Genomic DNA, 57,399 nt, shown 5'->3' with positions numbered 1-57,399 from the left:
TATCGCCTTCAATGACAGCAATTTTGAGATCGTCTTTTAAAGCTGCCAATGTTTTTTCGAGTAATACTGTTTTACCAGCACCAGGGCTACTCATAACATTGAAACAGGTAATTCCCCACTCATCAAAATGGGCGCGATTGCGATCAGCCCCTTCCTGATTGGCATGGAGTAAATTAATCCCAAGGGCAGCATCAGATGTTTGGTGCATATAGCAAGAAGTGAGTAGTGAGTAGTTATCCGTGACTAGTTAGTTTTGACTTTTGACTTTTAACTTTTGACTTACCAATTACCCCTCATCCTTATTTGAATATTCGATGCGATCGATTTTTAGTTCTCGTCCAGAGCGAATGTCGTCCATAGGAGATTTACACTGCGGACAAGCATATTGCAGTCCAATTTCAGGACGATATTCTTGTTGGCAACGATGGCAAAAGGCGATTAAGGGTGTTTCCTGAATTGCTAGTTTTGCCTCTGCAAGAAAGCTATTGCGCGTTTGAACTTCAAAGGCAAATTCCAAACTGGCAGGCTCTACGCAGGTAAACTGACCTACAATCAGGTGAATTCGCGAGATTTTCGGTTTTTCTGGCTGTGCTTCCCACCAGTCGCGCACGGTAAGAATCAGCGCTTTGGTCATATCGGTTTCGTGCATAGAGAGGGAGTAGTTATCAGTGACCAGTGAGCAATGACCAGTGACCAGTGACCAGTGACCAGTTAACAATCCACTACACCGCATACCCTGACAACTGACAACTGATAACTGATAACTGATAACTGACAAACTAAGTCCAAGCGACGAGTTCGGGTTGGGATTCGGGATGAATGTAAGCTGGTTTCTCTTTGCGGGGTAGTTGTCCCGATAGGACAAGGTGCGCCATTGTATCGCAAATTACGCGAGTTGCCATTAGAGAGGTGATATCGCTGATGTCGTAGGGGGGCGATACTTCTACAACTTCTAAACCGCAAACGGGGACTTTTTGCACGATTTTACCCAGTAGTGACAGGGCTTCGCGGGGTAACAAACCGCCTGGTTCGGGCCAGCCAGTACCAGGGACAAATCCTGCATCGATGCAGTCGATATCGAAACTGATGTAAACGCAGTCTGTACCGTCTGTTGCTCTTTGGATGGCAAATTCTGCGGCTGCGTCTAAGCCCATTTCGACGATATCTGTAACTGTGAGAATATTGGTAGCGCGGTCGCGACAGACTTTTACCCCGTTTCTTGGGACTTGCCAACCACCAATTCCCAGTTGGACTAAATTCTTCGCTGGCGCATTTTTCATATTAGTGGCGTGAAACCAGGGGCAGGTATGCATCCGTTCGTCCAAATCGGTTTCTTGGGTGTCTACGTGGCGATCGAAGTGAATGATACCAACTTTTTTATCTCCTAAATGGCGACATACACCCCGTACCGTGGGGAAACCGATTGAGTGATCGCCACCCAGAATAATTGGAAATGCCCCAGAACTGAAAATGTGGGCAATGCCTTTAGAAATTTGATCGAAGGATTTTTCGTTGTTGGCGGGAATGGTGAAGATATCTCCAACATCGCAAATCGTAATTTGTTCGCGTAAATCGATACCTAACTCGAAGTTATAAGGCGTGTACAAAGCAGAAATGCGACGGATACCCTGAGGTCCGAATCTGGTTCCAGGTCGATAGGTCGTACCGGAGTCATGGGGAACGCCAACGATCGCCACGTCGTAATTTCCTACCTGACGCACATCTTCTAAGTATGGGGCTTTGAGGAAAGTATTAATTCCGGCGTAGTGGGGTAACTCGCCACGAGAAAAGGTAGGAATCGTGCGATCGCGAATACTCTGCGCTGCTTCTAATCCGTATTCCAGTCCTTTCGATACCTCTTGCTGCCAACCTGTCATCGGCAGTCGTGTTTCTAATTCTAAAGCGCGTTGGGCTTCAGTAGGTGGTTGATGAGTGTTATTGTCTGGACTCTGAAACAAAGGATTTTCAGAATTATGAGTCATGCGATCGCCCTCGCTCAATTGTTCAAACTAGATTAAGTTGCTATTTATGCAAAAAGCCCAGGAGACAACATCAGTCATGTCAACTGATATTCCTCCCAGGCTTTTCTCCTTCCGTGTCACTAGCTACTCGACTAAAAACTCAGAAAATTCTTAGCACTGCTAGCTCGCTTCTCTTGGACCTGCATTTGCTACGCGAGCTAACAGCGTCAGCTGAGACGCTACAAACCGGAACCCTAGAAGCTTGGTATTATAAACTTGTCTTTGAACGGCATTCCTTACTCAGCTAAAAGCAAACTCTGTTTACTTTTGAGTTTACTTCTCTGTAGTATTTGAATGCTGTATACAACCTGCTAATAGCGACATTATCAACCGCCGGATCGGGCAACTGTATTAAATGTTACTAATTTTATTAAATGTCTAAATTTCCTAACATAATTGTTTGCTATCTTTCTGGAGTCGTGAAGGTTACTGGGGTGGGACAATACAAATCAGTTATCAGAGAGCAGGGAGCAGGGAGCAGCGACCAATGACTAATGACCAATGACTAATGACCAATGACTAATGACCAATGACTAATGACCACTCACTACTAAAAATGTTGAAACGAATTGCATCGATTTTACTCGTAGTACTGATGGCGCTGAGTCTATCGGGTTGCGTACTCTCAACTGCTGGACTCAAAAGCTTTGTCGATAGCGTTGATGGATATGAGTTCTTGTACCCTAACGGCTGGCTACCAGTTAAAGTAACAGACGGTCCCGATATCGTATTGCACGATTTGATTGAAACCACAGAGAATGTTTCTGTCGTTATCGGTTCCATCGCAGATGGCAAAACCCTAGCCGATTTGGGAACTCCTGGCGATGTGGGTTATAAACTGGGCAAAAGTGCGATCGCACCCCCTGATTCAGGACGAGAAGCAGAATTAATCAATGCTGGGCAGCAAGACTATAACGGGAAAACTTACTACATACTAGAATATGCTGTAAAGTTACCCGATCGGCAACAACGGCACAATCTTGCTAGTGTTGCCGTTAGTCGTGGCAAACTCTTTACTTTCAACGCCTCCACCACGGAACAGCGTTGGCAAAAAGCCGCACCAAAGCTACAGCAAATGGTTAAGTCTTTTACAGTGTATTAACAGCGCCCGTAAAAAACAAACAACAATGACCGATCGGAATGCTAGATAATAGGAAAGCTTTGTCAATTCCTAGCATTGTCATTACTAACCTGAGTTTGAATCGATAGTTATGCGAACCCACTATTGCGGCGACCTCCGCACAGAAGATATTGGAGCAACAGTTACCCTGTATGGTTGGGTAGACCGTCGCCGCGATCACGGAGGAGTGATTTTCTTGGATTTGCGCGATCGCACGGGACTCGTCCAAATTGTCAGCGATCCTCAACGCACTCCCGATTCATACCATCAAGCGGAAGCACTGCGGAACGAGTACGTAGTCTGCATTACGGGTAGAGTTACCCAGCGTCCTCCAGAATCTCTCAACCCCAAGCTACCGACAGGGGAAGTCGAAATCTATGCCGATAAAATTGAGTTGCTCAATGCTGTCAGCAAACAGCTACCCTTTCAAGTCAGTACGGCTGAAACCGAGTCGGTACGGGAAGAATTGCGCCTCAAGTATCGATATTTAGATTTGCGTCGCGATCGCATGAATCGCAATCTGCAACTACGCCACCAAGTTATCAAAGCCATGCGCCGTTTTCTAGAAGACGCACAAGGCTTTATTGAAATCGAAACCCCCATTCTTACCCGTTCTACTCCCGAAGGTGCAAGAGACTACTTGGTTCCCAGTCGCGCCAACCCGGGTGAGTGGTTTGCTCTACCACAATCGCCGCAATTATTCAAGCAATTGCTGATGGTATCGGGTTTTGACCGCTACTATCAAATTGCCCGTTGCTTTCGCGATGAAGATTTAAGGGCAGACCGTCAGCCAGAATTTACTCAACTAGACATGGAAATGAGTTTCATGTCTCAAGAAGAAATTTTGGAGCTTAACGAAAGTTTAGTTTGTCATATTTTCCAGACAGTGAAAGGGATCGATATACCCCGTCCTTTCCCCCGCCTCACCTACGCCGAAGCGATGGCACGCTACGGAAGCGATAAACCCGATACCCGCTTCGGTCTGGAATTAGTCGATGTCTCCGATCTCGTCAAAGACTCCGGCTTCAAAGTCTTTTCCGGTGCTGTAAAATCTGGAGGGATTGTCAAAATTCTACCTATTCCCAACGGCAATGAAGCCATTTCCAACGTGCGGATCAAACCAGGCGGCGACTTATTTAAGGAAGCCGAAAGCGCAGGTGCAAAGGGACTTGCTTATATCCGCGTTCGTGAAGACGGAGAAATCGACACGATTGGAGCAATTAAAGACAACCTCAGCCCCGAACAAAAACAAGAACTCTTAAGTCGCACTGGGGCAAAACCAGGACATTTATTACTATTTGGTGCTGGAGCCACGGATGTAGTCAACAAAACTTTAGACCGCTTGCGACAAGTTATCGGCTGTGAATTGGGGCATATCGATCCCAGCAAAATCAATTTGTTGTGGGTGACTGATTTCCCCATGTTTGAATGGAATGCCGACGAAAAGCGTCTAGAAGCGTTACACCACCCCTTTACAGCCCCCCATCCCGACGACCTACACGACCTCAAAACCGCCCGCGCCCAAGCTTACGATTTAGTCTTCAACGGCTTTGAAGTCGGCGGCGGAAGCTTGCGGATTTATCAACGGGAAGTCCAAGAACAGGTTTTTGCCGCAATTGGTTTGTCGATAGAAGAAGCTTATAACAAATTTGGCTTTCTCCTAGAAGCATTTGAATACGGCACTCCTCCCCACGGCGGGATCGCCTACGGATTAGACCGTTTGGTGATGTTACTCGCAGGGGAAGAATCAATTCGGGATGCGATCGCTTTTCCAAAAACGCAACAAGCTCGTTGTCTACTAACTGATGCACCTTCTGGAGTCGATGCAAAACAGTTAAAAGAGTTACATGTCGCTTCGACTTATCAACCAAAAGTAGGAGTAGGGAGTCAGTGAGTGGCTAGTGACTGGTGGCTAGTGGCTAGTAGTAAATAGGGTGTAGGGTGTGGGGAATTTTAAATTGTCTTGCTCCCCCAGCTCCCCCAGCTTCCTCAGCTCCCCCAGCTCTCTTCCCCCTGCTCCCTCATTTAGGGCAATTGCGATCGCAACTTGAGCAAGAACCGAACTCGATTCAATGTAACCGTTTGCTAAGTTTAGGGCAGAATGTATATACCCGAAACTATCCCTACTAGGTGCTGATTTGTCGCCTACACAGTGCCTTAGTGGGCTTATCCCTACACATAAAATTAGGTTGAATCGCACTCAGGAGGCTGATAGCTAGATGGCTGCTACTGATTTTAAGGACTATTACAGTATTTTGGGAGTCAACAAGACTGCCAGTAACGATGAAATTAAACAGGCTTTTCGCAGGCTAGCCCGTAAATTTCACCCGGATGTTAACCCAGGTAACAAGCAAGCCGAGGCGCGATTCAAGGAAGTCAACGAAGCTTACGAAGTGCTTTCAGATCCAGACAAGCGCCGTAAATACGATCAATTCGGTCAGTACTGGAAGCAAGCCGGACAAGCTTGGTCGCCTGGTGGCGCTGGTGCTGGTGGGGTTAATGTTGGTTTCGACGATTTTGAGTTTGGTAGATACGGCAGTTTTGATGAGTTTATCAACGATCTCCTCGGTCGTTTTGGTGGTGCTGGCGCACCTGGCACACCTGGGGCGCGGACTAGTGGAACTCGTCAGACGTATAGTTATACCACTTCTGGTAGAAAATCTTCTGGAACGAGCGGTTTTGACGGTTTCACCGATCCAATGGCTGGTTTTGATGGTTCCGCAGCTAGCACCGACAGAGAGGCAGCGATCGCCCTCACTTTATCAGAAGCGTTTCACGGCGTACAAAAACGGCTGAGTATTGGTAGTGAAACTATTGAAGTCCGCATTCCGCCAGGGGCAAAACCTGGTAGCCGCGTCCGCGTACGGGGCAAGGGTTTAGTTAATCCTGCTACGCAGCAACGAGGCGATTTGTACTTGAAAGTGGACATTCAACCGCACTCTTTCTTCAAGTTTGAAGGCGACAATCTCGTCTGCGAAGTGCCAATTACTCCCGATGAAGCAGTTCTTGGTGCAGCAATTGACGTTCCTACTCCCGATGGTTCTGTCAAGCTTAATGTTCCAGCTGGAGTTCGTTCCGGTCAATCTCTACGTTTACGCGGTAAAGGTTGGATTCTACCAAAAGGTGGACGCACCGATTTGCTGGTAAAAATTGCGATCGTTCCACCCAAAGATTTAAGCAGTACGGAGCGGGAGTATTATGAAAAGATTCGCAGTAGTCGTAGTTTTAATCCCCGCGATCGCTTGCCACAAGTCCACTTATAAATTTGTGGGGTGCGTTTGTAACGCACCCAACCAAAACTCAATCAACTACTGCTAACATTTGCTCTACACTGGCATTGTGGTCGAGGAAAGAAAACAAGTGTTTGTAACGCAATCTGCCCTGTTTATCTAATACAAACTGAGCGGGTAAAGGCGCACCCAGAGCTTGCCCCGTGCCGTATGCTCTAAATACATTGCAGCTAGGATCGCTCAGTAACGGCATTCTTAAACCTAGATCTCTGACGACGATCTGACTTTGTTTTTCATCAGTACTCGTAATCATTATTAACTCAACACCGCGATCGCGAAAACGATCGTATTTCTCATTCACATCTTTGATATGCGGGAAGCAAAAAGGACAGTACTGCTTTTCCGTAAAAATCCGTGTAAACGCCAAAATAACTGGTTGCTTGCCTCGATATTCTGAAAGCTTAACTTCTCTACCATTAGTAATATCTGGCAATCGAAAGTCTGGTGTTATTGTACCTAAATCTAGACCGCTAGTAGCTGGAATTGGCAAGAAATTACGAAAAAAACGCTCGTTGAGTAAGCCGCTAAAATCGTTTGAAGTTAGTACCATTTTTCTAAGCAGCGTTTCACAAAACTCTATTTTATACAAATATATCTTACAAAACTATAATGATTTTTGCACTGCTTGAACTCATATTCAATCCATATATAGCGAGCCTAAATGATTTGTGAATCTGGGATATTGCTTGTTGACGGTTGACGGTTAACGGTTAACGGTTAACTGTCAACTGTTAACAGTCAACCACCACAACGATCGGTTCATGACTCAAATAGAATCGCTATAGATCGGGATAGGCGATCGCTGCTAAAACAATAAAAAACACTGTAAAGCTGTAGCTAGTTCTTGAATCGATTTAGCTTAGCTAACTGCCGTGTACAAGTGAGAAGAATATCGTGCATCTAGATCTCCCCAACCTCCCTTAAAAAGGGGGACAATGGCAAATTCTAGCATCCTAAATCGCGCATAACTCGCATTGCGGCATTGTGTCCCGCCGCACCAATTACCGAACCTGCGGGGTGGCAACCTGCACTAGCTGAGTATAAACCCTGAATCGGTGTAGCATATGGCAAGCGATCGCTAAACCCAAAAGAATTATCGACGTGATGAATGTGTCCGCGTGTCAAACCAAAATGCTGTTCTAACCTCTGGGGATGGAGGGCAAAAACTTCTTGAACGAGATTGGAAGTACCAGGGGCAAAGCGATCGCAAATTGATAGCAAATGTCTTACATAATTCTCTTCCTCATCTTCCCAGGTTGTCCCTTGTAATTCATAAGGAACCCACTGCACGAACAAAGCTGAATTATGATGTCCTTGCCCGTCTTGTAAAGAAGGATCGAGAGTTGTATGAATGTACCATTCAATCGTCGGAAATTCTGGCAGTCTTCCCGCTTCCACATCCGCAAAAGCTTGATACAGATGCATCATCACTTCCGATTCGTCCGGTAATAAATGAATCGTCGTCCCATACTGACCCTGATTTTCAGGCAAACAAGTAAACTGGGGCAGTTCTCGCAAGCACATATTGACTTTAAAAGTTGTGCCATCTCGCAAGTAACTATCTAGCCTGCGGTTGTAGTCGGCAGCAAAATTCTCCGTACCGACAAGTTGACGCATCCGAAATGGATCGGCGTTAACAATTACAGTGTTAGCAGCAATTTCAGTGCCATCCTGCAACACAACACCCGTTGCTACATTCTGAGAAACTAAAATTTTATCTACACCACGCCCTGTAACAATTTTGGCTCCAGCTTTCACCGCCACCTCTGCCAGACGATTAGTTACTGTCCCCATTCCGCCTCGTACCACCATCCAAGTCCCATCACTTCCGGGGAGGCGACACATATTATGGACGAGAAAATTCATTCCCGTACCTGGAGTATCCCAAGTCCCGAATACTCCTGTAAATCCATCGGTGACAGCATACATTGCCTTAACTAAATCGCTTTTAAAATCAAAGCGATCGAGATATTCGCCAACAGACTTGCGACACAGATCGACAAATGTAGATTTTAGGTGCGATCGCACGTATTTTTCTGCTGTCTCTTCTATCGATAGCGGTTCCTCTAACCACGTCGGGGCAATATCCTCTCTTAGCTGTGTCAGTTCCTCTTGCAGTGCCAAATTTGCTTGCCAGTCAGCTTCTGAAAAAAAGCCAGTAAACTGCTGCTGCATCTGTGCCGTATCGGAACCAAACAGTAGGTAGCGCCGATCTGTTGTCGGGACGAAATAGTGAGGATCGCGCCGGATCGTCGGTAGATCGATATCTAAAATTTTTAGTAGTTCTGGTGGCATTAACCCCAATAAATACGCGCCTGTAGAAATACCTAAGTTGGGCGCAGTACGAAAAGGTGTTTCTGTCCGACAAGCCCCACCAATCGCCTGTTTTTCTTCCAGAACCAACACGTTCAATCCCTGACGGGCAAGTAGTAATGCCGCTACTAATCCATTATGCCCAGCGCCGACGATCGCAATATCTACAGAGTGCTTCATACTAAGTGTTTGCGGTCATATGCTGTCACGGATTGAATTCAAGTTCCAGCATTTTGACTTTTGAGTTTTGACTTTTGACTTGCTTCGATCTTGACGCACTCTACGCGATCGCGGGGCTAGACTTTAGCAGTTTTTTACGATCGCGCTGTTTTTTCTGCCTTGCCAATATACATGACTGACGTATTATCTGTAATGCTTGCCCTCAAACTACCCGTTCTCTTGTAGTGCCAGAAAGTAGCGATCGCATCCCAGGGTGAACTTCCAAATAGGCTAAAGCCTTTAATATCAATATTCGTAAAACTCTGCTGTTGCATCAAACTCGTTAACTCCTCTGGTTTGATGAATTTCTCCCAGTCATGAATCCCGCGATCGATCGCTTTGACGACTCCCTCCAAAAACCAAATCATCATCAACTGCGATTGTACAGTCCTGTTGATCGTGTCAAAACAAAACGTTCCTCCAGGCTGCAAGACGCGATGAATTTCCGTGACAGTTTGTTGCCAATTTGTTACGTGTTCTAAAACATCGACACAAACAACCACATCAAAATAGCGATCGGCATAGGGCAGATCTTCGGCATATCCATACTGATAGTCAATCTCGAACCCAGAAGTTGCAGCATGGGCTTTCGCTGTAGCGATACAACTTTGAGAGCGATCGATGCCGAAAACCTTTGCGCCCCGTGCGGCTAAAAATTCGCAAGAAAACCCTCCACCACAACCAACATCCAAAACTCTCAGCCCTTGCCAATTGGTTAAATGGCGATCGAAGTACTGAAAGCGAAGGGGATTAAGGCGGTGTAGGGCGTAAACTTTCGCATCAGGTTGCCACCACTGGGCAGCACTGCGATCGTAAAACTCTAAATTGTTTTTTTTCACTAGCAAACAAATCAGTTGTCAGTTATCAGTTATCAGTTGTCAGTTGTCAGTAACCTGGTTTCACGTAGTTTAGCGTTCGCGTAGCTTGCTTAAGCAAGGGAGTTGTAGCGTTCACATAGTGTAGTGAAGCGTTTAGCGTTTAGCGTTTAGGGTTTACCGTCTACTACCAATGACCAATGACCTTTATACAGTCCGCATTGCCACTCTAGCAGCGTCAAAGTCTACCAGCTTAGCCATAGCGCCACTGCTTAAATCTACAGTATAAAGGGCATTTGGTTGTACGTATCTCGGTGCGCCAAAAGCAATCAGCTGGTTAGCGTTGTTGCATAGTAGGCTTTGCAAGCCATTACCCCAAGAGTTATTATTCAACCGCAATTGTACTAACGGCGTGACACTAGCTTGCGCTAAGTTAATTCTGACGAGAGTAGTAGCACCGTTAGCAACGGAAGTTGTATAAATCGTGCCGTTGGGACAGATTGCTAAGGTACTATATTTTTGGTCAGACGGTAGGCTAAGTCTGACATTAAAAATTCCCGTATTGGGGTTGACTTCTACCAGTCTTACAGGTGGTGTCCCGTTCTTATTGGCAACCAAACCAAGCAGCGTGCCATCTGAAGTTACCATCAAACTTTCGAGTCTTTGCTGGGGTGTAAGTCCTGAAACTGTCACATCGGCGCGAGATATCCCAGGAAAGCTGAGGCGTGTCGGGTTTCTGCCTTTCCTTCTACTGGTTCTAGCGGGAGTCATGGCAACTACAGGCGTACCGTCGATTAAGTAAGCAAAACCGCTAATACTCTCATCCGTGGGCATTGCAGATGTTACCCCCCTCTGCCTTCTCCCTGTTGGCAAGTCAATCGAGCTAATAATGACTTGTTGGGATGTATCAGAGGTATCGGGGGCATCGCCCGTTTCCACAGAGGGACTAGAAACATCAGTACTACTAGAATCTGGGGTAGTAACAGTTCCCCTAGAGCTAATACCCGCGATCGCCAAACCTGACGTTTGTGCCGATGTTTTGCTAGCCAGGTAGCTAAATCCGGCAATTGTAGTTGTGGCGATCGCCAATTGTCCAAACCGACGACGAGAAATTCTAATTTCCATATGAAATAAGTGGTGCGTGGTGCGTGACTGGTGGCTAGTGACTAGTGGCTGGTGACAAGAATTGAGTCCAGTTACTAGTCACTAGTCACTAACCACTGATAACTGTTAACTGTTAACTGTTAACTGATTCGTATCCATCTAGCCACTGAAGGTACGCGACTGTTATTGCTAACGAACAACATGTACCAACCAGCAGGGGCAATATTGCGATTAGATGTCAGAGTCACGGATAGGGAAGTACTGGTTCTAGAGGCGATCGGCAGATCTACCAGCCTTTGTTCTGTATCTAGTCCGTGCGTTGTTGCCATTGGTCTAACTAGGCTGACCCATTGGATGTTCTGCGCTTGGGGGGTCGTAACCGTAAATGTATTGCCCAGGGAGATTTCTGCGGGTGCGTTCTGAATTGTCGGTCGCGATTGCGAGATGTAAGGCGGGCTGTAAATTTCAATTTGCCTATCCTCACAAGGTAGCGGTGGCGAACTGCCTGGAAGGTTGCCATTGCTATCGCATTCATTTAACCGCCTGGGATTACCACCTGTGGTGACAACTCTGCCATCTGGTAACAGTAAGGCAACGGAGTGATAGAGGCGAACTCGGTTAGCTGGAGCTGTAAGCGTCCAAGTATTGGCGATCGGGTCGTAGATCTCTGCGGTCAGTGTAGCAGCATTCCCAGCTTCATCAAATCCGCTCCCATTACAAACTAAAACCGTGCGATCGGGCAGAATTACGGCATTGTGGTGCTTGCGAGCAAAGTTGAGCGATGGTGCAGCTGCATATGCAGGGTTACTTGCGTTTAAGTTGATGATACTGACTCTATTGGTTGCCTGATTGGGATTTCCACCCCCAATTACCATGACTCGTTGGTCTTGAGCTGGTGGAAGCAGTACGCTAGCAGCTTGAGCGCCAGAGTCAGGCTGTTGCAATGCACCTACGGGCGTTTCAGTAATTCTTTGATTGAAGTTTCCTGGTAAGGTGAGCAGGCGAGCGGAAACACCATTGTTAAAGGCAAAATAGCCTCCTGTATAAAAAACTTGCCCCGTAGCGGTCAAGATCAGATGGGCGTAAAGCTCGAAAGGACTGGTAGCTTGAGAAAAAGCTCTCCAAGAGCTGGAATATATTTCTGGGTTGATCGCTAGATTGCCATTCACATCCAGCCCCGATAAGGCAAAAATTCGACCGTTGCCTAGCGTTAGGACTGTAGGATACCAGCGACCGTACTTCATTGAGGCTATGGCTGTCAGCTGCTCGTTACTCGGATCGAATAAAAAAGCAGAGGTTGCTCCATAGAAAGGGTCGTATTGCAGAGTTCCACCTGCAATCATTAAGCGACCATCAGCGCGAAACGATTGTCCGGCACAGAAAAGATCGATGGGTAATCCAGATGGATCTGTTGGTGGCGATTGGCTGGTAAACGTACCGCTATTTACATCCCAAACCACGCTGTTGAAGGGAGAATTGATTCGCGTGGGGTTATTTCCCGAACCAGTGAAGAAAAAGACTTTTCCCGTTCGTAGTAATGCTGCATGGACGGGGTTGATCGGAACTTGATAGGACAGAAGTTGCCAGCTACCTACACCACTGCCTTGGGCTATGAGCGTCCCAGTGCCAAATTTCTTGGTAGGTAAATTAAGTAGTTCGTGTTGAATCACTTAAATTTGTATCCTCCTGATGTCGGTTATCAGTTATCAGTTATCAGTTATCAGCGATCGGTACAGTGAGGTGATATTGTGTCGCACCTTTCTATCACCATTAGCTAATAGCTAATAGCTCATAACTTATTGCTTGTAATTGATGGCTAATTGCGATCGCGTCGATCGCCTCTGTGCTAACTATCTGTATTAATTAGTTTTGTCTCTGCTTGACTTCAGCCCTAAAATGAAGACAAAAAACTCTAGATGACTGCTTTTAGCCTAAACTTTACTCTTGATTTGTGGTAGATCTAACATCCAAATGCTTGCCGAGAGCCAATCGGCAATTTTCTCGGTTAAGTTTGAAAACAACTTTAATCCGCGAATATCTTCTCAATATACACGACATATTGTCAAACTCAAACTGTTTTTTTGACAAAGTTTATATCGAAAAATCATACATTTCATTCGTGCAAATTTTGCACCTTTGGCTTGAATCTTTGCAAAAACTTTGTCTTTTTTGAAACAAAAGCAGGAGAAAATAGCCAAGCTCTAACAAGAGTTAGAAAGAGGCAATTCTTACTACTTTGACTCATTTATTTAAAGGAATAATACAGCAAATCTGCGGTCGGGGAAAACAGAATTTGATTTAGTTTTTTTAAGTGTTTTATCAAAAAAACTACTTTACTTAACGAGTATTTCAATCATAAAAAAAGATTTTGCCAAAAAAATCTCTGCCAACTCAAGTTGCGATCGAAACTCTAGAGAGTCGCTACAATGAAAGTTTGATGCTTCAGCCACTTATATGCCTTTGCCAATTGTTGCCATAGTCGGTCGCCCTAATGTGGGCAAATCTACGCTTGCTAATCGTCTGGCTGGAGTACAGGAGGCGATTGTGTATGACGAACCAGGCGTGACGCGCGATCGCACTTACATGCCTGCTTACTGGTGCGATCGCGAATTTTTGGTAGTCGATACAGGCGGCTTAGTCTTCGACGACGACACCGAATTTTTACCCCTGATCCGACAGCAAGTCATGGCAGCTTTGAGCGAAGCAAGTGCAGTGCTATTTGTCGTTGACGGTCAAACCGGACCACTGCCAGCCGATGAGGAAGTGGCGGCGTGGTTGCGGCAACAATCCTTACCCGTGCTACTTGCTGTCAATAAGTGTGAATCGCTCGAACAAGGTCTGATGCAAGCAGCGCAGTTTTGGGAACTAGGGCTGGGCGAACCATATGCTGTTTCTGGCATTCATGGCAACGGTACGGGAGATTTGTTAGACCAACTGATCGCCCACTTACCCCAACCAGAAGAAATTACTCCAACCAATGAGATTGCTGTAGCGATTGTCGGTAGACCGAACGTTGGTAAATCTAGCTTGTTAAACTCTTTTGTAGGCGAAAGTCGGGCGATCGTCAGCCCAATTTCCGGTACGACACGCGATTCAATCGATACCGTAGTCGAACACCAGGGTCAAACCTATCGCTTAATCGATACAGCCGGAATTCGCAAAAAGAAAAACGTCGAATACGGACCCGAATTTTTTGGCATCAATCGTGCTTTTAAGGCAATTCGCCGCGCTGACGTAGTTTTACTCGTCATTGATGCGCTTGATGGCGTGACCGAACAAGACCAAAAACTCGCCGGACGTATAGTTGAAGAAGGGCGGGCTTGCGTTCTGGTCGTGAATAAGTGGGATGCGATCGAAAAAGATACATACACAATTTACGACTACGAAAAAAATCTGCGAGAGCGGATGCAGTTTCTAGACTGGGCAGAGGCAATTTTTGTCAGTGCTATGACCGGACAACGAGTAGAAAAGATTTTAGAATTAGTAGACCGAGCCGCCGAATCTCACAAACGGCGCGTCTCGACAGCAGTTGTCAACGAAGTACTCGAAGAGGCTTTGAGGTGGCATTCTCCCCCAGTAACTCGCCAAGGACGACAAGGAAGAATTTATTATGGCACGCAAGTCAGCGTTCAACCTCCAGCGATCGCATTATTCGTCAACGATGCCAAGCGCTTCAACGATAACTACCGTCGATACATCGAACGACAATTTCGCCAACAACTAGGTTTTACTGGCACGCCGATCCGGTTATTTTGGCGTAGCAAACAAGCCCGCGACGTAGAAAAAAGCACAAATCGCGCTACCCGCGTGTAGGAGAATTCGGAATTCGGAACTCGGAATTAGATTCTCCCCCTCAGCTCCCTCAGCCCCCTCAGCTCCCTCAGCCCTCTTCTCCCTGCTCCCTGCTCTCTATCACAATGGACTTACTGCGATCGCTACCCATAGGGTTATATCTAGAACAACCGATTGCTTGGCTGCATCGACTCGATCCGAGGGTGAAGTTGGCTTGGTTGCTCAGCTTTTTAGCAGCGCCAATTATGGCAAACTCTCTATACCGAGTGAGTTTAGTCATCTTGCTCATTTTGATTACTTTAACAGCAGGGATTCCCTGGCGAGTTTGGCGACAACAAATGGGTTGGCTGCTCACGTTGTCGTTTTTCGTCTTGATTTTGGGCGCGGTAAGTCCTGACGGTTTAGGCGTAGATCCTCAACCCCGCTTGCCAACTGCCGAACAGAGTGAGATGTTGGTTTTGGGCAATGAGTTTGATGCGGGAGCAGGGAGCAGGGAGCAGGGAGCAGGGAGCAGGGAGCAGAGGGGACAAGGGGGACAAGGGGGACAACGTCAACCAACTACCAACTACCAATTACCAACTACCAACTACCAATACGTATTATTTCAATATTGGATAATTACGGTAACGCGCCGCTCGGTCGAGCTGGCATTGCGCTTGAGTACGAGCCTGTTTACTTTGATTTACAGCACGAATTTATATTTACTCACAACTGCACCAGAAGAAATTACCGCAGGTTTGGAAAGCTTGATGCTACCTTTGCGACGGTTTAAATTGCCCGTAACTGAAATTGCGCTGACTCTAACGCTGTCATTGCGATTTATTCCCCTGGTGATGGAAGAAGTGCAAAATCTGATTCGTTCCGTGCGAACCCGGGCAATAAATTGGAAAAAGCTAGGCATCAAGGGAGCATTGCGGGTGTGGATGGTAGTGGCAGAACGATTGCTAGAAAACTTACTCCTGAGAGCCGAACAAATGGCTAAAGCGATGACGGTAAGGGGATTTACCACTCCGAATACTCATCGCGTCCAATGGCATCAACTGCGCTTTACTGTTAGAGACTGGATTGCCTTGGCGTGTTTGGTTGCATTTTGGGGAATACGCCTAACTTGGGGCAGTGAAATTTGACATGAAACCCATGCAGCCTTGGTATTGGCGATCGCTTCCTTTAGAACAACGTAGCGGTTCTGAAATATTTGCAGCCCTATTTCGCCCCGATGCCAATCCAGACGCGATCGCAACTCTACTAGAAAGTCCTGCTCCCACATCCGAAGATCGTTCTCAACTGGCGCGTTACTCTATCTGTGCTGGCATACCCCGCATTATCGACGGACAGCCGCAACTGTGGACACCACCTGTTGGGGAGATTTTGCCATTTTTGCAGCAGCTATTGGAATGTAAGGGAGCAGGGAGCGCTTCGGTGCAGGGAGCAGGGGGGGAAAGAGCTGGGGGAGCAATTCCAGCCACTAGCCACCAGCCACTAGCCACTAGCCACTCACTCGACTCCCGACTCCCGATTCCCGACTCCCTCCCTTTTACTGGAGGATGGCTGGGTTGGTTGGGTTACGATCTGGCTTGGGAGATTGAAAAGTTACCCTATGTAAAATCAGATCCCTTACCATTTCCTGTTGCTTATTGGTACGAGCCTGAGTGTTTCGCCGTTCTCGACCACTTAGAACAAATTTTGTGGCTGGCTGTTTCCGTACCACAGCAGTTAGACGATTTACAAGAGCGACTTGAAAAGTCAGAAGTCAAAAGTCAAAAGTCAAAAGTTAAAAATAATTGCGAATTCCGAATTCAGTCAGCCGAAGGCGAAGCGCAGCGTTATTCCGAATTCTTACTACTCACCCATCAAGAAGAATACGAAACGGCTGTCTGCCGAGCAAAAAAGTACATTCAAGCTGGAGACATTTTTCAGGCAAATCTTTCTTTGCGCTTTGAAACCAGCACGAGCGCTAGTAGCTGGCAAATTTATCAAGCACTGCAACAAATTAATCCGTCTCCCTTTGCTAGTTATTGGCAGACTCCTTGGGGAGCAGTCATTAGCTGTTCGCCAGAAAGATTGGTGCAATTACACGATCGCCAAGTCCAAACAAGACCAATTGCAGGCACGCGATCTCGGGGAGCTACTCCCGCCCAAGACCGTGATTTAGCTCAAGATTTGTTAAGCAATACTAAGGAGATTGCCGAACATATCATGCTCGTAGATTTGGAACGTAACGATCTAGGGCGTGTCTGTGAATGGGGTTCTGTCGTTGTCGATGAATTACTAGCGATTGAGCGATACAGTCACGTCATGCACCTTGTGAGTAATATTACTGGTACGCTCAAACCAGAATACAATGCGATCGATTTAATTCGCGCCGTGTTTCCTGGGGGTACGATTACTGGCTGTCCTAAAGTCCGTTGCATGGAAATTATTGAAGAATTGGAGCCAGTCCGCCGCAGCTTGTTTTACGGTTCCTGCGGTTACTTAGACTGGCGCGGTAATTTAGACTTGAATATTTTGATTCGGACTCTGCTGTATAGCAGGGAGCAGAAAGCAGGGAGCAGGGAGCAGAGTAAGAGAGCTGAGGGCGCTGAGGAGGCTGAGGGAGAAAAATCACGCGCCACTAGCCACCAGCCACTAGCCACTCTCCCAACTCCCGACTCCCGCAATCAAGTTTGGGGACAAGTTGGAGCGGGGATCGTTGCTGACAGCGACCCCGAGCGAGAATGGTATGAGTCTTTGCACAAAGCTCAAGCCCAAATCATCGCCTTGAAAAGAACGGAAAAATGAAGTCGTAAGTCGTAAGTTGTAAATCGTAAGTAAGAATTAACTAGTCACTAGCCACTAGCCACTAATCACTGATAACTGACAACTGATGCTACGTTTAGGAACGGATATTATTTACATTCCTCGAATTGAGAAGGTTATAGAGCAATTTGGCGATCGCTTTTTGCGGCGCGTCTACACGCCAAATGAGCTATTGGATTGTCGTTACGAGCAAAATGCTCCTAGTCGTAATGCGATGAATAAACTAGCTGGTAGATGGGCGGCGAAAGAAGCTGTGGTCAAAGCTTTGGGGACTGGCTGGCTGGGCGTAGGCTACACTGACGTTGAGATTTGCCGTCAACCGAGCGGCGTTCCTACCGTACAATTACACGCACGAGCGTTAGCGCTCGTAGATGCTTGGGGACAGTTGCAGTGGCAGTTGAGTTTGAGCCATGACGGAGATTACGCGATCGCTACGGCGATCCTCGTCTGTTCTTAGGAGCGGTCGCATTCTCAAGGCGATCGTTGCCAGCAACTTTATAGTTCTACATAAAGACAGAAGAATTTAGAAATTATCCCAATAAACTTAAAACAAATTGTGAATAATGAAATACAAATTACAAATTTAGACAATTGATATCCTTCACTGCCATAAAATACATGTTTTAAGCTGCGATCGCCGTTGATGAATACAGAAAATTATTTGAATCATCCTACATTTGGGTTGTTATTCCGCATCTGCCTTTTGGAGGAACATCAAGAACTTTTCACCACGCTCTACGCCCAGCGCTTATTTTTTTTGGTGACACTTGAAGCTTCAGGGATGAAATTCGAGCCAGTGAGCCGCTCTGAAGCTCGTTTACTATTGGAGACTCGACTGCGGTTCTTACGTCGTAACGGTCAATATCAAGAGTACGATCGATTACAGAAGACTTTGCAAGCCACCTTCCAATGACTATTCAGATTGCCGAACGTATTGCGCTTATCCGTCAACAACTTCCAGCTACCGTCCGGTTAATCGCCGTCACCAAGCAGGTATCCGTAGAAGCGATGCGAGTAGCATATCAAGCCGGAATTCGGGATTTTGGCGAAAGTCGCATTCAAGAAGCCGCTAGCAAACAGCAGCAGTTACAAGATTTACCAGACATCACTTGGCACTTAATTGGTAGCTTGCAAAGCAATAAAGCCAAAAAAGCTGTAGAACTTTTTCAATGGATTCATTCTCTCGATAGCTTAAAGTTAGCTCAACGTCTAGACCGACTGGCACAAGAGCTATCTTGCCGTCCTCAAGTGTGTTTGCAGGTCAAAATTCTCAGCGATCCAAATAAGTCTGGTTGGACTATTCCCGATTTGTTAGCCAGCTTACCAGAATTAAATCGCTGTCACAACCTGCAAATCGAAGGCTTGATGACAATTCCACCCTTAGATTTGAATGATGTCGAAATCCTCAATGTTTTCGAGCAAACTCGCGATTTAGCCGATAAAATTCGGCAGCAACACTGGTCTAATCTTCAGATGCACCAGCTATCAATGGGAATGTCTGACGATTACCAATTAGCCGTCCAAGCTGGAGCAACAATGGTACGTTTAGGACGGATAATTTTTGGCGATCGCAGTTATCAGTGACCGGTTATCAGGGAGCAGGGAGCAGAGAGCGGTTGACTTCTCAGATAATTCTTAGTCCTCAGTTTCTAATTTATTATTTCGCATGTCAAATAACTTTTGGAAGAAAAACCAAAGTGAATATTAAAAATTTCCGAAAAATAGACTTGACAACTGTATACTGTGAAGTCAAAATTCTAGCTGAGAAATAGCCGAAACTTGTAAATTTGACTACAAAATAGGCGATTTATCAAATTTCAAGAATTGCTAAGATTCGCAGTGAAACCTCAAAAAGGCGGATAACATGAACGCCAACTTCCTAAATCATTGCTTATTTGGTAGTTGCTCGAAACGGTTTTTCCCAGTAGATTTGTAGCGTGTAACGCAAGGGAGAGTGAAGTGAGTACGTTTTCTAAGTTAAAGCATTGGCTCGTTGGTACTAACGAAGAGTACGAATACGAAGACGAATTCGATGATATTGAAGAATCAGGGGATGAGGCATACTCACCCGAACCTACCCCTGTGCCAGAAAAAGAAACGCGCCAGCAGCGTCGTTGGAATCAAGTTAACGCAGGTGGTAAAGGGAATGTAATTGATATGCATGGAGCATTGAACGGTAATTACGAAGTAGTTCTGATGGAGCCGCGTTCCTTTGAGGAAATGCCACAAGCCATTCAAGCTCTGCGCGATCGCAAGATGGTAGTGTTAAATTTAACAATGATGGAACCAGACCAAGCACAACGCGCTGTAGATTTTGTGGCTGGCGGAACCTACGCTATGGACGGACATCAAGAGCGAGTGGGTGAAAGCATCTTCCTATTTACACCGCTATGCGTTCAGGTTACAACCCCAGGAACATTGGGTCACGACCTCCCACAAGCCGTACCAACACGTCCCCAGCGCATGAGCGCACCCGCACCCGCATGGACGGCTGAATCGACTAGAATAGCTCAATCTGGCTAAAATACGGTTCTTCAGCTCCTAGACGGTCAATCGTCATCAGTCATGAGTCATTGGTTACAAACATCAAGAAATACAAATGACAAACGACAAATGACAAATGACAAAACAGACTGATAGCTATGAGCCGATCGCTATGGAAAAATCGTCAATTAAGTTAGGTATTATTGGTGGCGGGGTAATGGGAGAAGCCATTTTATCCCGCCTTATTAGTGGGCAAATTTATCAACCTCTAGAAGTCATAGCCAGCGAACCGCAGCCGTCACGTCGCAATTTTTTGCAGCAACAATATGGCATTCAAGTAACAACAGAAAATGCCAAAGTCTTATCGGCAGATACAGTTGTATTGGCAGTAAAACCGCAGATATTTGCAGCAATTAGCCAAGACTTAGCAGATGTATCCAGTAGGGGCGCACAAATGTCCGCCCCTACTACAACACAATTGCCGTTGATAATTTCCATCATGGCAGGCGTAACCTTACAGCAGCTAGAGGCGGCTTTTTCTCATTTACCAGTGATTCGGGCAATGCCCAATACCCCTGCTACAGTTGGTGTAGGTATGACGGCGATCGCTTTAGGCGCTCGTACCAGCGACTCTCACAAACAAATTGCCCTGCAACTCTTTTCAGCAGTAGGAGAAGTTGTAGAAGTCTCAGAATCCCTCATGGATGCCGTTACGGGGCTTTCTGGTTCGGGTCCAGCTTATGTCGCAATCTTAGTAGAAGCATTAGCCGATGGTGGCGTAGCCGCAGGCTTACCCCGAAATATTGCTAACCAACTCGCCCAGCAAACCGTCAAAGGCACGTTGCAGCTATTGCAAGAAACAAGCATTCATCCAGCCGAATTAAAAGATCGCGTCACTAGCCCCGGCGGAACGACAATCGCGGGAGTCTCAGCCTTAGAAAAAGCAGGCTTTCGTTCTGCCCTAATTGAAGCCGTAGTTGCTGCAACAAAGCGATCGCGAGAACTGGGGAATCAGTGAGTGGTGAAGAAAGGGTGTGGGGTGTAGGGTGTAGGGTGTGGGGTGTAGGGTGTAGGGTGTGGGGTGCGTGAAGAAAGGGTGTGGGGGTGGAGAATTTTGTATTTCTCCTCTGCTCCTCTGCCCCTCTGCTCCCTCAGCTTCCTCAGCTGCCTGCTCCCAGCTCGTCCCTGCTCCCTAAATTTCCAAGATTGGTTACCCTATTAATAAAGGGTGTTGAATAAATTATTGAGTGAAAATTCCCCAACTGCAAGCTGACCTAAATCTAGAGAGTATCTTTCCGTTTGAGCTGGATGAGTTCCAACGACAGGCGATCGCGGCACTGAATGCCAATCGCTCCGTAGTTGTTTGTGCGCCTACGGGTTCTGGCAAAACTTTAATTGGGGAATACGCGATCTATCGCGCCCTCTCTAGAGGCAAGAGAGTTTTTTACACTACGCCGCTGAAAGCGCTATCGAATCAAAAATTACGCGACTTTCGCGATCGCTTTGGGGCAGATTTGGTCGGATTGTTAACAGGCGATGTTTCGATCAACCGTGATGCACCAATCTTGGTGATGACTACGGAAATTTTTCGTAATATGCTCTACGGTACTCCCATTGGTGAAGTGGGAACATCCCTTGAAGGTGTAGAAGCGGTGGTTTTGGATGAATGCCATTACATGAACGATCGCCAGCGGGGGACAGTATGGGAAGAATCTATTATTTATTGTCCGCCAGATATTCAACTGGTAGCACTTTCAGCCACGATCGCCAATAGCGACCAACTGACAGATTGGATCTGTCGCGTTCATGGACCCACAGAACTAATCTATTCTGAATTTCGTCCCGTCCCGCTCGAATTTTATTTTGGCAATCCTAAAGGAATATTTCCTTTACTCGATCCCAAGACTGGAAAACTCAATCCGCGACTGCGACCGAAAAAGGGTAGTAGCGACAGAAAGCAGGGACCCAGACCGGAAACTCCTAAGTTAATTGACACCGTGGGGCATCTCTACTCTAGAGATATGCTACCAGCCATTTACTTTATTTTCAGCCGTCGCGGTTGCGATAAAGCCGTCGAGGAACTGGCAGGCGTAACGCTAGTTAATCCAGAAGAAGCGGCTCAACTCAAAATCCAAATTGATGAATTTTTGCGCCGCAACCCAGATGCAGGACGTGTCGGACAAGTAGAACCACTCTATCGCGGGATTGCCGCTCACCACGCGGGTATATTACCAGCCTGGAAGGGGTTAGTAGAAGAATTGTTTCAGCAGGGTTTAATTAAAGTTGTCTTCGCGACTGAAACCCTAGCGGCAGGAATTAATATGCCAGCGCGGACGACGGTAATTTCTACCTTATCCAAACGTACAGATCGCGGACACCGCTTGCTCAATCCTTCCGAATTCTTGCAAATGGCAGGACGCGCCGGACGGCGAGGTATGGATAAGCTCGGTCACGTCGTCACTTTGCAAACGCCATTTGAAGGCGCGAAAGAAGCTGTATATCTAGCCACTGCTAAACCAGACCCGCTAGTGAGTCAGTTTGCTCCCAGCTACGGCATGGTGTTAAATCTGCTGCAAATTCATAATTTAGCAGAAGCGAAAGAGCTGATCGAGCGTAGTTTTGGGCAATATCTCGCTACATTGTATTTGAAACCCCAATACGATGCGATCGCCGAGATGGAAGATCGACTTGCCGACTTGCAAACTCAAATGCAGTCGGTCGATGAGGATCGGTTAAATCATTATGAAAAATTGCGACAACGGCTCAAAGTCGAACGCCAACTCTTGAAGGTGCTGGAAGAACAGGCATTAGAGGCACGACTAGAGCAATTGAGCCTGACGATTAATTTTGCCATGTCGGGTACGTTATTGAGTTTGCGCGGCAAGCACGTCCAAACATCAACGCCGATTCCAGCGGTGTTGGTAGCGAAAATTCCTGGTTCGGGACAAGCACCTTATTTTATTTGTTTGGGTCGAGATAATCGCTGGTACGTAGCAGCTAGTAGCGATATAGCAGATTTATTTGCCGAGTTTGCTCGATTAGATATTCCCGAACATCTGATGCCGCCCGTAGAAATGCCACTTAAACCAGGGCAAGCGCGTAAAGGCAATGAAGAAACAGCAGTAATTGCGGCGCAGATTCCCGATCTACCCCCGTGGCACGCTGCGCCAGAGGTTTTAGAACAACAACACCGAGTTATTGCCGTACAAGAGCAACTAACAGCTCATCCTTTGCATCATCTAGGCAATCCCGCTAGTATTCTCAAACGCAAGACTAGAATTGCTCAACTGCAAACAGAAATTGAGGAAAGACATGCAGAGTTAGAACGTTACGCCCACCATCACTGGGAAGAATTTCTGCACTTAATGGAAATTTTGCAGCGATTTGGGGCTTTGGACGATCTTACGCCAACCAACTTAGGCAAAATTGCTGCTGCTGTCAGAGGAGATAACGAACTGTGGTTGGGTTTAGCCCTTGCCAGTGGCGAACTAGACAATCTTGCCCCCCATCACCTCGCTGCGGCGATCGCCGCGCTAGTCACGGAAACACCCCGCCCCGATAGTTGGGTACGCTATCTCTTATCAGAAGAAGTCGATATTGCCTTGGCGAGTATCCGTCCGATTCGGCGACAGTTATTTCAATTACAGCGGCGCTATAACGTCACAATTCCAATTTGGTTGGAATACGATTTAGTCGCTTTAATCGAGCAGTGGTCGCTAGGCGTAGAATGGAGGGAATTATGTGCTAATACGAGTTTAGATGAAGGTGATGTCGTCAGATTGCTGCGCCGAACGTTAGATTTACTCTCTCAAATCCCTCACGTTCCATTTTTGTCAGAATCTTTACGTCGCAATGCTTATCGGGCAATTCAACTGATGGATCGTTTCCCAGTTAACGAAGTACTCGAAGAAGAATAAAAGTCAAAAGTTCAGTAGGGGTTGGTTTATTTCTCAGTTTTCTCATGAATTATTAGTAAATTACTATCTAAACCCGCCCGTACAAAAGTCAAAATTGTTGACTTAGCCGTTTCACCGAATCTGCTTCAGTTGTTGATTTACTTCGTCTAGATAGAAAGCTTCGGGATCGAATGTACCACCAATCCATTCCAACATCGATTCATGTTCTGGATGATTTGGGTCTTGAATTGCTTCTAAAAATTCTGCATAACCCCAAACCCCGCCACAGTCTTCTGGCGGACAGGCACGTTTACCGGTTAAACACAGTGGATAGTGCGTCTGCGGTTCGGGTGATAGTACCTTTTCGACTAAAATCTCATGTTCCCAAGAATCGCCCATGTCATAGGTATAGTGGAATTTGAACTTTTCCCCTGGCACGACTTGGCTTAATTTTGCCGTCTGTTCGTTCCGCATATCGAGCTCGTAGTCTGGCATTGGTTGCCCATATTCTACGCCTTGAATTGTAAAAGCATGAAGATGGGAATTTGTCCAGCCCATTGCCTCTTGAATAATTCGATGCAATTTAGCCAGCGTGATGTCGCTGTAGACTTGCACTCGTCTCCAAATCGGCGGACGCAAATCTTGAAGCGTTATTTTCAGCTGATAAACCGATCGCTCTGTTGTTTGCTTGCGGGGTGGCATGGTTGAGGCAGAGAATTCAACAATATATCCAGCAATAAAGCATAGTTTTCTGCTTCTAACGGTTTTCTATTATCCCATGCTTGCGGAAGGGCGATCTCAAAAGATTTTGTCACGCATCAGCCGTAGGCGTTAGCGATAGCGAAGGCGAAGCCGTTAGCGTAGCGTTAGACGCAAAGGCGCAAAGAGGTATAATGAACTCGCTTTTGCGCGAGATTTCAAATAAAGCTTTTCCGAATAACAATTTACCCAGAATTTTCTAGTAAATAATCAATTGCTGCTGCTAGTTTCGATTCGTATTTCTCGGCAAACCGTTCAAACCATAATCCTTCAGGAGAAAACGGATCTAACTTTTCTAACCACACTTGAGCCGTTTTTTTCAACTCTTCTCGTTTTTCTTGCTGAAGTTGCTGTTGTTTTAGTTGTTCGGCTTTTAATTGTGCTTGTCTAATTTCTTCTTGTTCGCGATCTTGGCGATCGCGATCGGATTTTACTTGCTCTAAGATACGATCGATCGCCCCACTCGATTTAGCTGTAGAAAAACTTTCTACTGGCGGCTGAGGACTGGGTTTTGCAGGCTGCTTTTCATTTTCTGCTTTGAGTTGGGATAGCAGGCGATCGATCTCATCCATATATATTTCCTCTTCTGCCCTCAGCCTTCTGCCTTGTTTCAGCAAGCCGCGATCGCCATTTTAGCTCAATCGCCAATAGCGTTCATCAGCACTTCAGATAAACTCATATCCTCTAAATCGTCCAACGTCACCGTGTCGCAGATATCAAATTTAGCACCAACTCCCTGCAATTGATCGTCTAAAGCTTTCAGAAATTTGGTGGCTTGCGGATCGGAACCAACTTGAATCATCGAAATTGCTAATTCTTCATCCCGTTCCATCTGACGGGTAGCATTGATGATAACTTCAAACACCGCACGGCGATCGTCTGGTTCTCCATCAGTCACGACGACAATAGTTTCTCCCTCTGGCTTTGTCTGTCCCTTGGCTTTGCGCTGAAAGTAATTATTAGTCGCATCTTGTAGCACGGATGCTAGATTCGTCGTCCCCACCGGATCGTTTTCTAAAAAGATTTGAGAGACTTTCGCTGATGTCACATCATCGTAACGCTTAAATTTACCGGAAAAAACATATACAGTAATGCCATCAGGATCGAACTGTTCGCACTTTCTCGCCACGGCTAAAGTAGATTCTTGGGCAACTTCCCATCTACTTTTACCCCCCTGTTGGTCGGGAGTAGACATACTGCCGCTTTTGTCAAGAATTAAAGTGTAGTCGCGGTCTGTCATACTAGACTCTCCTATGCTCAGCTGCGTCTAGTCTAGCCGCCGATCGCTTTTCCGTCAGCTGTTTGAGGGTTCGATCTGATGTCAATTAATGTTTTAAACTCCCCAGGTAAGATTCGAACTTACGACCAATCGGTTAACAGCCGACCGCTCTACCACTGAGCTACTGAGGATTGCGAATATTTATAATAACCCTTATAAACAGGTTTTGCAAGTCTCTGTCTAATTTTTTTTTGAGAATTTGTTTTCTGCCGCACCAAATTACAAGCCAAAGCGCATTTTAGCTAGCTTTTGCCGCGCTTTCGGGTCGATCGCCGAAGCCAGAAATCTCCCTGATGATTGTTTGCCTTGTTTGTGTTTGCGGCGCGATCGCACTGTAGCCGCCTCGACTTCTTGTCTTAATTGCAAAGCCGAGAGCCATTCCGCACCGTAACCCATTACAGTTAGTTGCTGAGCGCGATCGGAGGTAGCAACAATTAAGCGGGAGCAGAGCGAGCGATTTAAATACTGCCTGTAGTATGCCGCGCAGATTCTTTCTATATATGTGTCTGCCGTTTCGCCGAAATTGGTGTAGTATACAGATAGATTTTCTGTTTTGACTTCTTGAGTCCCAATCGTCTGTTGATACTGAGCGTCAAAAACAATTTGAGTACTTAATCCCTTAAAAGCACTGTAACTAATTAAAGCTTCTGCCAACTGCCACCGCGCTGCCTCTAATCCGTCGCGATCGCGGGCTATTTTCAGGTGTTGCCAAGCGCCAATGATGTTGTAGCCGTCTACTAGCAAAACAGGTTGAGTCGAAGGGGGTGACATGGTTCGCTGTGAATGTTACTAAATATAAAATTTATTATTCACAATTTTAATCTTTGTTTGCGTATCACGCATGACACTCAGGGGCAAATAGCAAGGGCTTGACACTGTCAAGCCCTTGCTGTGTCCTATGCTGCGACTTCCATCAGTTTTTGTCGCAACCGTTTTGGTTCTCCTCGATCGATCAGACAACCGCGTTCGAGTAAAAAAGCACCGTCGCAATAGTTCAACTCGTCGAGACGATGCGTCACCCAAAGGGCTGTCATTCCCCGACTTTTAACCAAATTTTGCACCTGCGCCACCAAATCGAGTTGACTATCGGGATCGAGGAGGGCTGTAGGTTCGTCAAGCAACAAAACTTCGCAACGACGGGCGATCGCCCCAGCAATAGCAACGCGCTGCTTTTGTCCTCCACTCAGGGCATAAATCGGACGACGCTGTAGTTCTAATAAATTTACCGCAGCCAGCGCTTCTGTGACTCGCTGACGGACTTGGGAGATGGAGAGTTTTTCTTCCACCAACCCAAAAGCCACGTCAGCCCCCACAGTCGGCATTACGAGTTGGTGATCGGGATTTTGGAAGACAAAGCCAACTGGATGCACGATGCCAATTTGACCGGACTGAGGTGTTAACAAGTCTGCTAACAACCGCAGTAAAGTAGACTTACCGCTACCGTTGACTCCCAACAACATCCAAAACTCTCCCTTTGGTACTTCTAAAGAGAGAGATTGAAAAACTTGTTCTCCGCTAGACCAACTAAAGCACAAATCCCGAACTTGAATGGCAGATTCAGCCATTGACACCCCAGCTAGTTATTTAGATTCGGTAAAGGCAAAAAAGCCGGGGGTTTTGCCAGCAGCTGTGCTGTCTTTTTGCGAGATCTGCACCCCAGAAATTTCGCTGGTACGGACGGCGACTTTCTTTTCTGGCTGGCGATCGCACGTCAGTTCGATAATCTCTGGATTTCCACTGCGCATTGCTGCCAGAATTTGATTGTATGCTGCTTCTGCATCCGCAGTTTCCTTCCGTTGTACTGACACCGGAAAGGCTGTGTTTTTGATTGTCAAGTCGATCGTGAACATTTTATCTTCAACATCGTGACTAAGCTGCTCTCATCTTAACCTTTGCGACTGAACTACCTGATGGAATCGCAAGAAAGAGGTGAGCATTGCATCTTTTGAGCGAAAATCGATCGCAGACTGATGCTAGGTGTGAAAGGGTATGAATGGTTCCAAAAATAAATTGTGGCAATGGTTGGCGATCGCTCTACCGTTCCCCTTACTTGTATTTAATGGATGGCTGGCACTCCTAGTTTTTCAGTATTTTCAACCTCTAATCACCATATTCGGCTTAGCAGCGGTCTTAGCCTTCATTCTGAATTATCCCGTGCAGTGGCTTCAACAGCGCCAAGTACAACGCCAATATGCAGTATTCTTAGTCTTTCTCATAGCTTTAGTCGCGTCGATCGCTTTAGGTATTACCTTAATTCCACTACTCATAGAAGAGTTAAGCGAAGGTGCGAGACTACTACCGCAATGGATTGACGCTGGAACGGCAAAGCTAAAAATGATAGACACTTGGGTACAAACGCAGCAGTTGCCTTTCAATCTGACTCATTTAACCACACAAGTAAGCGATCGCCTCCCAGATGAATTACAGTTTCTAGGCGAAGAACTAGTAACGCTGATTATTGGCACGATTGATAGCGTTTCCGAGGCAATTTTAACCGTCGTGCTGACGTTTTACCTCTTATTGGACGGCAAACGGCTTTGGCATGGCATTTTTGGACGTTTACCATCTCGCTGGAGTATTCCAATACAGCGATCGCTTCAGCAAAACTTTCAAAATTATCTGATCGGTCAGGTGGCACTAGCCGCACTAGTCGGTACAGCCATGACTTTAGCATTTGTGGCTTTAGGAGTCCCTTTCGGATTGCTATTCGGCTTAGGAATCGGCGTAATGACTTTAATTCCCTTTGGAGACGTTTTAAGTTTCAGCCTCGTTGGACTGTTAGTCGCAGTACATGACTTCTGGCTGGGAGCCAAAACATTAGCAGTAGCTGTAGTAATTGACCAAATTATCGATCAGGCGATCGCTCCTCGGTTATTGGGTAGTTTTACAGGCTTAAGCCCGATTGGAGTGCTAATAGCTTTGGCAGTAGGGACTAAAATTGGGGGGTTACTGGGTTTACTCACAGCCGTCCCGATCGCGAGTTGTTTGAAAAACCTTTTCGATCTCTTCCTCCCCGTGTCAGAAGATGCTTTAAATCCCGCAGAGACATTACATTTTAAAGGGAGCAGGGAGCAGGGAGCAGGGAGCAGCGAGTAGTTATCAGTGACCAGTGACCAGTTAATAATCTACTACACCCCACACCCCACACCCTACACCCTTTCTTCACTCACTAACGATGAACCGCGCCTTTTTACCGATTCAACAATTTCTGATCACTTGGCTGCTGATCTTGGTTTCAGTGTCGGTGACGCTTCGAGCCTTGGGTTACGTGGGCGAATTATTAAGTATTGTCATTAGCGCCGCTCTAATTGCCTTCTTACTCAACTATGCCGTAGCTGGATTGCAAACTTTTTTACCCCGCACAGTAGCAGCCGGACTCGTCTACTTGGGAGCGGGATTTGTCTTTGCGATTGTCGCGTTGACTGTAGTGCCGCTTGTATTTAACCAGGCGCGGCAGTTGGTGAATAACTTACCAACCATTCTCGATTCGGCTCAGGAACAATTAAATACTTTTCAAGCCTGGAGCGCTCAATATAACTTACCCTTTGATGTCCAGTTGCTTGTATCGCTGTTATTGGATCGGCTGCAAACCCAGGCTGAAGCGATCGCATTTAAAAGTCTAGGCTTGGCGATTGGTACGTTTAATTGGTTTTTGGACGCAATTCTAATTTTAGTCCTCTCCTTCTACATGCTAATTGATGGGGAAAGGGTGTGGAATAGTTTGACGAGTATCCTCTCGCCTCAAATTCGCTCTGGCTTAACTGCTGCCTTGCAACGCAATCTCCAGCGCTTTGTCTCAGGACAGCTCTTGCTAGGGTTATTTATGGCTGTCACGCTCACCATCGCTTTTTCGACACTGCGAGTGCCGTTTTTCCTCTTATTTGCTGTTTTTATTGGCTTAACAGAAGTTATTCCGTTTATCGGTGCGACTTTAGGGATTGGTACAGTCGCGATCGTAGTTGCTTTTATCGACTGGTGGCTTGCGCTTCAGGTTTTGGCGATCGCAGTTGCCCTACAACAAGTCAAAGATAACTTAGTTGCACCTCGGATTATGGGCAATCTGACGGGTTTATCGCCTGTGGCTATTTTCATCTCTCTATTACTGGGGGCGCAATTGGGCGGATTTTTGGGTGTGATCCTTGCCATTCCCCTAACTGGAGTCGCAAAAAGTTTGGCAGAAATTGTTCTCGATCCGACTCTACCACCCCAAACGGGGTCTTTCTTCCACAATCCTTTTGCTGATGATGTCGATGCAGATGCTGAGGTGGATGGTATAACTTCAACCAAACGTTTCTCAGAAATGGAAGATCTAAGTGTGTCAGCTGCGGCAACTGAAGCAAGAAAAAACTTATAACTTGAAGTCAATTCATAAAATTATCCAATCATATTTTCCAAATGATACGTCCTTAGACGGGTTCAACTAGGGGTTACATCTTGCTACGAGCAGGAAAAAATCTGCAATCTCGCGATCGAATTCATCCAATAGGGTTGTTGCATTTTATGGTTCAGTTGTACAAATAATAATTAGAGTGAGTTAAGATTCGTAAAGTGAGTTTACAACTCGGTCTACTTTCTGCCTAACGTGAAAGTAAACGCTTTTAAAGTTGGGCGTAAAGCTCGCAAAAAAGTAATCATAAGAAGATTTGGAGATTTGTCCTCATGACAATCGCAGTAGGACGCGCACCGAGTCAAAGAGGATGGTTTGACGTTCTCGACGACTGGCTCAAGCGCGATAGATTTGTATTCGTCGGTTGGTCAGGGCTATTATTATTCCCCTGCGCCTACCTAGCACTAGGTGGATGGCTGACCGGAACCACATTCGTCACCTCGTGGTACACCCACGGGATTGCCAGCAGCTACCTGGAAGGAGCCAACTTCTTAACCGTAGCCGTATCGACCCCAGCCAACAGCATGGGACACTCATTGCTGTTTTTGTGGGGACCAGAAGCGAACTGGGACTTCACGCGCTGGTGTCAGTTGGGGGGCTTGTGGGCATTTGTCGCCTTACACGGGGCATTTGCGCTGATTGGATTCTGCCTGCGGCAGTTAGAAATTGCCCGCTTGGTGGGGATCAGACCATACAACGCTTTAGCATTCACCGGACCAATTGCGGTCTTTGTCAGCGTCTTCTTGCTCTACCCCTTAGGACAGTCCGGCTGGTTCTTTGCGCCTTCATTTGGAGTCGCGGCGATTTTCCGCTTCTTGCTGTTCTTCCAAGGGTTCCACAACTGGACGCTCAACCCCTTCCACATGATGGGAGTCGCCGGGGTATTAGGAGGAGCGCTGTTGTGCGCGATTCACGGGGCAACGGTGGAAAACACGCTGTTTGAAGACGGCGATAGCTCCAACACCTTCCCTGCCTTCAACCCGACTCAATCGGAAGAGACCTATTCGATGGTGACGGCAAACCGCTTCTGGTCGCAGATTTTCGGGATTGCCTTTTCCAACAAGCGCTGGTTGCACTTCTTCATGCTGTTCGTGCCAGTGACTGGTTTGTGGATGAGTGCAGTGGGAGTCGTCGGCTTGGCGGTGAACCTGCGGGCATATGACTTCGTCTCTCAAGAGCTGCGGGCAGCGGAAGACCCCGAGTTCGAGACTTTCTACACCAAGAACATTCTGCTCAACGAGGGCATCCGTGCCTGGATGGCACCTCAAGACCAACCCCACGAAAACTTCGAGTTCCCTGAGGAGGTTCTACCTCGCGGTAACGCACTCTAATCTTGTCAAGAGAAGTGTTTACGAACCTCTCGACTTGATGGTCAGCAATCTATGGGTTGCGATAGGATGTTAACTTTCTTCCTTTTATAAACCAAAGCCTCCACAACTTAGTGGAGGCTTTTTGTGCTTTGCATTTTGATGAGACCGATTACGCTTTGAATCTTTTATCTCGATGCTTCTGATTCTTGTCTGCTACGACTTCGACTCCCTCTACTAAGCTTCCTAGCAGAAAGCAAAACATTGCAGGAGGAAGACAAACTTTGAGGTTAAAAAATGCTGGTACAGCCAAGCTGAAGGCAATAAAAAATAGAAGGGTAGAAAGTTTAGGCTTGGGTTTTGCTGCCAGCATAATCAATAAGTCGTGCTTCGATTCTGCTGAAAGCATTCCCCTACGGATAATGAAAAGTATCACAAATTGCTCTGCTTAATCAAATCTTGTTTTGGCGATCGCTCAGTATGAAGAAGTGGAATAGTTGACAGTTAACAGTTGACAGCTGACAGTAAACGCTACGTGAAGACGGTTGAGGATTGACGGTAATTGATAACTGATAACTGTACGGGCGGGTTTGGAACGAAGATTATGGCTTGAGCCGTGAATCTGTTTGCGCGCACCCGCCCCTACGACAACTGATAACTGACAACTGATTTCACGCAAAACGCAAATCGTGTGTTATCTTAAGTAAAGCAAACGACGGCAGGGCTACACGCTCTGACCTCTTGAGACTAAGACCGCTTAGGCAACAAGGAGGTGATGCCCATGATAGAAAGTAGTAAATGCATGGGTCATCAGGTTGAAGCTAGCCGGCTGCGCGCCGGAGCCGTTCTCTAAAGTTAGCCTTAGTCTTTTTGAGACTGAGATAACTCAAAGACCCAGGCTGGTTTGGAGTTCCTTCCGGCAGTCAGGTTTCAATCTGAAGACCCAACTAGACCGCTCTTACTTCGATCGCAAGATCCCTAGTAGGAGCGGATAGCTTTTTATAGGGGGAGCAGACGTAACTGCGATCGCCTACTAATTATTCATTCCCAACCATTTCAATTACTTCTATTGGAAGAATTTATTTATAGGCTCAAAGAATGATAATTCTAGACTAGAGAAGATTGTAAAAGGTGGTTCTAAATTCATGGCTCATCCTAGCACAGAGGAAATTTCTGCTCAGCTAGACAGCCCCAATAGTCGCGATCGCATGGTGGCTTTAGCCCAGCTGCGTCACGTCCCAGCTGTTGAAGCCGTACCTTTGATTAAAAAAGTCCTCGATGATGAGATTTTGCAAATTCGCTCGATGGCTGTATTTGCTCTAGGTATAAAGCATACAGACGAATGCTATCCAATTTTAGTGCGCTTGCTAGAAACCGACGCAGACTACGGCATTCGCGCTGATGCCGCTGGCGCGTTAGGGTATTTGGGCGACCCGCGTGGAGTTGAACCATTAATTCGGGCTTTCTATGAAGATACGGAATGGTTAGTCCGCTTTAGTGCAGCAGTATCGCTGGGCAACCTCAAAGATCCTCGCGCTCGGCAAGTCTTGCTACAAGCCTTAGATAGTGATGAAATAGTCATACAACAGGCAGCGATCGCGGCAATTGGGGAAATTAGAGACTTAGAAGCGATCGAGCCAATCCTTCGCTTCGCTCAATCAGAAGATTGGTTGGTGAGACAGCGCCTCGCAGAAGCATTGGGCAACCTTCCCAGTCCTAAAAGCTTTTCTGCCCTCAGATACATGGAAAAAGACAATCATTTTCAAGTTGCAGAAGCCGCCAGAATCTCACTCCAACGCTTGGGGGAGTCGGTTTAGTAGACAAGGGGGACAGTTAGAATTCAAAATTCAAAATTCTGAAACGTCAGTACGGACGGGTTTAGTAAAAAATTCACGACTCAGGCGGATCGCTCTATAGACTCAAAACCCGCCCCTACAACTCCTATTCACTGATAACTGATAACTGACAACTGACAACTGACTCCTGTTACTCTAAATTAAGAGAAATTTTAAGAACTGTTGCTTTAGGATCGTAGCTGCATGAATATTCAAGAGTTTTTTGAGCTGAGTGCTGGTAAATGGTTTTCCCATCGCACCAGTCACCACCTTGCCTTTAAACAAGCTGAGGATGGCAAATCGGATATTGTAATTGAAACGCTGGCGTTGGATTGCCCAGAGGTCATTAAGCTTTGCGAACAATATGAAATCGAACCTGGCTTGGCAACGTGCGGGGCGCGAGTCAGCTGGAATGGGACGATGGAATGGGATGAAGAAAAACACACTGGCTCTACCGTGCTGGTTTCTGTCCCTGATGCCGATAACCCCGATCGAGGTAAGCTGTTACGGGAAATGGGTTATGCTGAAAAAGCACCTGTTGCCGGACGCTACATGATGGGTGGCGATAAAGCACTGACTCTAATTACTGAGTACGAAACCATGTTTTCCGAAGAGAGGCTGTGGTTTGCTAGCCCTAATTTACGGATGCGAGTTAGCGTCTTAAAGCGGTTTGGTGGCTTCAGCATGGCTTCCTTTACCTCTGAAATTCGCATGGGCGGAGTGCAGCCATCTGCACAAGCAGTAGAAGCTTTTAATGCAAACTAATTTTTGAGGGAACGGGAAAGAGAGCTGAGGGAGACAAGGGAGACAAGGGAGATAAGGAAGAGGGGGGAGAAGTCTCCAATTCAGAAGTTAGGAGCCATATTTCTTTCTCTACTCTCTGCTCCCTGCTCCCTGTTCCCTGCTGTTAGCGATATTGAGAAATTGCTTTGAGTTTAGTACAAAAATCAGAAGCTTTGGTAATTCCTGGGTTAAATTGACGAATTGGTGGCTGGTGGAAACTACCGCTCGATTTAGGTGAAGCACTACTTGGTAAGGGATGATGGCGCTTTAGATCGGACTCGTGGCGATCGCACTGAGTCTCTCGCTCTGATGCCTGATGTTGTTCAGCAGTTGCAGGAGTAGCATTAGGAGCAATCTCTACGACTGCAACCGCAGCCGATCGTTTATGACTGGCGTTAGCTCTGATTTTATGAAGGTGACGAGCAACATCATTCAGTTGCCTAGGTTGAGTAGAAGTGGTATCCGTTATCGCTCCACTGGTTCGGCGATCGCCACGATTCAGTGGTGTAACAGGTGCGATCGCGATTGGACGATAATGAACTTCGGGTAATAACGGATAGCTGGGCTGGGCGCTCAAGCGTGGTTGAATGTTGCCGCAGACAAGTCGTTCAAACTCGCAATTAAAATGAGGTTGGATCTGACCTCGCCGCTGCCAGATACTTAAGATTTGCTCGACGGAGACTGCTTTATAACGACCTTGGTAAAGAGCTTCGATTGCTGCCAAGCGCACCCAGTTTGCGGGATAAAATCTCAGCCAGCGTTCGACTAATTCGCGAGCATTATGACCACCCAGGTCGAAGATATAGTGTAGTAATAATGCGACTGCGCTATCAGCAGTTGGATTCCAAGCTTGTGTCAACATTAGCTAGCCTACACTTCTACAATAAAACATGCGATCGAATTTAGCCTAATTTTATTTATACGCACAATCCCCCCGTAAGGATAATAAGTTGCTCTTGCCTAACTGCACAACGAAATTTATATTGTTTTAATTTAGCAGCAGCGATCGGTTATTCAGTTGTTAGTGTACAGACGTTACATGTAACGTCTGTAAAAGTTATCAATTGTCAGGATTTGTAGGGACGAGTATTTTGCAGCTCTGGGTGCGATCGCCAAAAATTCTGTAGTTACAACCTTTCCGTACAGCAGAGCGATGCGCGATCGCAGACATGAAACGAAAGACAAGAGGTTGATAATTCCGAATTCTCAATTCCGAATCCCTCCGCCTCTACTTTCGCCATACCAATAGTATGACTCCAGCAACGATAAATCCTAAAGCGATGATTTGATTTAAAGGAATTGACTCTCGAAAGACAAAATAACCCAATATGACTGAGAAAACATAGGACAGGGAAGCAGCTGGACCAGCAACACTTAGGTTTACTCTCGTCAATACCAGGATGTAGAAGAATGCTCCCATGCCATAGCAAGCCAATCCTACCAGCAACTCTGGAGTGCTTAAGATTCCGAGCAAATGGCTAAACATATTAGTGGCATTAACTTTTCCTAACTTTAATGCCCCTGATTTTAGTAACCATTGCCCAGCTACACTCGCTAGGATCGAAATTAAGAACAATCCGAATTCTGGTAAAGTCACGCAATAATCCTCGTGGCAATTAATTCGGTTTACTAGTTTACGCTCTTCTTGAGCATCGCTTAACGCTAATATTGTTTCGGCATGTTTTGGCAAATTTGTAGGTAGAAACCTTATGACAAATCTGGCGATTTCTCCAAACACGCAAGAGCAAATTGAAGCTTGGCTGCGCGGTTTACTGGCAGTAGCCTGGGCAGATGGTGATTTTGAGGCACACGAACGAGAACTCATTCCGACTCTGGCACTAGGAGAATTAAAACCCGCAGACAAGCTAAGTGCCATAACACCAATTACCGTAGAGGAACTGGCTGCGGCACTGGGACAAAACCAGAACATGGCAGAAAACTTTTTACGCACAGCTGTCATGGTGGCGATCGCCGATGGTACTTACTCTACCCCCGAAGACGAGCTGTTACATCAGTTCTGCCACGCCCTCGGTCTACAAGATAACGTACTTGTCTCCCTGCGTCATACTCTATGCGATCGCCCGCAAGATGAGTTAGGTTCTTATCCCCATATAGATGTACTCCACCCCGTGCGCGACTGGCTCGATGGGTTAGAAATCCAGGATCCCAAAGTCGCCCGTTTTTTATGTAAAATGATACCTCCCCAATGTCCTTTTGAACGAGATATCAAACTCTTCGGTCATAAAGTCGTCCACATTCCCCCTTTATGCAAGCTCAACCCACTGTACGAACAACTAGTAGGCTTGCGCTTCCGTGCCTTGTCCTACTTGGCAGATGACTGTGGCGAAGATGTTTCAGAATATATTTAGGCAGTAGGGAGTAGGGAGTAGGCAATGGAACAAGATTTTTACTCTGCCTCTTTCTCTAACTCCTAACCCCTAACCCCTAACCCATTAAAAAATGCAATTTATCGATCGCGCGGAAATTGAAGTACTAGCTGGTAAAGGTGGCGATGGAATCGTCGCCTTCCGGCGCGAAAAGTATGTCCCTGCTGGTGGACCTGCTGGCGGAAATGGTGGTAAAGGCGGTTCTGTGTTCTTAGTAGCAATGGAAAATCTGCAAACTTTGCTAGATTTTCAGTACGCCCGCAGTTTCAAAGCCAAAAATGGCGAACGTGGTGGACCGAATAACCGCACGGGAGCCGCAGGCGAAGACCTATATCTTGAGGTTCCCTGCGGTACGGTTGTCTACGATAAGGAAACTGGAGAAATCATCGGCGATCTCGTCCTTTCAGGTCAAGTTTTGTGTGTGGCTGAAGGTGGTAAGGGAGGACTGGGTAATAAATATTTCTTAAGTAATCGCAACCGCGCTCCAGAGTATGCTTTACCAGGATTGCCTGGAGAACACAAACTATTGCGCTTAGAGTTAAAACTGTTGGCAGAAGTTGGCATTATTGGACTACCTAATGCCGGAAAATCAACTCTAATTTCTGCTTTATCTGCTGCTAAACCGAAAATCGCCGACTATCCTTTCACTACCCTAGTACCGAATTTAGGAGTCGTCCGCAAGCCAACGGGTGACGGAACTGTATTTGCTGATATTCCTGGGTTAATTGAGGGAGCGCATGAAGGAGCTGGGTTAGGACACGAGTTTTTGCGTCATATCGAACGCACTCGCTTATTACTCCATTTAGTTGACGCTAGTAGCGAACAACCGTTGTCTGACTACCAAATTATTCAGCAAGAATTGATTGCCTACGATCGCGGACTGGTAGAACGTCCCCAAATCTTAGCTCTTAATAAAGTCGATGCAGTAGATGAGGCTACGGTAGAGGCGATCGTCCACCAGTTAAAACATAAAACTGGAATGCAAGTCTTACCAATCTCAGCCGTCACCCGTCAAGGATTGGACGCACTAATGCAACAAGTCTGGTCTATGCTCGACGAGCTAAATGCTGTTAGGTAATTAGTAAGTCGTAAGTCGTAAGTCAAAAGTTAAAAGTTAAAAGTCAAAATACAGGAGTCAGGAGCCAGGAGCCAGCAGTAATTTTTCTCCCTCAGCTCCCTCAGCTCCCGATCGCTCCCTCAGCTCTCTTCTCTCCCTTGTCACTCCCTGCTCCCTGCTCCCTGATAACTATCAACTGATAGACGTTTACATCTAAAATAGATTAAACTTGTAATGAGTTCATATAAGTAACTAAGAACTCGACAGTTAATTGTTAAGTCTCGTACGGTTTTAGGCTGGTTGTAATTTTTACAAACAAAAGCGAAACGTCATTAGCAACGGTATGGGATTAAACGTATTAACCTGAAGCTCTTAGCACAAATTCAAAGCGACTCAGTGTTTGCAACTAAAGAGAAGATAGAATCATCACTCATTGACATGGGTAGTTAAGCTACATAAATTTAGATCAAAGATGCGGATATGCAACAAGAAGCGGCAGCAGTAAAACCAATTCGATCTCTAGAAGATGCTTTAGAACGGTGTCAGCACTTAGGTATGCGCGTCAGCCGCCAGCGTCGTTTTATACTAGAGTTACTTTGGCAGGCTAAAGAACACTTATCGGCAAGAGAAATTTACGATCGCCTCAACCAGCAAGGTAAAGACATCGGACACACCTCGGTGTACCAAAACTTAGAAGCGCTGTCAACACAGGGTATTATAGAATGCATCGAGCGTGCTGACGGTCGCCTGTACGGTAATATCAGCGACTCCCACAGCCACATCAACTGTCTGGATACCGCTCAAATTCTTGATGTTGAGGTGGAATTGCCAGAAACCTTGCTGCGGGAAGTTGAAGCCAGGACAGGTGTAAAAATTACTGACTATAGCATTAATTTTTACGGCTACAGGCAGTAACAAAAAACAACAATTTGCGGTACGCTCTGCATGGAAGCGCCAAATAACGCATGATGAGCGATCGCCCTATCAACCTATTACTAATCGATCCAGACTCTATCTACCGCACGGGTTTAAGGGTAGTTTTAGAGCAAGACCCGCAGGTACGAGTAGCAGCAGAGGCAGCAGATAGTCAGGCTGGCTTGCAGAATATATCAGCACTGGGAATAGACGTAGCGATCGTAGAGCTGAGATTCCCTTACTCCTCTGTCATGGGATGGCAACTTTGTCAGCAAATCAAAACCCAATATCCTAACCTGCCGATCCTCATACTGACTTGCCACCCCGAACCCAGTCAACTCGCCGCAGCAAGACAAGCGGGTGTAGAGGGATTTTGTCATAAAGGAATTGCCGCAATAGAACTCATTGGTGTGATTCGGGAATTAGTAGCGGGGCGATCTTATTGGGAGTCGAAAATTGTAGGGGTGGGTTTATCAGATCTGTCTGGAAGCCGATCGACAATACAGACAAACCCGCCCTTCCAATGGTTTTTAATCGGAACACGTAATCGCCTGCGCCAATCGGGTTTGCAACAAATAGACGGTAATTTGGCGCAAGTCACGACACGGCTGCAAGAACCTGGACTGCCTACGCTCGATCGCGCCATGCTGGCAGGACAAAGGCGAGAATTATTAGCAGCACGGTGGGTTGTCAGTCGGTTGTTAGCTGTAGGGAATGAGGAAGGACAAGGGAGACAAGGGAGACAAGGGGGACAAGGGAGACAAGGGAGACAAACAGAAAACTCGCTCCTCGCTCCTCGCTCCTCGCTCTTCACCCCTCCTGACTCTCTAGTACGGACGCACAGCCGTGCGCCCCTACAGACTCCCCCAGTCACCATATTTACTTCAACGCGGGAAAGGTTAGAATTTAGTCTAGAGAATTTGACTTCTATTCCCTTAGAAATTGATATTTTTCGAGAAGATAAGAAACGGGAACTATTACAGTTAATTCTCAAGAAAATAGAGGATATTTTAGCAGATTTACGCTTTTCCCAAGTCCAGAGCGATCGCCTTCCTGTAATGCAAGCTGCTATTCTACGGGATTTGTGGCAAGAAACAACTATAGATTTTTTTGGTAGATACTCTACTTTATTAGTGGGAGGAATTACTGTAGATTTTGTCAATAGTTTGTTACAAGCTGAAATTATTGTACAAACGGCAATTTTAGATAAAATTCCTCTCGTTGGCGATCTATTTTCCTATCTGCTATTTGCTACACCTTTAGTCATTGATAATACTTCCTTTGCGCCTGAGAGTTTGGAGGCGAAGGAAAGAGCGGAAATAATTCTACAGAATTTGATAATTCAAGTTGCAAATGCTGTCGTACAGCCACTTTTGAATCAATTTGCCGAACTAGAAGTTATCAAACAAAATTATTACGATCGCCGTTTAATTTCCACACGGGAGATAGAGCGATTTAGAAATAATTTATCGTGGAAGTATCGAGCTAGAACGTATTTTGAAGAACCCCGTCAGATATTTGAAAGCCGCTATGAATTGTTATTATTAGCACCGCGTGGAATTGCTAAAGTATCAATTTACGCACCTCGCGATCGCGAACTAACAAAACTTTCAGGAATTCCTTTAATCGTAACTTTAGCTCTTGAATTACGAGATGCGATCGCACCTCGCCTACAAGCAGTAGTGTCGTTTGTAGGTAAAGGAGTGATTTTCGTTTTGACGCAAGTTGTAGGAAAAACAATTGGTTTAATTGGACGAGGAGTTTTACAAGGTTTGGGTGGTTCTTGGCAGGAAAGTAAAAATAAAAGGTTGTGAAAGGCAACTTTTCGGCGATCGAGCATTGGGGTTGTGATGCCGTCTGATGCACTGAGACAATTGCTCTAAACGATACAATCAAACAATAGCCGACTTAAGAGATTAGCATGGTTCGAGCAACGGAATATCTTTATGTTGTTCGGGATGATGAGATTCTACATGGAGAACCTATTATCCGAGGAACTCGTACACCCGTCAGAGCAATTATCTTGGCTTAAGATGCTAACAGATAAGCTTGAGGTTGCTGTCACCACCTACCGAGGACTTGGGGCTGAACTCCCCGTTCACCCGCCGTTAACATCTTCTCGAACTTGACCAGTCATCTCTGCACGGTCGGGTGCAACGGGATTGTTAGCTGGCTGACGCTGAGCAACCTGCATCAATAACCGCAATGCTTCATTTACAGCATCCTTGGTCGGGAATACTTGAGCGACATCAGGATCGAGAAGAACTAGATTCGTCCCTGCTCGATAACGCTCGACATACTTACCTCTTACACCTCCTTCGAGTTGAGAAAAGTCGTACTCAGGGCGTAACTCATCTTCCATTTCGTTATCAGATGTCCTGTTCATAAAATCTCCTTTCCTGGCGAGTAGCTTTCCGGGCACTGATAATTCGTATTTTCTCCCCTCGGTCAGTGTGAGCAACGATTAAAAGCTGACCGAATCTAGATAACCAATGATAACGTAGCGACTTTCTCCAATTGAACGATCTGGATCGGGAAAAGTGACGGACAGCGAATCGTCAAAAACGGTAGCGGCTTCCTCAAAAGAAACATTGTGCTTTTCGTAGTTTGACCTTGCTTTCTCTGGGTTCCACTCAAATTCCATCCAAACCACCCGCTATCAACCATGTTTGCAAGTCTAGCAGCTAATTTGCTCTCAGTCTGCGTCAGGACAATCTTCTACCTTTACGTAAGATTTTGACAAAGTAACCTGAAGCACGATCGAACAACGCATCAAACTTGCTGTTTGGCATTCTCAAGTCGATCGGAATCATTTGAGCGGGAAGTGTTTCCCGATCTCTACCATCCGCCAGTCCAAGACCAGCACAAAGAATGACCGTAATTTCTCCGTTCCGTAAACAACCCAGAACTCTTGCTGGATAACGCCAGTATTTAGACATTTTCAGTAGCAAATTGATACATGAACGACGAAATAATCATTGAAGCTAACAGGCAATTTCTAAACTACTGCCATAACCTACAAACTCAAGTCAGCTAACTATTTATTATACGGAAACATTCTATATATCTAATTTATATTCCACATATCTACCCGTTTTAGCGTGTTATCTAGAAATTTTCCGTGGCTTTAGCTCAACTAAAACCAAATGCATATCATTTACAAATTTTCTCATTCAATACATTAAATATCTCTGAATCACTTTTAAAAACAGGATGAAGATATTAAAATTTATCTGTACTTTTTCCGTGACATTTTATCAAATAGCGTCACAAATTCATCCCCTTATGTTATTTCGGTAAAAGCGATCGCGGATACTTTAACTTCAACTTAAGCTATTTGATCGATCTAAAATTGATTTTATCTATCGCGATCGCAACACGATTAAATCAAAATAGCTCCACCTAAGGAAGCAATTCTATTTCCACGTCCTAGCACTCCAAAGCTGACGTAGAATCTTAAAATACCAAGGCAAACTGCCCGCGAATGACACGATTCCATCCTTAAGATTCTGGCTATGATTGCTTCCCCCCAACAGTCCTACCTCACCCCCGACGAATACCTCCAACTGGAGGATGCGAGCAACATCAAGCACGAATATGTTGATGGGCAAGTCTACGCTATGGCTGGGGCAAGCGATTCCCACGTTACCATCGCCCTTAACCTTGCTACGCTTCTTCGCAGCCATGTTCGAGGTTCCGGTTGCCGTGCCTATATTGCTGACATGAAAGCACGGATCGAATCGCTGAATCGATTCTACTATCCCGATGTCATGGTGACTTGCGATCCGCGCGATCGCGAAACCTCTACTTACAAGTGTTTTCCTAGTCTGATTGTCGAAGTCTTGTCCGATTCTACCGAAGCTTTCGATCGCGGTGACAAGTTTTTTGATTATCAAGAACTAGAAAGCCTCCGCGAGTACGTCCTAGTTAACACCAAGCGGCAGCGAGTCGAGTGCTTTCGTCGTAACGAGCAAGGGCTATGGGTATTGCAGTCTTACACGCCACAGCAGACAACATTTCGCCTCGATAGTATTGGTTTTGAGTCAACCTTAGAAGCACTTTACGAGGATGTCACCTTCACCACAAGTCAATAGTTTTTTGTTCCCCCCTTCTTCAAGGGGGGCTAGGGGGGATCTTCCGTAAGTGGCGTAGTTCTGCGATTCCCCAACCCCCTTAAAAAGAGATCTCTCGTAAGTGGCGTAGTTCTGCGATCCCCCAACCCCCTTAAAAAGGGGGCAGTAGATCGGTTGCGCATGGGGTTATCAAATCAAAATCCCGGCAATCATTCCCCCAAGTAGCAGAAAACCCAACCAAACATTCTGACGAAACATTTCTCCGTAAGCAGGATTCGGTAACTGTGGATTGCGTAACCGAGTGTATTGCCAAATCCAGCCAGATGTAGCCAAGACTAGGGTAAGCCAAAAACCTAGATGTAGGTGCATGACTACCCCTAGCCAAGCAAGTAAAAACACAGTACCAGCAAAGAAAACCGCGATCGCTTCTGGGGCGTATTTACCGAAAAATAAAGCACTAGAATTCACACCGATGCGCTTGTCATCCTCGCGATCGCTCATCGCATAAACTGTATCAAATCCTAGCGTCCAGCATAAAGTTGCGCCCCACAGCAGCCAAGTCGCCCGATCTAAACTTCCCGTGACGGCACTCCAGCTAATTAATACACCAAAACCCCAGGCAATAGATAACACCAACTGAGGGACGGGAAATACTCGCTTTGCCCCTGGATAAAGCAAAATGACGGGTACGGCGGCGACACACAACCAAAACGATAATTGGTTTAAGTACAAAGACAAAATAAAAGCACAAACTAAAGCAACGCAACCAACTACAATTCCTACTCGGATAGATAAAGCGCGGGAAGCAAGCGGACGATTGCGAGTCCTTTCTACTTGCGGATCGATGTTTCGATCCCAAAGATCGTTCGCTACGCAGCCAGCAGCACTGGTGGCAAAAGTCCCCAAGACGATGACTCCTACTAGTAGTAAGGGTGGAGTCGCTCTAGCTGCTAAAAACACCGCCCACAGAGCGGGAATCATTAAAATTAAACGTCCTTCTGGCTTATCCCAGCGTAACAGTCGGATAATTTTTAGCCAGGTTGGTTCGGAACTCTGTTGTGGTGCGATCGTATTCATGGAAAAATGGTAACTATAGGCAGATGTAATGGTTCGTATCTTTTTCCCTAATTAGAATAGCGCGAAGTTTGGGTAGAAAAACCTCAATAACTTCATCTAAATAATTGCCGTTCAGTTGTTGCCGTTAATTACCAGTAAATTTAGATGGTTGATTCTGTTTTCACTAGCTGGCAGAGTATCCCCGCTCAAATTGTAGAGCAAGAGCAGATCCTCGCGGCGATCGATATGGGGACAAACTCTTTGCATATGGTAGTAGTCAGCATAGAGCCGAAACTACCAGCTTTTACCATCATTACTAGAGAAAAAGAAACTGTCAGGCTAGGCGATCGCAACCCAGAAACGGGAGAATTGAAACCAGAGGTGATGGCAAGGGCGATCGCCACATTACGCCGTTTTCAAGACATTGCCAAGAGCTGCAACGCTGATTCTATTATTGCTGTAGCGACGAGCGCTGTCCGCGAAGCACCTAACGGACGCGAGTTTTTACACCAAGTCAGAGAAGAAATCGGTTTAAATGTTGACTTAATTTCTGGGTATGAAGAAGCCCGTCGCATTTATCTTGGCGTGTTGTCGGGGATGGAATTTAACAACCAACCCCATGTAATTATTGATATTGGCGGTGGCTCTACAGAAATTATTTTAGGAGATAGCCACGAACCGCGTTCTCTCAGTAGTAATAAAATTGGAGCTGTCAGACTTACCTCAGAATTCATCACTACCGATCCGATTAGCAACGGTGAGTATCAATACCTCCAAGCTTACGTGCGGGGGATGTTAGAACGTGCGGCAGAAGACTTGCAGGCACACTTACAGCCAGGGGAAATTTGCCGCTTAGTCGGGACTTCTGGCACGATTGAAACGGTAGCAACAATCATTGCCAGAGAAAAAACGGGTACAGTACCGTCTCCCTTGACTGGGTATGAATTTAGTTTAAGGGAATTGCGGCAATTAGTCGATCGCCTGCGAAAGCTAAATTACAGCGAACGGGCAGCAATTCCAGGGATGAACGATCGCCGTTCGGAAATTATCCTGGCAGGGGCGACAATCTTACAAGAGGCGATGATACTGTTAGCTGCTGAGACATTGGTAGTGTGCGAGCGATCGCTGCGAGAAGGCATCATTGTAGACTGGATGCTGACTCACGGTTTGATTGAAGATCGCCTGCGCTATCAAAGTTCGATCCGGCAACGGAGTGTCATCAAAACAGCGCAGAAATATCAAGTTAACTTGGAACATAGCGATCGCGTGGCTCATTTTGCCATGAGTTTGTTCAACCAAACCCAAGGAATTTTGCACCAATGGGGTTTAGAAGAACAAGAATTGCTGTGGGCATCTGCAATGTTACATAATTGCGGACACTTTATTAGTCATTCCTCTCATCACAAACACTCATACTACTTGATTCGACATGGGGAATTATTAGGATACACCGAAACAGAAATTGAAATTATTGCCAATATTGCTCGTTACCACCGGAAAAGTAACCCGAAGAAAAAGCACGACTCATATCGCAACTTACCCAGCAAACGCGAGCGGCAAATTATCAATCATTTAAGTGCTTTTCTACGCTTAGCCGTGGCTTTAGATCGCCGTCAAATTGGTGCAGTTAAGCGCGTGCGTTGCGATCGCCATTCAGATTCAAAAGAATTTTATTTGTATCTAACTCCGTCTCAACCTAATGATGATTGTGCTTTAGAGTTGTGGAGTTTAGATTATAAAAAGGCGTTATTTGAAACAGAATTTGACGTGAAGTTAGTAGCCGCTTTAGAACCTGCAACAGTATCAGTTAGATAACAATTAACCTACACGCTCACAATTGAATTAACAACTATAGCTATATCTGAGAAAGCTAATGAAAATATCGTTCCTTCAGATATTGTAAATTTTGTAGCGTATTGTCCATCTTGAGGATCGCGGAACACTATAAGCTGTCTCTTTTTTAGATTAACTAACCAGTATTCAGGAATGCTGACTTGAGCGTAAATTTTACTTTTAATTTCTAAATCTTTGTCTAAACTGGAATCTGAATATTCAATCAGCCAAAAAATATTTTCAGGGTAAGGATGATGCTGTAAATACTCGCGCCCTAACCGCTGTACGATCGCGATGTCGGGTTCGAGTTCGGAGTCATGAGAAAGTGTAATTGGCTTGCTTAAACGGATTGTGGCGCGATTGCCCAGTAATCCGATCGAATATTCTCCTGCTTCACTACTGAAATAGGCGTGAGGTTCTCCCTCTGGTGGCATTTCTACAATTTCTCCCTCTATGAGTTCCACGCGCCGACTATCCAAAATCCCTGCTGCAATCATTCGATGGTACTCGTCTATTGTCCAACTGACTCTGGTTACAGACATAGCGATCGCTTTTCTTTCCCCTACTCACCTCACATGCTAACTCGATCGCGATCGGTTGTATGTAGGAGGTACTAACCGCTAGAGTATTGACCGATCTATTCTTCGATTTTTTTTACCCCTCCCCTGATTTGCAGTTTGCGGGTATGCTGTAGCGAGAAAATTAGTTAACAGTTGTCAGTGATCAGTTGTCAGCAAGCGGGTGGTGCGTGGCTAGTGACTGGTGACTGGCGGCTAGAATTGCTTCCTTGTCTCCCTTGTCCCCCTACCTCTTATCCCTTAACTTCTATGGCTTTATTACAACGTCAAATGTTGAAACTTCTGATGCTGGGTGTAGCTGCTGGTGCAGTAGTAACAGCTATACCGATTAAGGTTCTCAGCGCACAGCCTGATACAGCCGTAGGTAGTTCTGGAATGAATTTGGTTCAATCCTTCGTTCTAGGAATAGTTCAAGGATTGACAGAATTTTTGCCAATTAGCAGCACGGCACATTTGAAAGTTGTACCAGTCGTACTTGGATGGGGAGATCCTGGTATTGCCTACACTGCTGTAATTCAACTTGGTAGCCTTGCAGCCGTGCTATGGTACTTCTGGAAAGACTTAGCGCAAATTGTCACCGGAACCGCTAAATCAATTGCTAACTCAGATTACAGTTCGAGAGAATTCGGCACGGCATTGGGTATTTTCTTAGGTACGATTCCCATCGTATTTTTCGGCTTGCTGATTAAAATCTTTTATCCTGGTTTTGACAAATCGCCCCTACGTAGCTTAGCAGCGATCGCAGTGTATTCCATCGTCATGTCTTGTTTGCTGGGGCTAGCAGAGATTTTTGGCAACCGCAAGCGCAAATTTAACGAACCGATGGTTAAAGATGGCGTATTGATGGGGTTGGCTCAGACACTCGCCTTATTCCCAGGCGTGTCTCGTTCTGGTTCTACACTCACAGCTGGATTATTTCTAGGATTGCAGCGAGCCAAAGCCGCTAGATTTTCCTTCTTACTTAGTATTCCCGCAATTGCAATCTCAGGGCTTGTCGAGTTGAAAGACGCTCTAGAAGTCGGACTTGGCAACGATGGAATTCTAAATTTGATTGTCGGAGTAATTTCATCTGCTATTTTTTCTTATCTCGCGATCGCTTGGTTATTGCGTTTTCTGCAAACTCAGGATACCTGGATTTTTGTCTGGTATCGACTCGCCTTTGGTGTAGCAATTTTAGTGGCGATCGGGTTTGGAGTGTTATCGAATGTTTAAGTGAGGAGTGAGGAGTGAGGAGTGAGGGAGAGAAAGTGGAGATTGGTGAGTGGTGTAATAGGGTGTGGGGTGTAGGGTGTGGGGTGTAGGGTGTAGGATGTGGGGTGTAGGATGTGGGGCGTGAATTGAATTGATTCGCGACTCTCCCCGAGCTGTTCTTCTCCCCCTAACCCCTAACTCCTCGCTCCTCACCCCTCAAGATATGAGTGACATCACTATTCGTCCTGCTCGCATTTCTAAGGTTTTGCCTGATTCCATTGCCGCTGAGATTGGCTTTGAACCAGGCGATGCGATCGTATCCATCAACGATACTCGTCCCCGCGACTTGATCGATTATCAGTTTTTGTGTGCTGATGAAGTGCTGCAACTGGATGTCTTAGATGCGGCAGGTAAAACTTATACGGTTGAAATTGAAAAAGACTACGACGAAGATTTAGGACTAGAGTTTGAAACAGCTCTATTTGACGGTTTAATTCAGTGTAACAATCGCTGTCCGTTCTGTTTTATCGACCAGCAACCTCCAGGTAAGCGACAGAGTTTATACCTGAAGGATGATGACTATCGCCTTAGCTTTCTTTATGGCTCATACCTAACACTGACAAACCTCACCCAAAAGGAATGGCAGCGAATCGAACAAATGCGCCTGTCTCCTTTATATGTATCAGTTCACGCCACCGAACCGGAAATTAGGGTGCGGTTGCTAAAAAATCCTAGAGCCGCCCAAATTTTAGAGCAGATTGAATGGTTTCGAGAACGACGACTGCAAATTCACGCTCAAGTTGTTGTTTGTCCTGGGATTAACGATGGCGTACATCTAGAACGGACATTGCTCGATTTAGCAAAATTCTATCCTGGGGAAGTGCCAGCAGTGACTTCTGTTGCTGTCGTACCAGTAGGCTTGACGCGGTTTCGTCCAGATGAAGATGAGTTAATCCCAGTGACTCCAGAAAAAGCAGCCGAAGTTATAGCCCAAGTCAAAGCCTTGCAGCAGAAATTCCGCCAGCAGCTAGGCACTAACTTTGCCTGGTTAGCAGATGAGTGGTTTTTGGTTGCAGGGGAGGATTTACCACCGCAATCTCATTATGAAGATTATCCTCAAATCGATAACGGTGTGGGTTCAATTCGCCTATTTTTAAAACATTTTGCTAGTGCAGCCAAACATCTACCACTGCGAGTCGAGCCATCGCGCCGATTTATCTGGGTTGTTGGCAATGCCGTAGAAAAAGCGTTTCAACCAATTTTACGACAGTTAAATCAAGTAAATGGGCTGCGGATAGATATGGTAGCTCTGTGTAGTCATTATTGGGGGCAAAAAATTTCTGTCACCGGATTACTCACAGGACAAGATTTATTAGAAGGTTTATATGGTAAAGACTTAGGTAACGCAGTCATACTACCTGCCGTAATGCTGAAGTATGGCGAAAACTGTTTTTTAGATGATATGACAGTAGAAGAGTTATCTCATAAATTAAATATCCCAATTCTCCCAGTCAGGGGAGTTGAGGAACTAATCGATACTTGTATTAAGTAATGCCTACAAATTTTAATATTTTTGTCTTACCAACCCTGGTAAGGGCTAGGTCTGTGAATTTTTTAGTAGAGACGTTACTAGCGTCTCTACTTTTGCCTCTTGCCTTCTATTTACCTGCTACAGCCGCAGAAGAATCCGCAGTTTTAGCTGTAGTTAAAAGCGAGGATAATGCTGCTCAGTGGACGGAAATTTCTTCGCGCTTACAGGCGGTGGGAGTCAATTATTGCGTCGTCGATTTAGCTGCTGTCAAAAATGCCAGCGATTTGAGCGATCGCGCTGTGATCTTTCTACCCAATGTTGAGAAAATTGACTTTGACCAAGCACTTGCCTTAGAAGCATGGATGAGTCAGGGTGGCAAAGTCATAGCCAGTGGTGCTGTTGGAAGTATGAGTCAGCCAGGGGTACGCCAGCTCTTAAGTTCGCTCTTAGGGGCGTATTGGGGATTTCCTTTAGATGCTCCCAACAATTTACAAACCTTACAGGGTAATAGTAAAGATTGGCTGGAGCCAGCCGGAAATGATGGTTTGGTGCAGGGAGGAGTTGTCATTCCCACTGGTGTGAATAGTAGACCGATCGCGATTTGGCAGTCACAAATAAATCAAGCCGCAGTCGTCAAAAGCGATCGCGCCACGGTTTTAGGTTGGCGTTGGGGTTCGAGTCACGTATCACCAGGAGACTTCGATCGCGCATGGTTGAGAGCGTCTTTGAGTCAGTATATTTCCTTGCCTGAGTCGGCTACGGGATCGCCGCAGAGTTGTAGTGGTGCGGTGGTAGGGAGTAGGGAGTCGGTAGGGGCGGGTTTGCAAACCCGCCCGTACACGAGTCGGGAGCCGGGGAAAAGAGAGCTGAGGGAGCTGAGGGAGCTAAGGGAGCAAAAAACAACTGTCAACCGTCAACCGTCAACTACCAACCGCCAACTCCCAGCTGATGAAGCAATTGAACGAATTGCCCCACCAGGTTTAGATGGGGTACAGGCATTTGCCCTGAAACAAGAGTTAGATAATCTGATTGGCAGATTTGAAAGCGCTCAGTTAGCAGCTCGTGCTTTTAATAGCAATATTCGTAATGGTCATGCAACAGCACAGCTAGTTAACTCTGAAACAACAGATGTGGCGACAACTGGCTCCTTTTTGGGGACGTTGCCAGAATCGGCAGCTAGGGCAGTCGCAGAAGCGAAAGCAATTGCTAAGGCTTTACCCCGGGCGATCGCCCAAAAAGACTTTGCGGGGGCGCGTCAGCAGTGGCACAAGGCACAAGCACTGCTATGGCAAAACTACCCCGTCGAGCAGTATGCGGCTCAACCGGAAATTCGAGCGATGTGGCTAGACCGAGGGAGTATTATTCGTGCGGGATCGGAGCAAGGATTAGCAAAGATTTTCGATCGCCTCGCTGCTGCTGGGATCAATACCATCTTTTTTGAAACCGTTAACGCTGGCTATCCGATCTATCCCAGTCAAATTGCACCTCAACCCAACCCGCTCGTTAGAGGCTGGGACCCGTTGGCATCAGCGGTGAAGTTAGCCCACGCTCGCAATATGGAGTTACACGCTTGGGTGTGGACTTTTGCCGCAGGTAACAAGAGACATAATAAGCTGATAAATTTACCCGACGATTACCCAGGACCCGTCATTGCCGCTCATCCCGAGTGGGCGAGTTACGATAATCGCGGGAGTTTATTTCCGCCCGGTCAAGGTAAACCATTTTTAGACCCAGCCAACCCCGCCGCCAGACAATATTTATTACGGCTTTACGAAGAAATTGTCAGCCGCTACAACGTGGATGGTTTGCAACTAGACTACATCCGCTATCCTTTCCAAGACCCCAGCGCCGACCGGACTTATGGTTATGGAATTGCCGCAAGGCAGCAGTTTCAACAACTGACGGGCGTAGACCCAACGACAATTAAGCCGAGCGATCGCGATTTATGGCAAAGGTGGACGCAGTTTCGCACGCAACAAATCGATAGTTTTGTCGCTCAAGCTTCCCGCTACTTGAAGCAAAAGCGCCCCAATTTGGTGATGTCTGTGGCTGTCTTTCCCCTGTCGGAACACGATCGCACCCATAAGTTGCAGCAACACTGGGAAGTCTGGGCAAATCGCGGCGATGTAGATTTGATCGTGCCGATGACCTATGCTCTAGATTCTTACCGTTTTCAACGCCTCGCTCAACCCTGGATTACCTCTAGCAAACTCGGTTCGGCTTTGCTATTGCCAGGAATTCGCCTGCTGAACTTACCCACGATGGGTGCATTCGACCAAATTCAGCTCGTTAGAGACTTACCCGCGAGCGGTTACGCCCTCTTTGCTGTAGAAAACCTCAACGATGACCTTCAGCAAGTTTTTCACAACACCCAAGGCACAAAAGTCAAAGTGACTGCACCAGTCCCTTACCGTCAGCCTTTCCACACCGCAGCGGCGCGTTACGCTAACTTGCGCCAGGAGTGGCAATTCTTGCTGGCAAACGAGCGGCTTTGGTTGAAGGGGACGGCACTGAATGAGTTTAATACTCGATCGCAAAACTTAGAGACTGCTTTGGAGCGTTTAGCTCAAACTCCTTCTGCGAGTAACTTAGCAGCAGCTAAAACAGCGTTGAATAGCTTCCAGAATCAGTTTAAAAATTGGATGCGATCGCAGGCGTTAGAAAATTCTTACCAAGTCAACGTGTGGTCAAATCGCCTCACAACCTTGGAAAGGTTATTGAATTACGGCGAGCGAGTTGTGCTGAAATCATCGTCACCTTTGGCTCGGCAACGCTAGAATGGCAACTGTTTGCTAACAGAAGTTATGCAAAAGCAAGTTTTAGATCTCGATCCCCCAACCCCCTTAGAAAGGGGGCATTCATTCCCCCCTTAGAAAGGGGGTTAGGGGGGATCGGTTCTGTGACAAGAACGAACAGTATTGGTATAACGCCATGAGAAAAATTTCTTTTACACTCATATCTGTTGTGGCGTTTCTTTGCATAATTTTTATAGGGCTTTCTCAAGCAGCGATCGCCAGAGAATTTACGGTTAGAGGGACGAAAATTTTTGCTCCTAACGGACAGCCGTTTGTGATGAAAGGAGCAAATATTGGCATTTGGACAGATCAATCGAGCGCCAAAGACGTAAAATTCATCAAAAATGTCTGGAAATTTAATACAGTAAGACTGTCATTGGTACTGAAACCGGGTAGCGATCCGAATTGGTTTGTCACCGATGAGCTAGTAGATAAATACGTCAAAGCCTACGCTGGCAGCAATCCTAAAACGGTAATCATGCTTGAATGTCACGACCATTCAGGCAGTTTTTATACTAAAGATTCCAATCCATCCTTACAAGACTTGCGTAATTTTTGGCGCAAAATTGCCACTCGTTATAAAAATAATCCCTATGTCTGGTTCAATATTATGAATGAGCCAGGTGGCACAAATAAAGTCGAAAAATATTGGTATGATATGCACAAACTGCTAATACAAGATATACGCAAAGCAGGTGCAAATAATATTATTGTAGTTGATGGATATAACTTTGGTTCTGAAGACGGTAACGGCACGACCAAAGCTAACTTTATTAAAGACTCTACCAGTGCGTTTTTAACTTACGGACAACAACTTTTAAAGACCGATCCGAGAAGAAGAGTTGTCTTTAGCCTGCATACTTATGTTAATTGGAATTGGAATCTAGATAAACTCGATAATTTTGTCGATCGCGTCCAGAAAAAAGGATTGGCAATGATTATTGGCGAGTATGCTGCCACTACAGGCAATTCACAAGCAGATTTAGACGTGACGGAAGCCGCCCGTATATCTTTAGCAGTGGCAAAAAAGCGCGGCATTGGCAGACTCGTATGGCATTACTGGGCATGGGATTGGAACGCACTAGCAACGTCCGATACAGGTGGGGCGAGTGGCGATAGTACGAATAAAACAAATGGCAGTCGCCCGACAAATTTAACTTGGTTAGGCGAACAAGTATGGGACGATTCCCACAATCTCTCCGAACCAAAACTAGGCATTTCACTCAATCGTTTTGCCTGGAAAGCAAGTAGTTCGGGAGGAAATGCCGCAGCCGCAATTGATAATGACTTTCGGACGCAATTTGCGATCGCCAATGCGAGTTCTAGTAATTGGTTTGCTGTCGATCTGGGTTCGTCGCAGTCGTTCAATCGAATCGTGATGGATTCTCGCAAAGCCGCTAGTAGTTTCTTACGAGACTATCAGGTATATGTCTCTAATACAGCTAAGTCAAAAGGAAAGTTGGTTGCTAGTGTCAAGGGAAACGCAGTGGCACGAACACAAGTGTCTTTTCCGACGCAAAAAGCTAGGTATATCAGAATCGTCCCGCAAAGATTTGCGAAAAAGTCACAGCCCGATTGGTCGTTTGCCGAATTTCTTGTCTACCGTGCTGGAACTGAAAGAACGATCGCGGGCAAAAATGAATTAAATTCGCGTAACTGGCAAGCCTCAGCCAGCCGCAAAGGTACGTGGGATCGAGAAGCGCCAGATATGTCAATCGATCGCAACCCAGATACGCGCTATACCAGTGGAGACGCGATCGCAAATGGGGACTGGTTTCAAGTCGATATGCGATCGCCCCAAACAGTTAGAGCGATCGTCATGAATGCAGGTTCCTCAGCCGACGATTACCCAACGAGATTTGAGGTTTATGTAGGCAATAATCCCAACCAATTTGGCAAACCAGTCTACCAAGGTTTAGGTTCTCCCGTGACGACGATCGGCTTAAATTCACCTGCCAGAGGTCGTTATATTCGCGTCGTCAATAAACAAGACAAAAAAGCTTGGTGGTCGATCCACGATTTTCGCGTGCGAGCATGAGATTTACGGTGTTCTACTTCAATTGCGATCGCAGGGTTCTACTTCAATTGCGATCGCAGTGTTCTACTTCAATTGCGATCGCAATATAGAGACAAACTCGATACAATTTTCTAAAAGGCGAGTTCAAGTTAGGAATTATGTACTCAGATGCAGACCGTCCAGCAAACAACGATGCTTCTAATGAGGAAATTCCCATTTTGCGGCGACAGTCAATCCACCCAGACAGTCTCAAGTTCATGGATATGGCAAAAGAGTTACTCGACAGCCCAGAAATTAAACAAGCAATCTCCGACGAACGACAGGAAAAACCCCAAGAACAGTGAGCAGGAAGCAGTTATCAGTGACCAGTGACCAGTGACCAGTTATCCGCAACCAATGAGCAGAGAAGCAGGGGAGCTGAGGGAGAATTACTTCTGACTTCTGACTCCTGGACTCCTGACTCCTAATTTTTGACTTTTGACTTTTGACTTTTGACTTCTCAGGCGATCGCTCTGACTAGACCGATTGTCATTTGAAGTGGTATCCAACCGATTAAACAAATCGCGATCGCCCAACCAGGGGAAATATCTAGACCTTGGCGGACTGCTACAATTGCCGCTAGCAGACTCCACACGGCTAAAATTCGCTCGATTGGTTGACCCAATAGAGGAATCAGAGTTAAAAAGTTGAGAGCTTGGGGGGCGTAAGCCAAGCCTAGAGGAATCATCAGCGCTCGATAAGTTACGTGATTTGGTTTAAACCAATCACCAATTTTCCAAATCGTCAAAGTCCAAAAGTAGTAGCCGATGACGACACCGATCCCACTGCCCAAGAGCCTCAAAATTAACAGCGGTAGGGGAACTCGGTTGATTAAAAAAATCACAGCACTACCAAGAGAGTAAGAGACGGCTGCAAGAACAACCACGATTTGGGCGAAGCGGCGATTTTTCGCATTAATAGGAATATGTTCGTAAAAATTAGGGTCTAAAGTGAGTGCCTCCCGTAGTAGACTCCAGAGATTGCTATGTCGATCGCGCACTTTAAATTCCTTGAAAAGTGAGGGGTTATCAGTTATCAGTTATCAGTTGACAGTTAATAGAGAGCAGGGAGCGCACGAGCAATGACCAATGACCAATGACCAATGAAATTTTATGGTAAGGTTTGTCAATTGGCTGCGGAGCGGAAGCTTAAGACTGCTAGTTCTAGCGGGAATTATACTTTTGATTTGGGGCATGTTCTCACCCGTGGGAACTCTGGTTTGGTGGCTTTCTCAAGAAGTGGAGAGTTTAGGGCTAAAACCAAAGCCAGATAAGCAATTGCGGTTGGGTGACAGTTCAAATTCACAGCCTCAATCGGCAAATATAAATTGTTACATTGTCTTTTTAACAGGTGTGGGAGATTTTTCTGCTAACCAGCTATTACCTGGGGAAGAAGTCTTTCTCAACCGTCTCGAACAAGCGCATCCTAACTGCGTTACCGTACGCGATGTCTTTCCCTATTCAGCCGCAAATGAAAGTTTGGGGGGAGAGCGCTTTTTAGCTCCCTTGTGGCGTTTCGCAGACGAGGCTAAAGGTTGGTATGGTGTGGCGGACGTATTAATAAAAATTCGCAACCTCTGGCGTTTTGCCATTTCTGCCGACGATCGCTATGGAAAAGTCTATAACTTGGGGATTGCTAACGCGATCGTTGACCGGATGCAAGCAGCTCACCCCTTATCCCAAACCTCTCAGCAACCAATTAAGATTCTGTTGATGGGGACGAGTGGTGGCGCTCAAGTTGCCCTTGCCGCAACTCCATATCTCGATCGATGGCTGCCAAACACTCAAATTGCAGTTATCTCGATTGGAGGTGTGTTTGCTGGTACAGATGGTTTTAACACGGCTGAGCAGATTTATCATTTACAAGGTCAACGAGACTGGGTAGAGGATATTGGCAGAATTGTTTTTCCCTCTCGCTGGATTTGGACGGTAGGTTCGCCGTTTAATCAGGCTGTCAGGCAGGGTCGTTATACTGTACATTCGAGTGGACCGCACGAACACGATGGTGCAGAAGGCTATTTTGGCATGGAGATAGCTGGCGAGAAAGGCATGAAATATGTAGATTTAACGATACAAAAGGTGAATCAGTTGCCGATCTGGTCGAAGGAAAAATAATAGCATGGACAGAAAATCGGAAATCGATCGCCAACGGGAGCATCAAGCCAACGAGCGGACTTTCTTAGCTTGGTTGCGGACGGCGATCGCTTTAATTGGTTTTGGGTTTGCGATCGCTCGATTTGGTTTGTTTCTGCGCCAACTGCAAACAGCCGTGACTCAACAACCCACGGTTGCCGATCGCAATTTAGTTAGTTCCGAGAATTTGGGGGTGAGCCTAGTTCTAGTTGGTATCTTCACGATTGCCTTGGCAGCTTGGCGATATAACCGAGTTTTTGGGCAAATTGAAAGCGGCAACTATCGCCCCAACCGTTTAGCGATCTGGCTTTTGGCAGTCATCATGATGGCTCTGGGAACTATGAGTATTCCGCTAATTTTGGGTCGTTCTGCACCATCTCCACCTACATCCGAGCGCGATCGAAATTAATTCGCAGTCGATCGAAAAGACACAATCGATCTTCTAATAATTGCTTTATTTTCTGCCACTGTCAGAATCAAGAAGTTTTAGTTTTCTTTATAAGTGATATTTTTTGTCAGATTAAGAGAAGCATTATTCAAGCTGCGTGGACTGGACAATGTTTTAACCTGCGCAGGCAGGTTGTGCCTGTGTAGTCGAGCCAGTGCAAGTCCTGATGTAACAAAAAACCTCGACTCAAAAGCCGAGGTGCAAGAGGAGGAATTAAATATCGATGGGAGCTACTGTTGTCGAACTTAAATCGTGAAATTAAATAAACTTAGCTAGCAACAAGAGCAACTAATACTAGAGCCATGACAAACAAACCAGCGATCGCACCCTGAAAAGTATAGCGATTTTGCTGTTCTGGGGTTGGATATTCAGAATAATACATTTCTGGTTCGGTGGCGTAGTTATTCAGAATGCCGTCTTCGTTAATGGTTGTGTACATACTGTTTATTCCGTGTTTGTTAACTCTTGTAAACTAATGTAACAGTATTGTTACGAAAAAGCAAGATGTCTTGACAAATAAAAAATAAATAGTTAAGCAAAGTGTTGCTTATCTGTCAGCGATCGCCGATCGGCAATTACGGCAGACAAAAGAATTGTTGTAATGTATTGACTAACTCAGTTTCGGCAGACAAGAGTTAGTAATGTATGATATATATCTACTGTAATCCCACCGATTAACTGGAAATTACAGGGATGAGTTATTGCTGAATGCTGACAACTGATTCCCTCGCCTCCAACCCCTAGCCCCTAGCTCCTCTCTTAAAATGGGTATTGTCATAGAAAACGTCACCAAACAGTTTGGCAGTTTTACCGCTGTTGACAACGTCAGCTTAGAGATTTCCAGCGGTTCTTTAGTCGCTTTGTTAGGTCCTTCTGGATCTGGTAAGTCTACGCTTTTACGGTTGATTGCGGGGTTGGAAATGCCGGATAGCGGTAAGATCTTACTGACGGGCAAAGATGCAACCAATCAGAGCGTACAGGATCGCAACATTGGGTTTGTATTTCAGCACTACGCTTTGTTCAAACACATGACGGTGCGTCAAAATGTTGCCTTTGGAATGGAAATTCGCAAAGCCACCAAAGGGAAAGTTAAAGGACGGGTAGAGGAATTATTAGAGTTAGTGCAATTAAAAGGATTGGGCGATCG

Annotated in this window: 59 protein-coding genes, 1 tRNA gene and 1 pseudogene (2 of these 61 running past the window's edge); 32 read left to right on the top strand and 29 right to left on the bottom strand. The window is 46.0% G+C overall.

Translation table 11 applies throughout. The features are described 5' to 3' along the window. The 3 genes from hypB to QH73_RS19155 form a co-directional block, all read right to left on the bottom strand. Nucleotides 1-208, bottom strand: partial view of a hydrogenase nickel incorporation protein HypB gene (gene hypB / locus QH73_RS19165; RefSeq protein ID WP_039715869.1) — the 5' end (the start) only. 494 nt of this gene lie to the left of the window's left edge; only the first 208 of its 702 coding nucleotides appear in the window; it begins with the start codon at nucleotides 206-208; its stop codon lies off the left edge, out of view. Between the two features lie 78 nt (nucleotides 209-286). After that, nucleotides 287-649 (bottom strand): hydrogenase maturation nickel metallochaperone HypA, encoded by a 363-nt coding sequence (gene hypA, locus QH73_RS19160; protein WP_039715870.1) that lies wholly within the window; start codon nucleotides 647-649, stop codon nucleotides 287-289. A 130-nt stretch (nucleotides 650-779) separates the two neighbouring features. Next, nucleotides 780-1,982, bottom strand: coding sequence for an agmatinase family protein (locus QH73_RS19155; protein WP_039717531.1), 1,203 nt, complete (start codon nucleotides 1,980-1,982; stop codon nucleotides 780-782). Nucleotides 1,983-2,577: 595 nt separating this feature from the next. On the opposite strand from QH73_RS19155, the gene psbP reads away from it, so the two are divergent. The 3 genes from psbP (at nucleotide 2,578) to QH73_RS19140 (ending at nucleotide 6,404) form a co-directional block, all read left to right on the top strand. Then, nucleotides 2,578-3,123 (top strand): photosystem II reaction center PsbP, encoded by a 546-nt coding sequence (gene psbP / locus QH73_RS19150; protein WP_039715871.1) that lies wholly within the window; start codon nucleotides 2,578-2,580, stop codon nucleotides 3,121-3,123. 109 nt (nucleotides 3,124-3,232) lie between these two features. Next, nucleotides 3,233-5,035 (top strand): aspartate--tRNA ligase, encoded by a 1,803-nt coding sequence (gene aspS / locus QH73_RS19145; protein WP_039715872.1) that lies wholly within the window; start codon nucleotides 3,233-3,235, stop codon nucleotides 5,033-5,035. Nucleotides 5,036-5,360: 325 nt separating this feature from the next. Further along, nucleotides 5,361-6,404, top strand: coding sequence for a DnaJ C-terminal domain-containing protein (locus QH73_RS19140; RefSeq protein ID WP_039715873.1), 1,044 nt, complete (start codon nucleotides 5,361-5,363; stop codon nucleotides 6,402-6,404). Between the two features lie 37 nt (nucleotides 6,405-6,441). On the opposite strand, the gene QH73_RS19135 is transcribed toward QH73_RS19140, so the two are convergent. The 5 genes from QH73_RS19135 to QH73_RS19115 all read right to left on the bottom strand — a co-directional run bounded on the left by QH73_RS19135 (nucleotide 6,442) and on the right by QH73_RS19115 (nucleotide 12,552). Next, complete coding sequence (locus QH73_RS19135; RefSeq protein ID WP_039715874.1) at nucleotides 6,442-6,981, bottom strand: peroxiredoxin family protein; 540 nt, start codon at nucleotides 6,979-6,981, stop codon at nucleotides 6,442-6,444. 395 nt (nucleotides 6,982-7,376) lie between these two features. Beyond that, nucleotides 7,377-8,924: a phytoene desaturase family protein gene (locus QH73_RS19130; protein WP_039715875.1), complete on the bottom strand. Its 1,548-nt coding sequence runs from the start codon at nucleotides 8,922-8,924 to the stop codon at nucleotides 7,377-7,379. A 134-nt stretch (nucleotides 8,925-9,058) separates the two neighbouring features. Continuing rightward, complete coding sequence (gene ubiG, locus QH73_RS19125; RefSeq protein ID WP_039715876.1) at nucleotides 9,059-9,802, bottom strand: bifunctional 2-polyprenyl-6-hydroxyphenol methylase/3-demethylubiquinol 3-O-methyltransferase UbiG; 744 nt, start codon at nucleotides 9,800-9,802, stop codon at nucleotides 9,059-9,061. 183 nt (nucleotides 9,803-9,985) lie between these two features. Next, a complete protein-coding gene (locus QH73_RS19120) occupies nucleotides 9,986-10,903 on the bottom strand; it encodes a hypothetical protein (protein WP_132867380.1) in 918 nt (305 codons plus the stop codon). A 119-nt stretch (nucleotides 10,904-11,022) separates the two neighbouring features. Beyond that, nucleotides 11,023-12,552, bottom strand: a complete 1,530-nt coding sequence (locus tag QH73_RS19115) for a galactose oxidase-like domain-containing protein (RefSeq protein WP_039715878.1) — start codon at nucleotides 12,550-12,552, stop codon at nucleotides 11,023-11,025. 784 nt (nucleotides 12,553-13,336) lie between these two features. Here QH73_RS19115 and der point away from each other — a divergent pair. From der to QH73_RS19070, 9 genes are all read left to right on the top strand, one after another. Next, nucleotides 13,337-14,695 (top strand): ribosome biogenesis GTPase Der, encoded by a 1,359-nt coding sequence (der, locus tag QH73_RS19110; RefSeq protein WP_039715879.1) that lies wholly within the window; start codon nucleotides 13,337-13,339, stop codon nucleotides 14,693-14,695. A gap of 104 nt (nucleotides 14,696-14,799) precedes the next feature. Beyond that, nucleotides 14,800-15,801, top strand: a complete 1,002-nt coding sequence (locus QH73_RS19105; RefSeq protein WP_132867378.1) for an energy-coupling factor transporter transmembrane component T family protein — start codon at nucleotides 14,800-14,802, stop codon at nucleotides 15,799-15,801. A 1-nt stretch (nucleotide 15,802) separates the two neighbouring features. After that, complete coding sequence (locus QH73_RS19100; RefSeq protein WP_052290087.1) at nucleotides 15,803-17,452, top strand: anthranilate synthase component I; 1,650 nt, start codon at nucleotides 15,803-15,805, stop codon at nucleotides 17,450-17,452. A gap of 85 nt (nucleotides 17,453-17,537) precedes the next feature. Beyond that, nucleotides 17,538-17,927, top strand: coding sequence for a holo-ACP synthase (gene acpS, locus QH73_RS19095; protein WP_039715880.1), 390 nt, complete (start codon nucleotides 17,538-17,540; stop codon nucleotides 17,925-17,927). Between the two features lie 186 nt (nucleotides 17,928-18,113). After that, nucleotides 18,114-18,383 carry a transcriptional coactivator PipX gene (gene pipX / locus QH73_RS19090; protein WP_039715881.1) on the top strand — a complete coding sequence of 90 codons (270 nt, stop codon included), beginning with the start codon at nucleotides 18,114-18,116 and terminating at the stop codon, nucleotides 18,381-18,383. Continuing rightward, a complete protein-coding gene (locus tag QH73_RS19085; RefSeq protein ID WP_039715882.1) occupies nucleotides 18,380-19,054 on the top strand; it encodes a YggS family pyridoxal phosphate-dependent enzyme in 675 nt (224 codons plus the stop codon). The genes pipX and QH73_RS19085 overlap by 4 nt, the downstream gene beginning before the upstream one ends. Nucleotides 19,055-19,429: 375 nt before the next feature. Then, nucleotides 19,430-19,993, top strand: a complete 564-nt coding sequence (locus tag QH73_RS19080) for a cell division protein SepF (protein WP_015153756.1) — start codon at nucleotides 19,430-19,432, stop codon at nucleotides 19,991-19,993. A gap of 97 nt (nucleotides 19,994-20,090) precedes the next feature. Continuing rightward, a complete protein-coding gene (gene proC / locus QH73_RS19075) occupies nucleotides 20,091-20,972 on the top strand; it encodes a pyrroline-5-carboxylate reductase (RefSeq protein ID WP_236147083.1) in 882 nt (293 codons plus the stop codon). Between the two features lie 229 nt (nucleotides 20,973-21,201). Further along, nucleotides 21,202-23,871, top strand: coding sequence for a DEAD/DEAH box helicase (locus QH73_RS19070; RefSeq protein ID WP_039715883.1), 2,670 nt, complete (start codon nucleotides 21,202-21,204; stop codon nucleotides 23,869-23,871). 111 nt (nucleotides 23,872-23,982) lie between these two features. Here the strand turns inward: QH73_RS19070 and QH73_RS19065 are convergent, their stop codons facing one another. From QH73_RS19065 to QH73_RS19030, 8 genes are all read right to left on the bottom strand, one after another. Next, a complete protein-coding gene (locus tag QH73_RS19065) occupies nucleotides 23,983-24,552 on the bottom strand; it encodes a plasmid pRiA4b ORF-3 family protein (RefSeq protein WP_039715884.1) in 570 nt (189 codons plus the stop codon). Continuing rightward, a complete protein-coding gene (locus QH73_RS19060; RefSeq protein WP_165587737.1) occupies nucleotides 24,507-24,665 on the bottom strand; it encodes a hypothetical protein in 159 nt (52 codons plus the stop codon). Before QH73_RS19060 ends, QH73_RS19065 begins: the two co-directional genes overlap by 46 nt. Before the next feature lie 129 nt (nucleotides 24,666-24,794). Further along, entirely contained in the window at nucleotides 24,795-25,226 is a 432-nt protein-coding gene (locus QH73_RS19055; protein WP_309476510.1) for a salt stress protein, Slr1339 family, read from the bottom strand. Nucleotides 25,227-25,246: 20 nt separating this feature from the next. Further along, entirely contained in the window at nucleotides 25,247-25,849 is a 603-nt protein-coding gene (locus QH73_RS19050) for a vWA domain-containing protein (protein WP_039715886.1), read from the bottom strand. Nucleotides 25,850-25,947: 98 nt separating this feature from the next. Next, nucleotides 25,948-26,019, bottom strand: a tRNA-Asn gene (locus tag QH73_RS19045). A gap of 88 nt (nucleotides 26,020-26,107) precedes the next feature. Further along, on the bottom strand, nucleotides 26,108-26,659 hold the full coding sequence (locus QH73_RS19040) for an NYN domain-containing protein (protein ID WP_039715887.1): 552 nt from the start codon (nucleotides 26,657-26,659) through the stop codon (nucleotides 26,108-26,110). Between the two features lie 125 nt (nucleotides 26,660-26,784). Next, nucleotides 26,785-27,453, bottom strand: coding sequence for an energy-coupling factor ABC transporter ATP-binding protein (locus QH73_RS19035; RefSeq protein ID WP_015153750.1), 669 nt, complete (start codon nucleotides 27,451-27,453; stop codon nucleotides 26,785-26,787). A gap of 15 nt (nucleotides 27,454-27,468) precedes the next feature. Next, nucleotides 27,469-27,738, bottom strand: coding sequence for a UPF0367 protein family (locus QH73_RS19030; RefSeq protein WP_039715888.1), 270 nt, complete (start codon nucleotides 27,736-27,738; stop codon nucleotides 27,469-27,471). Nucleotides 27,739-27,877: 139 nt separating this feature from the next. Here QH73_RS19030 and QH73_RS19025 point away from each other — a divergent pair, with 139 nt between their 5' ends. The 3 genes from QH73_RS19025 (at nucleotide 27,878) to psbD (ending at nucleotide 31,606) form a co-directional block, all read left to right on the top strand. Beyond that, complete coding sequence (locus tag QH73_RS19025; RefSeq protein ID WP_039715889.1) at nucleotides 27,878-28,984, top strand: AI-2E family transporter; 1,107 nt, start codon at nucleotides 27,878-27,880, stop codon at nucleotides 28,982-28,984. A gap of 79 nt (nucleotides 28,985-29,063) precedes the next feature. Then, entirely contained in the window at nucleotides 29,064-30,242 is a 1,179-nt protein-coding gene (locus QH73_RS19020; protein WP_039715890.1) for an AI-2E family transporter, read from the top strand. Nucleotides 30,243-30,547: 305 nt separating this feature from the next. Then, nucleotides 30,548-31,606, top strand: a complete 1,059-nt coding sequence (gene psbD / locus QH73_RS19015; protein WP_015153746.1) for a photosystem II D2 protein (photosystem q(a) protein) — start codon at nucleotides 30,548-30,550, stop codon at nucleotides 31,604-31,606. 148 nt (nucleotides 31,607-31,754) lie between these two features. Here the strand turns inward: psbD and QH73_RS19010 are convergent, their stop codons facing one another. Beyond that, complete coding sequence (locus tag QH73_RS19010; RefSeq protein WP_015153745.1) at nucleotides 31,755-32,018, bottom strand: hypothetical protein; 264 nt, start codon at nucleotides 32,016-32,018, stop codon at nucleotides 31,755-31,757. A gap of 39 nt (nucleotides 32,019-32,057) precedes the next feature. Next, the gene (locus QH73_RS19005) at nucleotides 32,058-32,261 is read right to left on the bottom strand and encodes a hypothetical protein (RefSeq protein WP_132867376.1); all 204 of its coding nucleotides are present in this window, start codon (nucleotides 32,259-32,261) and stop codon (nucleotides 32,058-32,060) included. A 466-nt stretch (nucleotides 32,262-32,727) separates the two neighbouring features. On the opposite strand from QH73_RS19005, the gene QH73_RS19000 reads away from it, so the two are divergent. Both QH73_RS19000 and QH73_RS18995 read left to right on the top strand, forming a co-directional pair. Further along, entirely contained in the window at nucleotides 32,728-33,399 is a 672-nt protein-coding gene (locus QH73_RS19000; protein WP_039715892.1) for a HEAT repeat domain-containing protein, read from the top strand. A 222-nt stretch (nucleotides 33,400-33,621) separates the two neighbouring features. Continuing rightward, nucleotides 33,622-34,182, top strand: a complete 561-nt coding sequence (locus QH73_RS18995) for a phycobiliprotein lyase (RefSeq protein WP_039715893.1) — start codon at nucleotides 33,622-33,624, stop codon at nucleotides 34,180-34,182. Nucleotides 34,183-34,324: 142 nt separating this feature from the next. Here the strand turns inward: QH73_RS18995 and QH73_RS27880 are convergent, their stop codons facing one another. From QH73_RS27880 to QH73_RS18980, 3 genes are all read right to left on the bottom strand, one after another. After that, a complete protein-coding gene (locus QH73_RS27880) occupies nucleotides 34,325-35,062 on the bottom strand; it encodes a hypothetical protein (RefSeq protein WP_039715894.1) in 738 nt (245 codons plus the stop codon). Between the two features lie 173 nt (nucleotides 35,063-35,235). Then, nucleotides 35,236-35,385 (bottom strand): hypothetical protein, encoded by a 150-nt coding sequence (locus QH73_RS18985; RefSeq protein WP_165587736.1) that lies wholly within the window; start codon nucleotides 35,383-35,385, stop codon nucleotides 35,236-35,238. A 43-nt stretch (nucleotides 35,386-35,428) separates the two neighbouring features. Then, on the bottom strand, nucleotides 35,429-35,797 hold the full coding sequence (locus QH73_RS18980; RefSeq protein WP_039717536.1) for an EamA family transporter: 369 nt from the start codon (nucleotides 35,795-35,797) through the stop codon (nucleotides 35,429-35,431). 112 nt (nucleotides 35,798-35,909) lie between these two features. On the opposite strand from QH73_RS18980, the gene QH73_RS18975 reads away from it, so the two are divergent. The 5 genes from QH73_RS18975 (at nucleotide 35,910) to QH73_RS18955 (ending at nucleotide 40,591) form a co-directional block, all read left to right on the top strand. Beyond that, nucleotides 35,910-36,569 (top strand): Mo-dependent nitrogenase C-terminal domain-containing protein, encoded by a 660-nt coding sequence (locus tag QH73_RS18975; protein ID WP_039715895.1) that lies wholly within the window; start codon nucleotides 35,910-35,912, stop codon nucleotides 36,567-36,569. A 91-nt stretch (nucleotides 36,570-36,660) separates the two neighbouring features. Further along, nucleotides 36,661-37,665 (top strand): GTPase ObgE, encoded by a 1,005-nt coding sequence (gene obgE / locus QH73_RS18970; RefSeq protein ID WP_039715896.1) that lies wholly within the window; start codon nucleotides 36,661-36,663, stop codon nucleotides 37,663-37,665. Nucleotides 37,666-38,124: 459 nt separating this feature from the next. Continuing rightward, nucleotides 38,125-38,559 (top strand): Fur family transcriptional regulator, encoded by a 435-nt coding sequence (locus QH73_RS18965; protein ID WP_039715897.1) that lies wholly within the window; start codon nucleotides 38,125-38,127, stop codon nucleotides 38,557-38,559. A gap of 50 nt (nucleotides 38,560-38,609) precedes the next feature. Beyond that, the gene (locus QH73_RS18960) at nucleotides 38,610-40,373 is read left to right on the top strand and encodes a DUF3685 domain-containing protein (RefSeq protein ID WP_309476509.1); all 1,764 of its coding nucleotides are present in this window, start codon (nucleotides 38,610-38,612) and stop codon (nucleotides 40,371-40,373) included. A gap of 107 nt (nucleotides 40,374-40,480) precedes the next feature. Next, nucleotides 40,481-40,591 (top strand): DUF433 domain-containing protein, encoded by a 111-nt coding sequence (locus QH73_RS18955; protein WP_236147082.1) that lies wholly within the window; start codon nucleotides 40,481-40,483, stop codon nucleotides 40,589-40,591. Nucleotides 40,592-40,657: 66 nt separating this feature from the next. Here QH73_RS18955 and QH73_RS18950 read toward each other — a convergent pair whose 3' ends face one another. The 3 genes and pseudogenes from QH73_RS18950 to QH73_RS18940 form a co-directional block, all read right to left on the bottom strand. Continuing rightward, nucleotides 40,658-40,921, bottom strand: coding sequence for a hypothetical protein (locus tag QH73_RS18950; protein WP_374189048.1), 264 nt, complete (start codon nucleotides 40,919-40,921; stop codon nucleotides 40,658-40,660). Nucleotides 40,922-40,928: 7 nt separating this feature from the next. Continuing rightward, nucleotides 40,929-41,203: pseudogene (locus tag QH73_RS18945) on the bottom strand (BrnT family toxin). Nucleotides 41,204-41,264: 61 nt separating this feature from the next. Beyond that, entirely contained in the window at nucleotides 41,265-41,498 is a 234-nt protein-coding gene (locus QH73_RS18940) for a hypothetical protein (RefSeq protein ID WP_236147081.1), read from the bottom strand. Between the two features lie 576 nt (nucleotides 41,499-42,074). Between QH73_RS18940 and QH73_RS18935 the strand changes: the two genes are divergently transcribed. After that, nucleotides 42,075-42,653, top strand: a complete 579-nt coding sequence (locus QH73_RS18935) for a Uma2 family endonuclease (RefSeq protein WP_039715900.1) — start codon at nucleotides 42,075-42,077, stop codon at nucleotides 42,651-42,653. Nucleotides 42,654-42,821: 168 nt separating this feature from the next. Here QH73_RS18935 and QH73_RS18930 read toward each other — a convergent pair whose 3' ends face one another. After that, nucleotides 42,822-43,709 (bottom strand): 4-hydroxybenzoate solanesyltransferase, encoded by an 888-nt coding sequence (locus tag QH73_RS18930; protein ID WP_039715901.1) that lies wholly within the window; start codon nucleotides 43,707-43,709, stop codon nucleotides 42,822-42,824. 144 nt (nucleotides 43,710-43,853) lie between these two features. On the opposite strand from QH73_RS18930, the gene QH73_RS18925 reads away from it, so the two are divergent. After that, the gene (locus QH73_RS18925) at nucleotides 43,854-45,503 is read left to right on the top strand and encodes a Ppx/GppA phosphatase family protein (RefSeq protein ID WP_039715902.1); all 1,650 of its coding nucleotides are present in this window, start codon (nucleotides 43,854-43,856) and stop codon (nucleotides 45,501-45,503) included. An 8-nt stretch (nucleotides 45,504-45,511) separates the two neighbouring features. On the opposite strand, the gene QH73_RS18920 is transcribed toward QH73_RS18925, so the two are convergent. Further along, on the bottom strand, nucleotides 45,512-46,063 hold the full coding sequence (locus tag QH73_RS18920; RefSeq protein ID WP_132867374.1) for a Uma2 family endonuclease: 552 nt from the start codon (nucleotides 46,061-46,063) through the stop codon (nucleotides 45,512-45,514). A 285-nt stretch (nucleotides 46,064-46,348) separates the two neighbouring features. Between QH73_RS18920 and QH73_RS18915 the strand changes: the two genes are divergently transcribed. Further along, nucleotides 46,349-47,311, top strand: coding sequence for an undecaprenyl-diphosphate phosphatase (locus QH73_RS18915; protein WP_039715904.1), 963 nt, complete (start codon nucleotides 46,349-46,351; stop codon nucleotides 47,309-47,311). On the opposite strand, the gene QH73_RS18910 is transcribed toward QH73_RS18915, so the two are convergent. Continuing rightward, nucleotides 47,297-47,503, bottom strand: a complete 207-nt coding sequence (locus tag QH73_RS18910; RefSeq protein ID WP_132867372.1) for a hypothetical protein — start codon at nucleotides 47,501-47,503, stop codon at nucleotides 47,297-47,299. The two genes, QH73_RS18915 and QH73_RS18910, sit on opposite strands and share 15 nt — an antisense overlap. A 10-nt stretch (nucleotides 47,504-47,513) precedes the next feature. Between QH73_RS18910 and QH73_RS18905 the strand changes: the two genes are divergently transcribed. From QH73_RS18905 to QH73_RS18890, 4 genes are all read left to right on the top strand, one after another. Beyond that, a complete protein-coding gene (locus tag QH73_RS18905) occupies nucleotides 47,514-48,842 on the top strand; it encodes a TIGR03279 family radical SAM protein (protein WP_039715905.1) in 1,329 nt (442 codons plus the stop codon). Then, nucleotides 48,842-51,598: a glycoside hydrolase family 10-like protein gene (locus QH73_RS18900; protein WP_039715906.1), complete on the top strand. Its 2,757-nt coding sequence runs from the start codon at nucleotides 48,842-48,844 to the stop codon at nucleotides 51,596-51,598. Before QH73_RS18905 ends, QH73_RS18900 begins: the two co-directional genes overlap by 1 nt. Before the next feature lie 154 nt (nucleotides 51,599-51,752). Then, nucleotides 51,753-53,654, top strand: a complete 1,902-nt coding sequence (locus tag QH73_RS18895) for a cellulase family glycosylhydrolase (RefSeq protein ID WP_132867370.1) — start codon at nucleotides 51,753-51,755, stop codon at nucleotides 53,652-53,654. A 137-nt stretch (nucleotides 53,655-53,791) separates the two neighbouring features. Beyond that, nucleotides 53,792-53,977: a hypothetical protein gene (locus tag QH73_RS18890; RefSeq protein WP_039715908.1), complete on the top strand. Its 186-nt coding sequence runs from the start codon at nucleotides 53,792-53,794 to the stop codon at nucleotides 53,975-53,977. A 155-nt stretch (nucleotides 53,978-54,132) separates the two neighbouring features. Here QH73_RS18890 and QH73_RS18885 read toward each other — a convergent pair whose 3' ends face one another. After that, nucleotides 54,133-54,672 (bottom strand): YIP1 family protein, encoded by a 540-nt coding sequence (locus tag QH73_RS18885; RefSeq protein ID WP_039715909.1) that lies wholly within the window; start codon nucleotides 54,670-54,672, stop codon nucleotides 54,133-54,135. A gap of 112 nt (nucleotides 54,673-54,784) precedes the next feature. Between QH73_RS18885 and QH73_RS18880 the strand changes: the two genes are divergently transcribed. Both QH73_RS18880 and QH73_RS18875 read left to right on the top strand, forming a co-directional pair. Beyond that, nucleotides 54,785-55,786, top strand: coding sequence for a hypothetical protein (locus tag QH73_RS18880; protein ID WP_039715910.1), 1,002 nt, complete (start codon nucleotides 54,785-54,787; stop codon nucleotides 55,784-55,786). Nucleotides 55,787-55,790: 4 nt separating this feature from the next. Further along, nucleotides 55,791-56,213, top strand: coding sequence for a YidH family protein (locus tag QH73_RS18875; protein WP_039715911.1), 423 nt, complete (start codon nucleotides 55,791-55,793; stop codon nucleotides 56,211-56,213). A gap of 307 nt (nucleotides 56,214-56,520) precedes the next feature. Here the strand turns inward: QH73_RS18875 and psb34 are convergent, their stop codons facing one another. Beyond that, the gene (gene psb34, locus QH73_RS18870; RefSeq protein ID WP_039715912.1) at nucleotides 56,521-56,691 is read right to left on the bottom strand and encodes a photosystem II assembly protein Psb34; all 171 of its coding nucleotides are present in this window, start codon (nucleotides 56,689-56,691) and stop codon (nucleotides 56,521-56,523) included. Between the two features lie 325 nt (nucleotides 56,692-57,016). Between psb34 and QH73_RS18865 the strand changes: the two genes are divergently transcribed. Beyond that, nucleotides 57,017-57,399 carry the 5' end (the start) of a sulfate/molybdate ABC transporter ATP-binding protein gene (locus QH73_RS18865; protein WP_039715913.1) on the top strand. Its footprint extends 634 nt past the window's final position, so 383 of the gene's 1,017 nt are visible here — the first part of the coding sequence; the start codon lies at nucleotides 57,017-57,019; the stop codon falls past the right edge of the window.

This window comes from Scytonema millei VB511283 (genome assembly GCF_000817735.3).
Lineage (GTDB): Bacteria > Cyanobacteriota > Cyanobacteriia > Cyanobacteriales > Chroococcidiopsidaceae > Chroococcidiopsis > Chroococcidiopsis millei_B.
The sequence above is the reverse complement of the archived record's forward strand: the minus strand, read 5'-3'. Positions and strand labels throughout refer to the sequence as shown.

Coding starts and splice junctions, on each gene's coding strand:
- obgE (WP_039715896.1), top strand. CDS start 36,661: ATGCAATTTATCGATCGCGCGGAAATTGAAGTACTAGCTGGTAAAGGT.
- QH73_RS18935 (WP_039715900.1), top strand. CDS start 42,075: ATGATTGCTTCCCCCCAACAGTCCTACCTCACCCCCGACGAATACCTC.
- QH73_RS19040 (WP_039715887.1), bottom strand. CDS start 26,659: ATGTCACCCCCTTCGACTCAACCTGTTTTGCTAGTAGACGGCTACAAC.
- der (WP_039715879.1), top strand. CDS start 13,337: ATGCCTTTGCCAATTGTTGCCATAGTCGGTCGCCCTAATGTGGGCAAA.
- QH73_RS18925 (WP_039715902.1), top strand. CDS start 43,854: ATGGTTGATTCTGTTTTCACTAGCTGGCAGAGTATCCCCGCTCAAATT.
- QH73_RS19100 (WP_052290087.1), top strand. CDS start 15,803: ATGAAACCCATGCAGCCTTGGTATTGGCGATCGCTTCCTTTAGAACAA.
- psbD (WP_015153746.1), top strand. CDS start 30,548: ATGACAATCGCAGTAGGACGCGCACCGAGTCAAAGAGGATGGTTTGAC.
- QH73_RS18955 (WP_236147082.1), top strand. CDS start 40,481: ATGGTTCGAGCAACGGAATATCTTTATGTTGTTCGGGATGATGAGATT.
- QH73_RS19020 (WP_039715890.1), top strand. CDS start 29,064: ATGAACCGCGCCTTTTTACCGATTCAACAATTTCTGATCACTTGGCTG.
- QH73_RS19035 (WP_015153750.1), bottom strand. CDS start 27,453: ATGGCTGAATCTGCCATTCAAGTTCGGGATTTGTGCTTTAGTTGGTCT.
- QH73_RS18900 (WP_039715906.1), top strand. CDS start 48,842: ATGCCTACAAATTTTAATATTTTTGTCTTACCAACCCTGGTAAGGGCT.
- psb34 (WP_039715912.1), bottom strand. CDS start 56,691: ATGTACACAACCATTAACGAAGACGGCATTCTGAATAACTACGCCACC.
- QH73_RS19120 (WP_132867380.1), bottom strand. CDS start 10,903: ATGGAAATTAGAATTTCTCGTCGTCGGTTTGGACAATTGGCGATCGCC.
- QH73_RS19030 (WP_039715888.1), bottom strand. CDS start 27,738: ATGTTCACGATCGACTTGACAATCAAAAACACAGCCTTTCCGGTGTCA.
- hypA (WP_039715870.1), bottom strand. CDS start 649: ATGCACGAAACCGATATGACCAAAGCGCTGATTCTTACCGTGCGCGAC.
- acpS (WP_039715880.1), top strand. CDS start 17,538: ATGCTACGTTTAGGAACGGATATTATTTACATTCCTCGAATTGAGAAG.
- QH73_RS18950 (WP_374189048.1), bottom strand. CDS start 40,921: ATGGAAGATGAGTTACGCCCTGAGTACGACTTTTCTCAACTCGAAGGA.
- QH73_RS18875 (WP_039715911.1), top strand. CDS start 55,791: ATGGACAGAAAATCGGAAATCGATCGCCAACGGGAGCATCAAGCCAAC.
- QH73_RS19000 (WP_039715892.1), top strand. CDS start 32,728: ATGGCTCATCCTAGCACAGAGGAAATTTCTGCTCAGCTAGACAGCCCC.
- QH73_RS19140 (WP_039715873.1), top strand. CDS start 5,361: ATGGCTGCTACTGATTTTAAGGACTATTACAGTATTTTGGGAGTCAAC.
- QH73_RS18920 (WP_132867374.1), bottom strand. CDS start 46,063: ATGTCTGTAACCAGAGTCAGTTGGACAATAGACGAGTACCATCGAATG.
- psbP (WP_039715871.1), top strand. CDS start 2,578: ATGTTGAAACGAATTGCATCGATTTTACTCGTAGTACTGATGGCGCTG.
- QH73_RS18905 (WP_039715905.1), top strand. CDS start 47,514: ATGAGTGACATCACTATTCGTCCTGCTCGCATTTCTAAGGTTTTGCCT.
- QH73_RS18960 (WP_309476509.1), top strand. CDS start 38,610: ATGATGAGCGATCGCCCTATCAACCTATTACTAATCGATCCAGACTCT.
- QH73_RS19105 (WP_132867378.1), top strand. CDS start 14,800: ATGGACTTACTGCGATCGCTACCCATAGGGTTATATCTAGAACAACCG.
- QH73_RS18965 (WP_039715897.1), top strand. CDS start 38,125: ATGCAACAAGAAGCGGCAGCAGTAAAACCAATTCGATCTCTAGAAGAT.
- pipX (WP_039715881.1), top strand. CDS start 18,114: ATGAATACAGAAAATTATTTGAATCATCCTACATTTGGGTTGTTATTC.
- QH73_RS18890 (WP_039715908.1), top strand. CDS start 53,792: ATGTACTCAGATGCAGACCGTCCAGCAAACAACGATGCTTCTAATGAG.
- QH73_RS18930 (WP_039715901.1), bottom strand. CDS start 43,709: ATGAATACGATCGCACCACAACAGAGTTCCGAACCAACCTGGCTAAAA.
- QH73_RS19065 (WP_039715884.1), bottom strand. CDS start 24,552: ATGCCACCCCGCAAGCAAACAACAGAGCGATCGGTTTATCAGCTGAAA.
- QH73_RS19130 (WP_039715875.1), bottom strand. CDS start 8,924: ATGAAGCACTCTGTAGATATTGCGATCGTCGGCGCTGGGCATAATGGA.
- QH73_RS18895 (WP_132867370.1), top strand. CDS start 51,753: ATGAGAAAAATTTCTTTTACACTCATATCTGTTGTGGCGTTTCTTTGC.
- QH73_RS19025 (WP_039715889.1), top strand. CDS start 27,878: ATGAATGGTTCCAAAAATAAATTGTGGCAATGGTTGGCGATCGCTCTA.
- QH73_RS18915 (WP_039715904.1), top strand. CDS start 46,349: ATGGCTTTATTACAACGTCAAATGTTGAAACTTCTGATGCTGGGTGTA.
- proC (WP_236147083.1), top strand. CDS start 20,091: ATGACAAAACAGACTGATAGCTATGAGCCGATCGCTATGGAAAAATCG.
- QH73_RS19135 (WP_039715874.1), bottom strand. CDS start 6,981: ATGGTACTAACTTCAAACGATTTTAGCGGCTTACTCAACGAGCGTTTT.
- QH73_RS18940 (WP_236147081.1), bottom strand. CDS start 41,498: ATGTCTAAATACTGGCGTTATCCAGCAAGAGTTCTGGGTTGTTTACGG.
- aspS (WP_039715872.1), top strand. CDS start 3,233: ATGCGAACCCACTATTGCGGCGACCTCCGCACAGAAGATATTGGAGCA.
- QH73_RS18975 (WP_039715895.1), top strand. CDS start 35,910: ATGACAAATCTGGCGATTTCTCCAAACACGCAAGAGCAAATTGAAGCT.
- QH73_RS18880 (WP_039715910.1), top strand. CDS start 54,785: ATGGTAAGGTTTGTCAATTGGCTGCGGAGCGGAAGCTTAAGACTGCTA.
- QH73_RS18995 (WP_039715893.1), top strand. CDS start 33,622: ATGAATATTCAAGAGTTTTTTGAGCTGAGTGCTGGTAAATGGTTTTCC.
- QH73_RS19155 (WP_039717531.1), bottom strand. CDS start 1,982: ATGACTCATAATTCTGAAAATCCTTTGTTTCAGAGTCCAGACAATAAC.
- QH73_RS19050 (WP_039715886.1), bottom strand. CDS start 25,849: ATGACAGACCGCGACTACACTTTAATTCTTGACAAAAGCGGCAGTATG.
- QH73_RS19085 (WP_039715882.1), top strand. CDS start 18,380: ATGACTATTCAGATTGCCGAACGTATTGCGCTTATCCGTCAACAACTT.
- QH73_RS27880 (WP_039715894.1), bottom strand. CDS start 35,062: ATGTTGACACAAGCTTGGAATCCAACTGCTGATAGCGCAGTCGCATTA.